The following is a 57327-nucleotide window of genomic DNA, read 5'->3' as shown; positions in this document are numbered from 1 at the left end:
TGATGCGGCTGGACAACCGGGTCGCCTACATCACCACCGGGATCTTCGTCGTGGCGATGCTGATCGTCGGCGCCGAACTGCTGCACGCCTCGCAGATCGCCCTCACCTCGGGCGACCGGGGGCTGATCGACCTGGGCCAGGTGCTGGAGACCCGGTTCGGTTCGTCGACCGCCACGCTCTTCCTGGTCGGCTTCTTCGCCGCGTCGTTCTCCTCCCTGATCGGTGTCTGGCACGGGGTGAGTCTGATGTTCGCCGACTTCGTGGAGCGGTTCCGGGCCCCGGCGGCCGGTGCCGGAGAGGCGGGGGAGGCCGGAAAGGCCGGGGAGGCCGGGGAGCACGAGGGGCCGGCCGTCGTCGAGCGCCGGCAGCGGTCGCTGCCGTTCCGCGTGTACCTCCTGTGGCTGACCTTCCCGCCGATGACCCTGCTCTGGCTGGACGAGCCCTTCGGCCTGGTCATCGCGTACGGGGTGCTCGGCGCGTTCTTCATGCCGTTCCTCGCCCTGACCCTGCTCTGGCTGCTCAACTCCTGCCGTACGCCGGGGGAATGGCGCAACGGCTGGCTCAGCAACGGGATGCTCACCCTGGCCGGGCTGCTGTTCGTCGTGCTGTGCGTCCAGCAGGTGCGCACGCTTCCCTGGTAGCAGTGGCCGGAATGCCGCAGCGCCGCCGGGGGAGCGGCGGCGCTGCGGGTGCGGAGCATCGTGGGCGATGCGGTGTTACGGCAGGCTGCGGACGTGCGGGCCGACCGCCTTCGACCAGGCGAACCCGGCCGTCGCGTCCCAGTTCGTCGACCAGGTCATCGCGCCGCGCAGCGACGGGTAGGTCTTCGACGGCTTGAACGAGCCGCAGTTGGTGCCCTTGGCCAGGCAGTCCAGCGCCGCGTTCACGATCGACGGGGAGACATAACCGCTGCCCGCGCCACGGGTGGAGGCGGGGACGCCGATGCCGACCTGGGACGGGTCGAGGCCGCCCTCCAGCTGGATGCAGGCGAGCGCGGTGAGGAAGTCCACCGAGCCCTGTGAGTAGACCTTGCCGTCGCAGCCGAGCATCGAACCGCTGTTGTAGTACTGCATGTTGACGACGGTCAGGATGTCCTTGACGTTGAGCGCCGTCTTGAAGTACTCACCCGACGTCGACTGCATGTCGATGGTCTGCGGGGCCATCGTGATGACCAGGTCACTGCCCGCCTTCGCCGACAGCTGGCGCAGCGCCTTCGTCATGTAGGTGGCGTTGAGGCCGTTCTCCAGGTCGATGTCGACCCCGTTGAAGCCGTAGTCCTGCATCAGCGCGTACACCGAGTCGGCGAACGCGGTGGCGGAGGCGTCGTTGTCGACCCGGACCGTGCCCAGCTCGCCGCCGATGGAGATGATGACGTTCTTGCCGGCCGCCTGCTTGGCCTTGATGTCGGAGCGGAACTGGGCGTCGGTGTAGCCGTTCAGCCCGGCGGTGTCCAGGTTGAAGGTCACCGCGCCCGGGGTGGCCGTGGCGTCCGCGAAGGAGACCGCGATGATGTCGTAGTCGGCCGGGACGTCACTGAGCTTCTGGACGGCCGCGCCGTTGTTGAAGTTCTGCCAGTAGCCGGTCACCGCGTGCTTCGGCACATCGGGCCCGGGTCCGGGGCCCGTACCCTCCTCGGCCGTACGGGCGTTGATGGCGGCCGACTTGTCCGACTCGCCCGCCGCGTTGGTGGCGCTCACCGAGAACTGGTACGCGGTGTCGGCGGACAGCCCCGTGACGGTCGCCGAGGTCCCGGTGGAGGTGGTGGCCTGCGTGCCGTCCCGGTACACGGTGTACCCGGTGGCGCCGGAGACCGCGTTCCAGGACAGCGCGACGGATGAGGCGGTCGTGGCGCCCGCCGCGAGGCCCCCGGGAGTCGCCGGGATGACCGGGCCGGGCTCCTCGCCGCCCCCGCCGTCGGGTCCTGTCACCTCGATGTCGTCGGCGAAGTAGGCGGCCTGCCCGTACCAGCCATGGGTGTAGACGGTCACCGAGGTGGTGTCCGCCCCGGTCTTGAAGCTGGTGGACAGCTTGGTCCAGGTGGCGGAGTCCGGCGTCCAGGTGGAGACGTCGGTGGTGCCGGTGCCGCTCACGCCGAGGTAGGCGTAGCCGCCCTGCACCCAGGAGCTGAGCGCGTACGTCGAGTTGGGCTTCACCTTGACCGACTGCGAACACCTGGCGTTGTCCTGGCCGGCCGGGGTGGCCTTCAGCGCCGACGTACCGCCGTGCACGGGGGTGGAGACGACGGCGCCGCTGTTCCCGGAGCAGGTCCAGTTGGCGAGGCCCGACTCGAAGCCCGGGTTCCTGGCGTTGTTGACGTCGGCGGCCTGGGCGTTGCTGACGAGTCCCGTGACGGTCAGGGCGGCGGCCGCGATGACGGCCATGGTGCCGCCGAGCACGGGCCGGGAGCGACGACGCCTTCTACGACTGCTGCCTGCGGAGCGTTCCACTGGTGCCTCCGGGGGGGGATGGGTGGTTCTGGCGGGCGGTACTGGCGGTACTGGCGGGTCGTGCAGGAGTGCCGGACGGACGAGGGGCCGGACGGACGACGGGCTGGACGGACGACGGGCCGGGGCTGCACGGGGTGGGCGGAGCGGGGATCCGTGACGGTGACGCGCGATGAATCGGGGTTGTACGGCGGTGGGGCAGGGGTGCTGAACCGGGGACGTCGAACACGGGTTGTCCTGCCGGGGGCGGTGGCCACCGCTTGCCGCACAAAGCTGGTCCAGACCAATCGAGTTGTCAAGACCTCTGGCGGCGAAAGACTGCCCCGCCAGGGGTGGGGGCAGGGTCGCGCGGAGGTCCGACGGCAGGCCGCCCGAAGGTCCGTGACGGGTGCCCGGCCGGGCACCCGGGGGCCCGCGACAGGCGCCCGGCCAGGGTTTCTTCGCCCGGGAGTCACCCCGCGACCCCACGCCGCCCCCCGCACGGGTGATCTTGCGGGAGATCTTCGGCCGGTCACGGAAACGCCCTTACGAAAAGGGAGCCGAGCGCCTCGGAATCCAGGCTGACGTGCGCGAATGGATACATGATCGAAAACCGGACGCGGCCTTCGGTAACGCTCCGCAGCGAAAGCAGAGTTGGGCGGAATCGATTTCATCCTGTTTAGCACCCGGGCTCCGTAGGAACGGTGTTCGCATGGTGGCGTTCTGGTCTCCGGTAACTGTTCTCTGCCTGGTGAGACGTGGCTAAAGTGCTGGGGCAGGAGCACGGAGCAGGAGCGATTGCGGCCGACGTCCCCTCGTCGACCGGAGCCGAAACGGGGAAGAGCGTGCCGACCGCAATAGCAGTGACGAGCGCAGACCTGGTACTGCCGCCCACCGATCAGCAGACCCCGACCGCCGCTCTGCTCCAGGCCCCCGAGGCCCAGGCGCTGGAGCTGGCGATCGGCGACATGCACCTGCTGCTCGAACAGCACGGGTATGTGATCGCCCTCTACCCCGCGGGCATCCGGCCCGAGCACGAGCGCCGCCTCCACTCCATCCGCTCGGTGCTGGAGAGCGACCGGATCGCCCTGGTCAAGGTGGAACTCCCGCCCCTCGGGGTCGCCGTACTGGTCCGCCAACTGCGGCAGTTGTCCATCTGCGACTTCAGTCCCGGGGTGGTCGCCTCCGCCGCCCGGCTGCTCTCGCACTACATCTACGCGGGCGCCCTCCTCAACTCCGTCGCCCGGCTCGACCGGGTCCCGGTCAGCCTCAAGAGCCACGCCAAGTCCTGGGTCCCCGGGTCCCAGTTCGCCGTGCTCGCCGGACCCGAGGCGCAGCTGGTGAAAGTGGGCCCGGCCGCCGAACCGCCGACGGGACCGGATTTCGGTACGCATCTTCTGGTGGCCAAAGGGAATCTGCAGTCGGACTGGGTACGGGAGACCCTCGCGCCCGCCTGGAGGGTCCAGGCCATTCATGACACCGCGGTCCCGGCCGACTCGCCGCGCTGGTGGGGCACGGGAAAGCTGGTGGAGTTCGCCGCCCATCTCCCGGACCTCTCGGTGCTCTACCAGCTGGTGGCCTCCGTACGCCGGGAAAAGTGCCACTGGTGCGCCATGGAACTCATCGGCGACCGCTGCGCATTCTGTTCAGCACCACGCGCGGATCCGGAGAACCGTGTGCGCCCCGCGGGTGTCCTTCACCACGGAGCCGACGAATCGCCGGGCCCCTGAGCACGCCCCGCAGCCACTCGTACCCAGCCGCACGACTCGCACGTCCCCGCTCCACCCGTTCCCCGCCCGGCTCGTCCCCGTAGTCGTTCCAGCCCGCCGCGTCCTCCCGTATCCGGCACTCGGTACCTGGTACCCGGCACCCGCGTACGTCCACCGTCCAGCGCCACCGCTCCCGACACCGATACCGCCACCGCTCCCTCTGTCCGCTGTCCGCCCCACGCATCCGATTCGAACGAGGTTGTCCGGACCATGAACTCCCGCCAGCGCCGCGGCGTGATACTCCTGCTCCTGTCGGTCCTGTGCGCCTTCGCAGCCTTCGCCGGCGTGCTCTCGGTGATCAGCGACGTCAACTCGAAGGTCGGACCCGAGGTGACGGCGTACCAGCTCAAAACCAACGTGGCTCCGTACACAGCCCTGAAAAGCGGCCAGTTCGAGAAGATCTCGATGCCCAAACGCTGGCTCTCGGAGAACGCCGTGACCGACCTGCGGGAGGTCGAGTCGAAGATCGCGGTCACCGAACTCCGCAAAGGCTCCCTGCTCCAGTCGGACATGATGGTCCGCAAGCCCGAACTCCGGGCCGGTGAGCAGGAGATCGCCATCATGATCGACGCCTCCACCGGCGTCGCGGGCAAGATCACACCGGGCGCGACGGTCAACATCTACGCCACGTTCGCCGGTGAACAGCAGGGCGAGGCCGCCCAGTCCAAGGTCATCGTGGCCAACGCCAAGGTGCTGGACGTCGGCGAACTCACCGCCCTGAACGCGAGCGCGGACAACCGGGGCAGCCGGGCCTCCGAGGCCGTGCCGATCACCTTCGCCCTGAACACGCTGGACACCCAGCGCGTCGCCTACGCCGAGTCCTTCGCGGAGCACGTGCGCCTCGCGCTCGTCGCCCCGGGCAGTGACGGAACCATCCGCCCGGGGGACCGCACCTACACGCTCGACAAGGACAAGTGAGGATGGGATGACCACCAGAATCCTCCCGGCCGTCGGCGACCTCGACGCGGCCCGATCCGTCACCACCCTGCTCAGCCAGCTGCCCGACGCCGAACCGGCGGCCCCGGTCGGCGACTCCACCCAGCTCATCGACACCCTGGCCCGGCTCGCGGGCGAGGCGCTCGACGAACTGCCAGAGGTGGTGCTGGTCCACGAGCGGATCGGCCCGGTGCCGGCGCTGGAGCTGATCCGGGAGGTGTCGCTGCGGTTCCCCTCCGTCGGCGTCGTCATGATCACCGCCGACGCGAGCCCGAACCTCTTCGCCGACGCGATGGACTCCGGGGCCCGCGGCCTGGTCACCCTGCCGCTGAGCTACGAGGAACTGGCCAACCGCGTGCAGGCGGCCGCCCAGTGGTCCGCCGGAGTGCGCCGCCACCTCACCCCCGGAAACGACGTCCTCACCGGCCCCGGCGGCACGGTGGTCACGGTCACCGGCGCCAAGGGCGGCGTCGGCGCGACCGTCACCGCCATCCAACTGGCCCTGGCCGCCCAGGCGTCGGGCAACACGGTGGCGCTGGTCGACATGGACCTCCAGACCGGGGACATCGCCTCGTTCCTCGACGTCCAGTTCCGCCGCTCTCTCGTCGACCTCGCCCTGATCACCGACATATCGCCCCGGGTGCTGTCCGACGCGGTGTACTCCCACTCCACCGGCCTGGCCCTGCTGCTCGCCCCCGGCGAGGGCGAACGCGGCGAGGAGGTCAGCGACCGCTCGGCCCGCCAGATCGTCAGCGCGCTCCGCACCCGCTACGAGATCGTCGTCATCGACTGCGGCGGCCAGATGAACGGGGCCAACGCGGCGGCCATCGAGATGGCGGACGTGGCCCTGCTGGTCACGACCCCCGACGTGGTCGCGGTGCGCGGCGCGAAACGCATCGTACGGATGTGGGAACGGCTCCAGATCCGCAAGGCCGAAGAGACGGTCACCCTGGTCAACCGCTTCACCCGCAACACGGAGATCCAGCCGCAGCTGATCCAGAAGATCACCGGCACCCGGGTCGCCTCGGCGGCGATTCCCGCGAACTTCAAGGAGCTCCAGGCGTCCATCGACTCCGGACGCCTGCACGAACTGGACGCCAAGAGCACGGTCAAGCAGGCGCTCTGGGGCCTGGCCGGAGAGCTGGGCATCGTCAAGGAGAGCGCGACGGCGAAGAAGAGCGGCAACGCCCTGGTCAAGAGGAACAGCGGCGCCTTCAAGAACGACCGGGGCTCGATCGGACGCCCGCGCCGCCGGCGCGACGGCTCCGGCCGCGGAACCGGAGACTCCGAGGGGACACGTTGAGCGATGACCACCACAAGGACGGCACGAAGCGGTATACGGGGGCGGATCAACGCCCTACGTGACCGCCGGGACGGGGACCGGGGGCAGACCGCGGTCGAGTTCCTGGGCATGACCCCCTTCATCATCCTGATCATGCTCGTGCTCTGGGAGTGCGCCCTGATCGGCTACACCTTCAGCCTCGCGGGCAACGCGGCCGACGTGGGCGCGCGCAAGGGCAGCGGCGCCGAGTACGGGTCGGAAGCGGCCTGCGAGGCCGGTGCGACGAAGGACCTGCCCGATGCCTGGTCGGAGAACGCCGACGTCAGCTGCGGCCACAGCGGCGACCTGTACAAGGCCACGGTGACGCTCAAGGTCCCGGTGCTGGTGCCGGGCCTGTTCGCCCTCGACACCGAGATCGAGGGCGAAGCCGGATCGCCGAGGGAGGACTGAGCGATGACGACCATGCCGTACGGCACAGGCGGCGGCGACCTCCGCACGCGTACGAGCGCGAGTACGAGCATGAGTGCGAGTGCGAGTGCGACGGCGAGCACGAGAACAGGTACGACGGCGAGCACAACCATGCGCCCGCCCCCGACCACGCCCCCGCGCGCGGGCACGCGCCGCGACCGGGGCCAGGTGGCGATGGAGTACCTCGGCTTCCTCCCCTTGCTGCTCCTCGTCGCGATGGCGGCCATCCAGCTCGGCCTGGCCGCGTACGCCGTCAACCAGGCAGGCACCGCGGCCCGCGCCGGAGCCCGTACGGAAGCCAGCTACGACGCGCACGGCACCGGCGAGTCGGCGGCCCGTGACGCGGTGAGCGACTGGCTCAAGAAGGACCAGGGATTCGACTACCGGGAGAGCGGCGGAAGCGATGTGAAGGCCACCGTACGGATCAAGGTCCCGTCCATCGTGCCGGGCCTGGACGACTGGTACGCCGTACGCAGCGCGACCATGCCCCGCGAATAGCCCGGAGCGCGTCCCGGACCGCAGCGACCGGCCGGCCCCAGCACCAACGACCGACCGGCCCCAGCACCAGCAACCGGCCGACCCCAGCACCAGCCGCCGACACCGAGGAGAGTTACGCAGATGAGCCTGCGGGCACGCATGACCGCTCCGGAGGAGCAGGGCGGGGCACGGGAGGACGGCCACCTGGTGGCCACCTACCGGGCCAAGCTGCTGGAGGAGATCGACCTCGCGGAGATGTCCTCGCTGGCCGCCGCCGACCGGCGGGCCCGGCTGGAACGCGTCCTCGGCCACATCATCAGCCGCGAGGGCCCGGTCCTCTCCACCGCGGAGCGCTCGCAGCTGATCCGCCGCGTCGTGGACGAGGCGCTCGGCCTCGGCATCCTGGAACCGCTCCTGGAGGACGCGTCGATCACCGAGATCATGGTCAACGGCCCCGACCAGATCTTCGTCGAGCGCAACGGCAGGGTCGAACAGCTCCCGATGCGCTTCGGCTCCCACGAGCAGCTGATGCAGACCATCGAGCGGATCGTGTCGACCGTCAACCGCCGCGTCGACGAGTCCAACCCGATGGTCGACGCCCGCCTGCCCAGCGGTGAACGTGTCAACGTGATCATCCCGCCGCTGTCGCTGACCGGCGCGACGCTCACCATCCGCCGCTTCCCGCGCTCCTTCACCCTCCAGGAGATGATCGGCTTCGGCTCGCTGGACGAACAGATGCTCGTCCTGCTCGCCGGCCTCGTCCAGGCCAAGCTCAACGTCATCGTCTCGGGCGCCACCGGCACCGGCAAGACGACCCTCCTCAACGCGCTGTCCGGGCTCATCCCGAACACCGAGCGCATCGTCACCATCGAGGACTCCGCCGAACTCCAGCTCCAGCAGAGCCATGTGATCCGGCTGGAGTCCCGCCCGGCGAACGTCGAGGGCAAGGGCGAGATCACCATCCGCGACCTGGTCCGCAACTCCCTGCGTATGCGCCCCGACCGCATCGTGGTCGGTGAGGTCCGGGGCGGCGAGTCCCTCGACATGCTCCAGGCGATGTCCACCGGCCACGACGGCTCGCTGGCCACCGTCCACGCCAACAGCGCCGAGGACGCGCTGATGCGCCTGCAGACCCTCGCCTCCATGTCGGAGGTCGAGATCCCCTTCGAGGCGCTGCACGACCAGATCAACAGCGCCGTCGACGTGATCGTCCAGCTCACCCGGCACGCCGACGGCGCCAGGAAGATCACCGAGATCGCCGTCCTGGACTCGCACGGCCGCGACCCGTACCGCATTGTCACCGTCGCCCGGTTCAACGCCCGGCCGATGTCCCCGGACGGCCGGATCCACGGCGACTTCCAGTACCTCCCGCTGCCCCGGAAGGTCGCCGAGCGCCTCTACCTGGCCAGTCAGCCCATTCCGCAGGCGTTCGGCGTGGCCCAGTCCGCCGAACAGCTCGCCACCCGAGAGGCCAACTAGGTACCGAGCCATGGACAACGTCAACCTCCCCCTGGTCACCGTCGGCGTCACGCTGCTGGCCTGCGTGCTCGGCGTGATCGGCCTGTACGCCTACTCCGGCGGCAAGGCCGACCGCGACGCCCTCGTCGAGCGGCTCTCCCACGTCGGACAGATCCCCGAGACGGGCCGCGTCCGCCGCTTCAAGGGCCTCGACCGCAGGCTGCGCGGCACCTCCGTCGGCCGGAAGCTGGAGCTGAAACTCGCCGCGACCGGCCTGGACATCACGCCCGGCGAGTTCCTCGTCTACGCGCTCGTCGCGATGGCGGGGCTCTGGATGATCGCCTCCTCCATGCTCGCCGCGTTCTTCGGCCCGGTCGCCGCCCTGATCGGTCTCTGGGGCACCAACGCGTTCCTGAACTGGCAGCGGGTCAAGCGCACCGAGCGCTTCATCAACCAGCTCCCCGAGCTCTCCCGCATCCTCGCCAACGCCACCCAGGCGGGCCTGGCCCTGCGCACCTCGCTGTCCATGGCCGCCGACGAACTGGAGAACCCGGCCGGCGAGGAACTGGCCCGGGTCGCACGCCGCCTGGCCGTCGGTGAGCCCTTGGAGGACGCGCTGAGCGAACTGACCGACCGCCTGCCCTCCCGCGAACTGGTGGTGCTGGTCACGACGTTGGTCCTCTCCAACCGGGCAGGCGGTACGGTCGTCAGCTCGCTGCGCAACCTCACCGAGACCCTGGAGGAGCGCAAGGAGACCCGCCGCGAGGTCAAGACCCAGCTCTCCCAGGTCACCGTCACCGCCTACGCCGTACCGGCCTTCGGCATCGGCGCGATGCTCCTGATGAACGCGGTCATGCCCGGCGCACTGGACCGCATGACGGGAGCCTTCATCGGCCAGGCGGCGGTCGTCGTGGCCATCGCCCTGTACGCCATCGGCTTCGTGGTCATCCGCCGCCTGTCCCGTATCGACGTCTGACGAGCTGGGAGAAGAACCGCCATGGACCTGCTGCTAGCCCTGGTCGTCGGCCTCGCCGTCTGCGGGGCCATCCACGGCATACGGATGTACCGGGCCGACGCCAAACTCCCCGGCGACCTCGCCGTAGCCCTGGAATCCGGCTCCTCGCGCACCAGCGCGGTCGGCTCCGGCATCGACCGCCTCGGCATCCGCTGGGCCCCCATGGTGCTGCGGATGATGGGCCCCAAGGCCGTCAACAAGAAGCGCCGCCAGATCGACCTGGCGGGCAACCCCGGCGGCCTCACCATCGACCGTTACGCGGCCCGCCGCGCGGTCTACGGCGCGCTGGGCCTCCTGGGCGCGTTCTCCATGCTCCTGCGCGGCCAGCTGTTCCTGGCCCTCCTGATGATCGCGTTCGGCCTGTTCTGGGTGGAGGCGGGCATCTGGTCGGCCATTCGCGTCCGCCGCGAGCACATCGAACGAACCCTGCCGGACTTCCTCGACGTCCTGGCCGTCGTCGTCTCCGCCGGACTCGGCTTCCGGCAGGCGCTGGACCGGGTCGCGGAGAAGTACGAGGGCCCCTGGTCCGACGAACTGCGCATCACCCTGCGGCAGATGGACATGGGCGTCAGCCGCCGCCAGGCCTTCGAGGAACTGCGCAGACGCAACGACTCCGAACAGGTCGCCATGTTCGTCACGACGCTCCAGCAGGGCGAGGAACTGGGTGCGCCGATCGTCGAGACGCTCATCCAGATCGCCAACGACATGCGCCGCACCGATGCCCAGAACGCCCGCCGGAAGGCGGCCAAGGCGGTCCCGAAGGCGACGTTCGCGGTGACCTCGTTCCTCCTCCCCGGCACGCTCGTGCTGCTGACCGTCGGATTCGTGTACGGAGCGGACGTCGACTTCGCGTTCCTCACGGGCGGATGACATGAACGACGGGCGGGATGGGGACGCAACCTCTGCGCCCCGGAACGCTCGTCGAGCGCGACGGATGCACGGGATATATGGGATGTGCGGGGTGCACGAGACGCACGGGGTGCACAGGATGTGCGGGACGCACGGGATATGCGGGGTGTTCGGGGGTGCGCGGGATGTGCGGGACGTAGGCGTCGTACGGGGCACAGGACGGAGGTGACAGGCGCATGGCATACCAGCTCAGCGGCACCCGGCCCGGACTGACCGCGGACCTGACCCGCGCCCACACCGGCACCCCGGCCCGCCCGGCCTTCGCCATCCAGGTCAACGCGCTCCAGGCGATGTGCCGCCAGGTGTTCGGCTTCCGCCTGGCGATGATCGCGATAGCGACCCCGTACGCCATCGACCACACCGCACCCGGTCTGCCCACCTGGTTCATCGGCACGGCGATCCTGGTCACCTTCATGGGCTCGTACCTCCTGTTCCGCGACTGGGAGCGCTTCGGCCCGGTGCTCCTGCGCCACCCCTGGCTCCTGGCCGTCGACGTGTTCTTCGGCGCGCTGCTGCTGATCACGGCGACCCCCGAGTCGACCCTCGCGTACGTCACCGTCTGCACCCCGCTGCTGGCGGGCCTGATCCAGGGCTGGCGCGGCGCGGCGGTCTTCGCGGTGCTCCAGGTGGTCATCGTCTTCGGCGTGTACGCGAGCGTCCCGAAGCTGGAGGGCGGCGGAGGGACGGCACTCCTCCTGCCCGGCTTCTGTGTGATCGCCGGGGCGGTCGGGGTCACCCTGCGTAACCTGCTCCTGCGCTTCGGGGCGGCCACCCAGGCGCTGACCGAGACCCGGGCGCGGCTGGCGGTGAACGAGGCGGTGGAGGGCGAACGCACCCGGCTGGCCCGGGAGATGCACGACTCGGTCGCCAAGACCCTGCACGGCCTGGCGCTGGCGGCCGACGGACTGGCGGGCTCGGCGGACCGGATGGACCCGCCCACCGTGAAACTCCAGGCGGAACTGGTCGCCCGTGCCGCCCGCCGGGCCGCCGCCGAGTCCCGGGAACTGCTCACCGACCTGCGCCGCGAGCAGGGCCTGGAGGGCGGCGTCGACCTGATCGCCGAACTGTCGGCCCAGGCAAAGGACTTCACCGACCGCCACCCGATCGCGGCCACGTTCCGCCGCCTCGCCGAGGAGACCCCGGTCCCGCCCGTACCGCAGGCGGTCGCCCGGCAACTCCTCACCGTCGCCTCCGAGGCCCTGGAGAACGCCCACCGCCACGCGGGCCCCTCGTACCTGATCGTCCTCGCGGGCGTGAAGGGCGACATGCTCCGCGTCAGCGTGTACGACGACGGGCGCGGCCTGCCCGCGGGAACGACGCTCGACACCCTCCGCCGGGCCGGCCGCTTCGGCCTCGTCGGCATGGTGGAGCGGGCCGCGTCCATCGGGGCCCGCATCCGGATCGGCCGGGGGAAGGCGGAGAAGGGCACGGAGGTGCGGGTGGAGCTTCCGCTGGCGGCGCTGACGAGCCCGGCCACCGAGGAGAACACCCGGCCGGCGTCTCCGCCCGCCCCCTCTGCTGCCCCCTCGCCCGCACCGGCGAGCACAACGCCCCCCACCCATGACTCCGACCCTGAGAGGAGGTCGCAGCATGCCGGATGATGTCTCCCCCGCGCCGAGCCACTACGGGGCGGCGGCCCACCGTCACGCCCCGCAGCCCCCGTCGTCGCACATCCCGCTCACCCCGGCCCCCGGCCCCGCCGGACCCCAGCACACTGCGATCCAGCACCCCACCCCGCCGACGCCGCCCGGCGGGCCCGCCGCGTCCCCCTTCCCGCCGGCGCCCGCGGCTCCCGCGCCGGCCCGGCTCCGGGTCGTGGTCGTGGACGACAACCCGGTGGTCCGGGCGGGCCTGGGCGTCCTGCTCTCGGGCCGGGCCGACATCCAGGTCGTGGCGGAGGCGGCGGACGGCCGCGAGGCGTACGAGAAGACGCACCGGCACCGCCCCGACGTGGTCCTGCTGGACGTCCGGATGCCCGGCGTGGACGGCATCTCGGCCCTGCCGCACCTGGTCGGCATCGCGCCCGTGCTGATGCTGACGTACAGCCGCGAGAGCGAGATCGTCCACGAGGCGCTGCGCCTGGGCGCGGGCGGCTACCTGGTGCACGGCGAGTTCACGGCGGACCAACTGGTCCAGGCGGTACGCGACACGAAGGACGGCCGCGCCAACTTCACCGCCACGGCGGCCGACGCCCTGCTGGCCCACATGCGCCAGGGGACGGGCCGGCAAAGGGGCCCCTTGCCCGAGGGCCTGGGGTCGGCACCGACGACGCCGCCCATGCCCGTGCAGGCACCGTCACATCCCCTCGAAAACTCGGAAAGCCTTTCGCAACTGCAACCTTCTGTGGGACAGTCTTCTGTGTCCGGGGGATCGGCGTACGCCCCCAACAGGCAGCAGTACAGGCTGAGTTCGCGGGAGGTGGAGGTCATGGACCTGATTGCGTCCGGAATGAGCAATCAGCAGATCGCCGCCACCTGCTTCATCAGCGAGAAGACGGTCAAGAACCACATCAACCGCATCTTCACGAAGCTCCACAGCGCCACCCGCAGCGAGGCCATCGCCCACTGGCTCGGCACCGCACCCCGGAACCCCGGGCGGCAGCCATGACCGAGCGACCTCGCAACGAGAGGACCCAGGAAGCTCTTTGGGCCCGGGAATGGGCCCACGGGCCCTCTGGGCGAACGATGATTCCCCTCTATGTTTCTCTCGTCGCCAACGGCACCGGCCGGGAGGAAGCCGGTACCGAGAGCGACACCGCAGGAACGTCCGAGTCGGCCGGCAACCGGTCGGCTGAACCAGGAGGGGAACACCATGTCGAACATCACCCTGAAGACCGCCGTCCGCGTCAACGGCTGGGCCAACACCGCCGTCTGCAGCATGCGGAAGCGCTACGCGTCGAAGGACCGGGGGCAGACGGCGTTCGAGTATCTGGGCATCGTCCTGGTGGTCGTGGCGATCATCGGTGCGATTGCGGCCGCCGGGATCGGCGGGAACATCTCGGACCGCATCGACGGACTTGTGACTGCCATCACCTCTGGCTGATGCGTACACGTCCACGCGGCGATGCAGGGCAGGCCTTCCCCATCTACATCATGATGGTGGCGGGCCTGCTCTTCCTCGCATTGGCCTTCTTTGCTGTAGGTAAAGCCTCGGCACTACGCAACGGGTCCCAAGGCGCGGCCGACGCCGCCGCGCTGGCCGCCGCTCAGCAGGCGCGTGACGACTTCGGGCCCGGGTTCTACGCCTCGCTGCGGGACAACATGCTGGACGCCTTCCTCATCGAGCCCTTCGACGCGCCCTGTTCCGAGGCGCAAAGACTGGCCTCCGCCAACGACGCGGACCATAGGCTTTGCTATCCGACCCCCGGATACCTGCGCGACCGGATCACGGTCGAGGTCGAGGGCCGCAAGCCGGTGGACTCGCCGGTGCTCCCCGGTTCGCAGAACAAGAAGGCCAAGGCGAAGGCCACCGCCCTCATCGAGTTCAGCTGCCCCAACCCGAAGGCTGTGGACTCCAACAGTGACGGAGTCCAGGACCTCTTCATCTTCACGTGCCGGAATGGCGAAATCGTCGAGATCCCGCCCGCCGGCCCTCCACCGTGGGAGAGCGTGAGCCGGACCCTCTTTGATGTGCGGTTGGTCGACCAGTGACAGCGAAGCGAACGACGAGTAGAGGAATCGGACCATGAGCATGCGGCGGACCACGACGACCAGAAGGGCGATGACGGCTGTCACAATGACGGCCGCCCTGGCTCTTGCTCTCGCCGGCTGCGGCGACGACGGAGGTGATGAGCCCGGCAAGGAGGGCTCCAGCGCGCCGTCCGCCCCGGCCAGCCCCTCCGCGGAGGACAAAGGTGAGCCGCAGCAGCAGGACACGGCTGCGGGGGAGAACGTGGACCCGGATGTGAAGCTCGCGGAGGCGCGGGGCCAGGGTGGGCTTGTCCTGGTGATCAACGAGGTCAAGCGTGACTCGGGCGGATTCCTCACAGTTCAGGGCGAAGTCACCAATAAGGGGGACCAAGCGCGGATCACCACGGCGTGGTCCGGGTCCGAGGTGAATATCGTGAACAAGAACCCCAACTCCGTCGCCGGTGCGACGCTCGTGGACAAGGTGGGGAAGAAGCGCTATTACGTTCTTCGGGACACCGACTCCCGCTGCCTCTGCACCACGGCGATCTCATCCCTTGCTCCGGGCAAGTCGGCGTCGGTCTTCATGCAGTTCCCGGCTCCGCCGCAGACCACCACCGAGGTCGACTTCACCCTCCCCACCTTCGCCACCACCTCGCTGAAGATTTCTGGGTGAGTGCGGCCATGAAGACCACACAGCGCCCCCGGGCGGCGCGCAGCGTAGGGCAAGCCGTCGCGGTCGTCGTACTGCTCGCCGGCACCACGCTGCTCGGAGCGTCACCCTCGTACGCCGACGACGAGCCGAGCGTCCCGCCCGGCACGGAGGTAACGTCCGAGCCGCCCGTTCCCATCGACCCGAACGACCCCGACCTGAAGATGCCCGAGGGCGGCACCCTGGCCCCCGGCCGGGTCCTCGACATCGTCCAGGTGGTCGAAGACCTCGGCGGCGAGGAACGCCGCGAGGACAGCAACGCCGACATCAAGTTCGCACTCCAGGCCGAAGTCCTCTTCGGCAAGGACAGCGCGAAGCTCAGCTCGGCGGCCAACGCCCGTATCGCCGCCATCGCCGAGGAGATCAAGAAGCAGAACACGACCAAGGTCCGCGTGTTCGGCTTCACCGACAACCTCGGCTCGTCGGCCCACGGAGACGTCCTGTCCAAGAAGCGGGCCGACGCCGTGCACGGGGTCCTGTCGAAGGAGCTCGGCCCCACGATCACGTACGAGATCCGGGGCTACGGCGAGCAATACCCGATCGCCAGCAACAGCAACGAAGAGGGCCGGAAGAAGAACCGCCGCGTGGAGGTCTCCTTCCCGCGCGGCGAGGGGGCCTGACCTCATATTCTCCAGGCCCAGGTGACGTGCTCACGAGACTGACCGGTCAGCTCACCCGCACCCGCACCCGCCGTCGCCCCCTCCGCGATGGTGGGTGCGGGCGCGTGTGCACCAGGCGAGGCGTAGTTCGTGGTGGAGGCGGAAGGCTATGCGCCAGCGGCCGGAATCGGATTCGCCGGTGTGCAGAGCCAGTTCAACCTCGGCGATGTCCTGCCAGGGGAAACGGCGGGTGCGGAGAAAGCCGACGACAGCGACGCCTGCCGGGCGCAGGACGACGCCCCGCAGGGCGATTCGTACGCAGAGTGCGGCCAAGACGACCATGAAGGCGTAGCTTTCGTACTCCTCAGGACCAGGACCAGGACCAGGGCCAGGGCCAGGGCCAGGCGGATTCGGCCGGACGCTGGTGCCCACCACATCGTTCCAGGCCGTGATCCCCAGCATCAACAGGGCGCACCCGCAAGCCGCCCACCACACCGCGCCACCGATGCCGCAGCGCCAACCTGTCTTTCATGCGCCCCCGGATCCGAATCCATGCCCCTGCACCCTGCGCGCGGGAGCCGTCCTGTACCAAGGGTCCCGTACCGCGAAGTGAACGCTGTACGGGACCCTCTCCCATCACAGCAGGTGGTCTGCCTTTCCGGCCTTGATGTCGCGGATCAGCTGCTGGAGGGCCTCCCGGCTGTCCGTGAGGTATGCCTGCTCCTCGCCCTGGCGGGCGATGTAGCTGTTGCCCTGTTCGTCCGTGCCTATGCGGTAGCAGGAGTTGCCTTCGCCGCAGAACGCGTCTTCCCAATTGATCCGGCGCATGGTCGACCTTTCAGAGTTGGCGTGCGATGTGGTGGATGAAGTCACGTGACTGGTCCGGCCCCAGGGCGATCCGCTCCATCCAGTCCAGGTGTGCCCGGTACTTCGACAACTGGTCTGGCGAGTGCAGGAAGTCAGGCCCGTGCGAGTTGTCGATCTGCACGGTGTCGAGCTGGGGGACGGGGCCATCCGCATAGAAGACTGTCTGCCCGGCACCAGGAAACGCACCGGCCGTGAACGGGATCACGAGCAGGCGTACGTTCGGCTGCTCCGCCTTCTTCGCCAGGTGGTGCAACTGTCCGCGCGCGACCGTTGTGCCACCGAACTGCATCCGTAGCGCGGCCTCGTGCACGATGCAGATGTACGGGGTGGGGTTCGGCTCCTCAAGAACGTGCTGCCTCTGGAGCCGGTGGGTCAGACGCATGGCGACCTCGTGCTCGGGGAGCGGCGGGACCACCGTCCGGAAGAGGGCCAGGGCATGGTCGGTGGTTTGCAGCAGGCCAGGAATATGGATGGCGTATGCGGCTCTCATGCGTACGGCGTGGGACTCCAGCTCCGCGACGTCACCCAGGCCATGCGGCAGCGAGGCGCGGTACTGCTCCCACCAGCCACGCTGGGGCGGGCGTGCCATGTCGACCAACGCGTCGACGAATCGGTCATCGATGTACGAGCAGGCGCCGGCCAGCGTCCGGATTCGCTCGGGGCTGATGGGCCTTGCCCCGGACTCGATGTTCGAGATCTTGCCGCGATCGACGCCCAGAAGCGCCGCAGCGGACTCCGCCGTCACCCCCGCCGACATGCGCATCCTTCTCACTTCGGCGCCAAGCCGCCGCTGACGGTCGGTAGGAGATGTCCTCGCTGCCATGCCGGTCCTTTCCGCAGACGGTCAAGGAAAGTCTGCCGCCTGTACGTGCGACCAGACACGAAAGGGCTCAATTCTCTTGTGATTGGGGTAATTTAACCCTCGTAAGGCTATGTTGAGTCATGCACCGCTCACGCACCGATGGGTCGAAGTGCATCGCGCGGCTCTGCCTGCCTCCTCCTGCCCTGGGAGTGGCGGTGCCGCGTCAGGGAGACAGGCCACAATCCATTGAGTAGGACGCGAGCCTTCTGTGTGCTCCGACGCGGACAGCACCGGCACCACCCAACACACCACTACTCCAAGGGAGTCAGCCATGCCTCCGTCCTCACGCGCCGTACTCTGCCCCGCCACCGTCGAGGCGCCGGCCTCGTCGGCCCCGCACGCCCCACCGCTCACCTTCTCCGGGCGCGGTCTCGCGCTGAGCGTGACCCTGCTGGGCGACCCGCGCAGCGCTGCGGTCGGGCGAGCCCTGCTCACCGCAGCGCTGGGGACCCACGGGCTCACCCGGTACGCATGGCCCGCGGCGCTCGCCATGGGTGAACTCCTCTCCGTAGCCACGCGGATGGCACCTGACAAGGAGCTGTACGTCTCCGTGCGCGAGCGGGACGACGCCCTGCGGTTGGTGACCTGGGACCAGCACGCCGGTCACGACGATCCCGAGGTGGCCGCTCTTTGCTGGGGCCGTCGCCGTCGGGCGTTGTGGCTTCTGGCAGCAGTGGTGGCGGACTGGGGCGGCGCGTGGGGCACTGACGGGGCGCTTCCGCCGCACCGGGGCACGAAGACCTGGGTCCTGCTGCCCCGCTGAGCGGCGTTCACCGGCGGCCGGGAAGGCCGCCGGGCGTGGGGGGGGGGGGGGGGGGGGGGGCCCGCCCGCCCCGCCCCCCCCCCCCCCCACGCCCGGTCCGACCGGGCCCGGCCTGCGCCGACTTGGGCCGCCCGGAGCGTTCCGGTGCAAGCTTCACCGTCTCGACCACGGGCGGCAAGATGTCGGGAACCAGGTACAGCGGCTGTTCCGGCAAGAACCAGGCGCCGCCGCACTCCTCGCACCGCCGCGATCTGCGAACTCACATGATCACCGGGACTTTAAAACGCTCCTGGGCCGGGTCCCCAGCACACCCGCCACCGGCCCGAACAGGCGAAACGGCCCACCGGAGATCCGACAGACCGTCACGAAATTCGAGGCTAATCCCAGTCATTGAAGGACGACCTTGCTAGAGAATAGATCTCCTGAACTCGCTCCGAGTCTATCGGGGCATCCAGCTGGTTGCAGCGTGCCCGCAAAAGCTTCTCCAGGTGTGGCCAGCCGTATCTGGACGAGATGGTGTCGGTCTCCTTGTTGCCACCTGCGATTCGGGCTCCATACAGCGTTCCTGCGGAAGCGCCAGCCGCACGAGCGACTCCGCGAGCGCGGTCGGTGTTGCCGCTGGGTTTACGAGTCAGCTCTGCGCGAGTGAGGGTGTTGACTTCATGTGCAACGTGTCGCATTTGCGCGTCGTAAACAACATCGAATGCTTTGCTGTCCCTGGCTATCGACGCGGTGAAGCCGCTGACCTCCGACCGCTCGATGTCTAGATCGTTGGGTTTCGTAGAGAACTCAGGGCTAGAGAAATCAGCCTGAATGCTCAAAATATCGTGAATGTCGCTGGAGTAATATGTGAGTGCGTTCGCTAGATTCGCACGGATCTCGCTAGGGATGGCGGCGGTCTTGGAGTCGGCGTACGTCTTGACTACTTTCTCGGTCACCGCTGCATGTTTGGAGCCGAGCATGCCATCATCATCTGGCTTCTTCTGGCCTGCCGGGCTACCGGTCATGGCAACTTCCAGCGCGTCGCCGCAATCCTTCAGTGACCCGGTAGAGTTGTGACTCTTGGCTGGCACCAGACTCCAGCAGAGCTTCTCCTCGCGATTTTTTGTCTCCTCTCCGTCACCGCCCAGCAGGAAGAGGGAGACCCCTGCAGTCACAGTCAGGGCGCTGGCAGCGGAAATGATGACGAAGAGGCGTCGGGTTGCCCGGTTGCGATTCCTAGAGGTTTTCATCACCCCTGCTCCCCAATGGATCCGTCGGCAGAATCAAGCCCGTCACCGTACGCACCCCTGGCGGCGCTAGTCAATTCAGATACGCGACTTCCGTTTTCCGTAACCTGCGTCGGCGGTATACCCACCTCTGAAAAATGGCTACTGAGCATTCTGTTGAGCCGCGGATACCCGTTCTCGTCGTAATGTTGGATTAGCTCTTCCCGGGTTCTACTGGGCGCAGCATTATTGAGTTCCTCGGCCTCCTTTCCTGTGCCGATGTCAATCATGCGCTGAATTCCGTCACCAAAGAACGGTAGGCCAGTCACCGGTGCACCAGCAAGATGATACTGGTAAGTCTTGTTCCAGTTATTCTGAGAGATCTCTGCGTCCCTGTTATCAATCAGGACGTCGGCACGGATTTGGTCTAGTGTGCCCATGACGTATCCAGACTCCCGCACAGTACCCGTGGCGGTGTCCGCCTGTTCGGCACCAGGCCTGATCGTCAGATCGTCCTTCGAGAGGCCGTCTATTTCCTGCGCAATGACACCGACCTGCGAGTCGTGGATGGTGCGATATGCGCCACCATTCGCAGATGCTTCGCGAAGGAACCGCGTCAGCTCGCCATTACTCACATCCAGGTCATTCGGTTTCGTTGAATATTCAGGGCTGGAGAAATCGGCGTTCTTTCCAAGAATTTGATGGATGTCATCTGGGTAGTGGGCGACGATATTTCCCATATTCTGCCGCATGTTTTCAGGGATTGCTGAACCGTGCCCCTCCGAGGTTGCTGCTTCCGCGTAGGACCTGATTACCTCCTCGAATACGCGAGATTGTGCTGCAGAGTGTTTTTCGTAGCCCTCGGGTACGTCTGCGGTACCCGGTAGGCGGCCGGTCGCCGCCGCCTCAAGCGCGGATCCGAATCCAATTCCACTGTCGGCATCCTTTGCGTCCGGAACGCTGAACGAGGCCTCGTCTTTGTAGGTCAACACGGTGTCGCCAACGACCTCCCAGTCCCGTTCGTTTTGAAGGTAATTAAGGCGGTCGCTCCCGTGTTGCACTACTGCGCCAGCTCCAGAGCCTGAGTCGTCACTGAACTGGAATCCCTTTGGGTCGAAGTAGGCGGTGGCCGTGTCGGGATCTTTACTCATCAGGCCGAGCACGCCGTCCATGGGGTCGTTGGCAAACCAGCCCCCGTCATTCTTCCGGTTCTCACCGTCGTACTCGGCCCCGATATCCCAGATGTCTGGATTGCCCTTCTGTTTGGGGTCTTCTGCTCGTCGGATATCATCTGCCAGGTCGTGCAGGAATGTTCCGCTGTAGTCGCCTCCTTGCTGCATCATGGTGACGAGGCTTTGGTACCCGTGGGCTTTATCGTCGGAGCGTTCAAGTTCGGTGAGCTCGGTTACTGCCTTGGCGTCATATTCTTTTCTTCCGACCTCTTTCATGTCGTTAAGCCAATTGTTATAGAACTTCGCGTCCTCAGTCGTCCTCCAGTTCTTGACTGCCTCGGAGTATTGCTTAGAGCCGATGGCCAGGGCTTCCCGCTTCGATCCGGGCGGAAGAGGTTTGCCGTCTGCCCCGAACTCCGGAACCCGAGTGGCGGCGGCCAGCGATGTGGATAGGCCCTTTTGAAGGGCTAGATAGTCTTTCTTTCGGTCCTTGTCGTCGAAATAGGCAAGATCGTTCAGCTTATTGGTGAACTTGACTGTTCCGTCAGGGCCCAGGTTATTGAGCAATGTTTGGCTGTATGCTTTGTTTCCGGAATTGTCGCGCATTGAGCGCTCTGCTTCCTTGAGGTCTTGAGCGGTTGCTGTCCCTGAATTGATCCGAGTGGAAATCTCCGCCATGTGATCGGCTTCGTATTTCTCGATGTCATTCTTGGCTCTCGTGTTAAATCCGTTCACCGTTCCGTCAAGCAAGTCGGTGTCGACGACGACGGCGTTAAGCGCGATTCTGGCACCAGCGTCAGCGTCAGAGACTGCCTTGACGGCTCGATCAATTATCTGCTCCCATTTGGCCGCTCGGCCCGCCCGGACTCCTGGTAGCTCGGGTCGTGGTGGTAGGCGTTGCGACTACTCGGGGTAAGTCTCTCGGTGTCGAAGAAGACGGCGCCTTGGGCCGAGACCTTCATGCCGGCCTCGATAGCATCGGCTCGTGCAGCTTGCACTTTGCCCCGCAGATCGACGAACTGGGTGTGAGCGTCGTGCAGCAGCGAGGCGATCGCCTTCGCTTCCCTCTGGGCTCCCTGGAGTTCCCGTAGTGTCACATTGAAGTGTTCATTGGCGGCTGCCGCGCTGAGGCCCGCCCATGAGCCGTCCACGGTCACTCCGTGAACATCCCGCTTGTACTGATCTTCAAGCTTCTTGAACTCACCCGCCATCGCCTTCCACTTACCGGCGGCAGCAGTGAGCTTGGACAGATCGGTTTGCATAACTTCGTAGTAAGTAGGCACAGTCCCCCCTCGGGAGCGGTCAGAGATTGTCGATATTAGACTTCGGTCGCATGCTTGTAGCGATTCCGATGTCGTTGCTCCGTAGATCGACTGACGTCTTCAACAACCCGTTCGCCTCGTAGAGCAGGCGACCCCTCAGCGCCGTGACCTGCTTCTCCCACGTCGCGTGCACCTTTTTCAGGGCAGCAGAGGTGTCCCAACCGTCACCGTCTTTGGCGCCGAACTCCTTCACCGCTGCTGCTGTGCTCTCTTCAGCATCGTTGCCATGGTCTTTGACACCGGGTTCCAGATATTCTCCGATCGCGTTGCTCGCTGCCTTCTTTCGATCGGGGCTTGTGGCCAGATCCGGTGCACTGCCCCCTCCACCACCAGGGGCAAGCTGATTCAGTTGCATGGACGCGGGCTCGCGCTCACGCACTCCAGCCTTTATCTCCTGCCATTCTCGATCCCAAGACATCCTCATGCCCTCCCGTTTTGGTTGTGGTCCGTGCTGTGTGGCTGCCTGGGTTCGAAGCCCTGATGCGGTGTGAAGGCCGGCGGGAAGTGCGGCGGCTGTCCCCCGTACGGTGCCGGAGGCGCAGCCGGGGCGGGTGTCGCGCGGCCACGGCGGTTACGGACCACCAGAGCAGTGACAGCTGCGCCGAGCAGGGCGGCGGCGCCGATGCCTGCGGCGATCCACATGGTCGGGGCGTTGCTGTCGTCATCGGACCCGGTCGGCGCGGTCTTCGGCTGGGCAGGGCTTTCCGCAGGCTTGGTGGGCTGTGAGGACGGGGACTTGGTGTCCTCGTAGGTGAAGTCGGGGAGCGGGTATTCGTTGGCCGGGCCCGGATCGCCCGGGTCCGTCAGTGCGATCCGGGGGCGTACGACGCCGTAGCCGATGACGTCGTCGCGGCTCAGGCCCTTTTCGTTGCCGCTGGCCGTCTGCAGCAGGACGCGCAGGACCTGGTTGTTGGTCCAGTCCGGGTGCTGCGACCAGATGAGGGCGGCGGAGGCGGAGGCGAGAGCGGAGGCGCCGCTCGTGCCGGTGCCGTCACAGAGCTGCGTCCCGCCTGCGCAGGCGCTGACCATGTCCTTGCCGGGAGCGGCGATGTCGATCTGGGAGCCCCACTGCGAGTCCTTGACCGGCTTGGCATTCTGGTCCACGCCGGCCACGCCGACGACACCCCGAGTCGCAGCTGGGTACTCCCTCTCATTCTTGACGTCGCCGCTGTTGCCGGCCGCCGCGAAGATCAACTTACCCTTCGTTACCGCGTACTTCACAGCGGCGGTCAACTCTGGACTATCCGCTCCCGGATTCGCCATGGAGACGTTGATGACCTTCGCGTCGGAGTCGGCAGCGAAACGGATGGCCAGGGCCATGTCCGCTGCGTATTTTCTCGCCTGGCTCTTGGTCCACAACGTCCCCGTCTTCCCGTACGGCATCTTGATGGGAAGGATCTTCGTGCCAGGAGCCAGACCATGAGATCCGCTGTTCTTGCCACGCGCTCCAGTTGCTGCGATCAGGGCAGCCATGCTGGTGCCGTGTCCTGCTTGGTCCGTGTGCTCGTCGCCTTCCTTGCCGGAGTAGTCGATGCCGTCCAGGACCTGGTCACGCAGGTCAGCCACGGTTTTGTCGACGCCGGAGTCGATCACCGCGACGGTGATGCCTTCGCCGGTGCTCGTGTTCCATATCTCCTCGGCATGCATCGCGTTGAGATGCCACTGCTGTTCCCGGACCGTCTCAGCGTGTGCGGGGGGTGTCGCGACACCCGCCAGCACCAGGCCCATGACGACCGTCAAGGCGTGGCGGAGCCTGGCGGGCTGCCTGCTGGTATGCATCTCGTACCTCTTACGGATTCGGTGCAGGGATGTCACTCGACGACCGGGGGGACGACACGGCGTCCGTTCTGCTTCCAGGCGTCCTCGTCCTCGGTGAGGTAGTCGGGCCGAGGGCCGCCCTGTTTGTTACGTCGGCGGGACGACGAGTTCGAGGCCGGAGTCGTCGCCGCTCCTCCCCGCCCCACCGCAGTACCCGAAGCACCCTGTCGAGGAGAGGCCCCGGGCAGGGGACCGGGACCTCTCGGCGTGAGCGGGTTCGTCCCAGGCCTACCGGCCTGCTGGGGGCTACCTCCGACGATTCCCCCCGTCTCGGAGGCGTAGCGACGGCTACCACCAGGTACACCCGGCCGCGTGGTGCCGTTCCCTGTCCCCATCGCGGGGTTGTGTCCCATCGGGCCCCGGCCGGTCGGAGTCCCCTCACCGCCGACGGCCAGACCGCGGGGAATGCTCTGCCCCGGGCCGGTCGTACTCGGTGGCAGTGGGCGCCCACCGATGATCCCGCTGTCACGCGGCAGACGCGCAGGCCCACCGGGGCCCACCGGCCCCTGCGTGGGCAGGGACGGTGGCCGTACACCGGTCTGGCCGGGGAGGCCTGTCACGGGAGGCGTGGCTGGTACTGAAGGCTTGACAGCGCCCTTGCCCAACACAGGAGGCACCGGCGCGGGCGGCATACCCCGGGGATCAGAGGTGCCGACCGGCGGTGTGCTCACTGGAGGCGTGGCAGGAGACGACGGCGTGGTAGGAGGCAACGTCGTGAGGCTGTCGATCTCCGTATGCGTCGCGGGCTCTACCAGCGAGGGCTGCGCCGGGGATACGCCCGAACCGGGCCGCAGCGCACCGGCCACCGTGTCGGGGTGCACAGGAACCGCGTCGGGGCGCACGGGACTGGTCGGGGCAGTCACGGATTCCGCACCGGCCACCGGCCTTGAGGGCGCAGCTGCGCCCTCACCCGGGGCCGGCTTGTACGAAGGTGCGTGGGCCCATCCCGGCATGTACATCGCCGGCGGCGGAAACGTCGGCGGCGTAGCCGAGTTCACCTGCTGTGCGGTGAACTCGTACGTCTGCCCCAGCTTCCGCAACCGCAGCGCCGCCTCGCCCCGCGCCACGTCGATCCGGGTCTCCGCCGCCACCGCGTCCGACTGCGCGGACCGCGCCAGGCCCCGCGCGTCCGGGTCGTTGCGGTGGGCCGGGTCGATCGCCACGTCGTACGCGGCCTTCGCCTTTGCCAGGGCGCTCTGGGCCTGCGTTGTCTCCGACACGGGAGGCATCGCGGCCTTCGCCTCGCTGATCGCCTCCGCGATCAGCTCCATCCACCGCGACGCGCCCTTGCTGTACTCGCCGAGCCGCAGCGTCGCACTGGCCGTCTGCCCGCCCCAGGAGCGGAACGCGTCACCGCCCTCGCCGTGCCACGGCAGACCCGACACGTACTCCCTCAGGTCCTGGCCGATCTTCGTGATCGTGGAGGATGCCTGGGCCAGCTTCGTCGACAGATTCGACGCACCCGCAGGGCTCGCCGACGCGATCAGGGCGGCCAGTTGCTGGTGCGTCATCGACTCGAAGTCCGTATGCCGCGGTTGCGGCCTCCTGCCACCGGTTCCCTCGGCCATCAGAAGCCCGCCTCCTTGTCCGCCTTCTTCTCCTTCGGCGCGACCTCGACGTTCGGGTCCCGGTCCCGGTCGTAGAGCGACTCGACCTCCGTGTTGATCGCCTTCATGCGATCGCGGATGTCCTGGTCGATGTTGTCGTAACCCACGCGGGACGAATGGACCGCCAGGCCCATGCCCTCGATCTGCGCGCCCAGCGCCTTCGACAGCTTCTCCAGCTCGTCGTGGACGACCGTGTACGACTCGTACAGGAACTGCGCCTCACCGAACTCCGCAGCGCCCAGCTGCGCGCGGGACATACGGCCGCCGCCCATCCGGGCCGGAGCAGCCTCCGAGCCGTCGAGTGCGATCAGCAGATCGTCGACCCTCTTCTTGAAGGCCTTCATCTTCTGGGCTTCGATCACCAACGCCTGCTGCGGATTCACCGCGTACAGGCTGTCGAACGACTCCCCCGTGTCCGGCGACGCAGCCGAACCGCCTCCCCCGTGCGCCACAGCGCCCCTCCCCGTAAAGCCAATATCCCCACGGCCATTCTAGGGCGGGAGGCGGAGGGTATTCACAGGAGCAACGTGGCCAGAATACGGGCACATTGAGCCAGTCCGGGCTGGGAGGGGCCAGTCCGGACTGTTCTTTCTGGCAGCAGCAGGGTGGGGGGAGTTTCGCTGCCGCGACCGGGGCAGATATCCGGGCGTGCTGAGGCGCGGTAACGGGTGTGAAGTCCCCCTGATCACGGACAGCGGACGGTTACGCTGCGGGCGCGAGAACTGGTTGCAGTACCCGCCATGGCAGGAAACCGGCCACATGCTCTCCGTGCCCGTCACCCGAACGGCGGACCGTCGTTTGTGTTGTGGGCCGGAATCCGGACTGCCCGGCGCAGGAGACCATGACGCGCCGCGCGCCGCAGGCACATTCATCAGGTGGGGTGCCGGGGTGCACATACGAACAGGCGTCGAGGAGGGTGTGATGGGTGTGGAGGCCCACGCGACGAACGAACGGGTGACGGGCCGCACGTGGACGGTGCGGCTGGACCCTGTCGGCCGCGGACGTGCGGACGTGCGCGTCTCGTGCAGCCGCCCGGCCTGCGCCGCGCAGGCGCTGCCCTCCGCGGCTGCCGGCCGCACGGCAGCGGTCGAGCATCTCAAGGCCCACCTGCGCGCGGGCCCGGCGCCCCGCCCCACGGTGTACTGCGCCTGCCGGGCCGAGGAATGCCACACACACATCCGCCCGGCCGGACCGCGTGAGCGTCCCGCACCCTGGCGGTGCGGGGGCGCGGTCGTCCTGGCCGTCGTCACGGACCGGGCAGGGCGCTGGTGGCGGGTCATGGAGTGCTGCTCGCGCTGTGCGGCCGCCCACCCCACCGCGAAGGTCGTCGCCACCGCCCCGGTTCCCGACAGGCCGGCTCCGGCCGACGCCTTCCGGGCCGATGCCGCCGCCCCCGGGTCAACCGTGTCGGCCGTCAGCCCGCACTTCTCGCACAGCGCCCCCGGGACCGCTGCCCCGCAGCAGGTGCCGGTTCCCCGCTCCGCCAGGCCGACGCGGCAGCGTGCCCGGCGGGGGAGGATCGCGCAGCGCTTCGTCCCGCACGACCTGCGACCCGTCTCACTGCGCGACGAACTCACCGAACTCGGTGAACTCTTCCGCGCCTACCAGCAGCGCGCCGAACCCGACCTCGAGGTGCTCGCCGACCTCCACGCCCGCAAGGCGAAGGCCTTCAGCACCTGGGCCGAAGTCACCGCTGACACAGGGCTGCGCCTCGACGCCCAGCGAGCCGAACAGGCCGCCGCCACCGCCCGTCTCCAGCATCTGCACCGCATCGGCCAGGCTCCGGACGGTGACGGGCCCGCTGTGGCACGGCTGTTGACCGCACCCGCGCAGTGGGATCACGCGCGGGCCGTCCTCACCCACGTGGCCGACCATGCTCCCCTGCCGGGCCCGGACGCGCGCCTGCTGGTGGTGATGCTGACCCTGCGCACCGCGCAGTCCGGTGTCGGCAATCTCGTCGGGCAGGACCTCAAGGGGCTGCCCCTGCTGGACGCCGAGCACCTCGTGGGGCAGTTGGTGGAGTGCGGCTGGCTGAGCATCGCCGGGACCGTCGACGAACTGATCGCCTCCCGCCCGGAGAACCCCACCCGGATCAGCGTGCCCTCCCTGACGCCCGACGAGAGCGACCCGGGCCCGTTCACGTTCGGCAGGAAGATGCGCCCCAAGCTCAGCGGATGGGCGCAGAGGGTCGTCGGGGAGAAGAAGCTCCGCAAGGCCAAGACCGGGTCCGACGTACGGTTGCTCGCCCTGGCCCTGGCCACCGGGGCCGACGCCGACGGACAACTGGGGCCTCAGGGGCAGGGCATCGGCCTGAAAGCTCTGGCCTCCTGGTGCGCCATCGACCCCGGCGGCCTGCCGGAGCTCGTGGACCGGCTGACCGCGGCGGACTGGCTGACGGAGGCGGCCGTCACCGACACCCTCCTCACCGGCCGGCTGACCGAACGTGTCCTCCCCCTCGGCTGCCCGCTGTCCTGAGAAGCGGAACGCGCGGTCCCACTTCACTGTTCGGCGTGCCGTAGTGAGTGCGGCCTCCGGGCAGTGGCGGGATCTCGTCGCCGTTGCGTGAATCGGAATTTCCTGCCCTCTCCCAGGGGCGCATACGTTCGTATCCATGACGTGGAATTTTCTGACGGCCGAAGAAAACGCGGCTGCTATGCGTACCGGTGAAGTGACCTCCGCGGAACTGACCGACGCTGCGATCACCCGCATCGAGCGGGACGACAAGGCGATCAACGCTGTCTGTGTGCCGGACTTCGACCGCGCCCGGGTTGCCGCCCGCGATGCCGATCAGGCGCGTGCCCGTGGTGAGGACCGGCCGTTGCTCGGCATTCCGGTGACGGTGAAGGAGTCCTACAACATCGCCGGGCTGCCCACGACCTGGGGCATGCCGCAGCACCGGCACCACCTGCCCGCCGAGGACGCGGTGCAGGTGTCGCGGCTGAAGGCCGCAGGTGCGGTGGTGCTCGGCAAGACCAATGTGCCCTTGGGGCTGCAGGACATACAGAGCTTCAACGAGATCTACGGCACCACCAACAACCCGTGGGACCACGGTCGTACGTCGGGTGGGTCCTCCGGTGGATCGGCGGCGGCGCTGGCGTCCGGGTTCGGCGCGCTGTCCATCGGCTCCGACCTCGCCGGTTCGCTGCGCACCCCCGCACATTTCTGCGGGGTCTACGCGCACAAGCCGACCGTCGGGCTCGCGGCGGACCGAGGCATGGTCCCGCCCGCCACGCCCGCGTTGCCGTTCGGGCCGGACCTCGCCGTCGTCGGTCCGATGGCGCGCAGCGCTCGTGACCTCACGCTCCTTCTCGATGTCATGGCCGGACCCGACCCGCTCACGTTCGGTCGCGCGTACGACCTGAAGCTGCCGCCCGCGCGCCACGAGCGGATCGGCGACTTCCGGGTCCTGGTCCTCGACGAGCATCCGCTCATTCCGACCGGGTCCGCGGTGCGGGCGGGCGTGGGCCGGGTGGCCGACGCCCTTGCCGACGGCGGCGCCCGCGTCGAGCGGAGCAGTCCGCTGCTGCCCGATCTCGCCGAAGCAGGGGAGCTCTACACGCAGTTGCTGTTCTCGGGCTCCGTCGCGCGTTTCCCCGTCGAGGCGTACGAGCAGTTGCAGGCCAACGCCGCTGGACTGAGCGCCGACGACCGGAGTCTCGACGCGGCGCGGCTGCGCGGCATGGTGTTCAGCCACCGTGACTGGATGGCGGCGAACACCCGCCGCGAGCACCACCGTCACGAATGGCGGCAGTTCTTCGCCGGCTTCGACGCCGTGGTGTGTCCCATCACGCCCACCCCCGCGTTCCCGCACGACCACATCCCCGATCCGCTGGCCCGCCGGATCGACATCGACGGCGTCGGGTTCCCGTACTTCGACCAACTCGTCTGGGCCGGTCTGGCCACCCTGCCCGGTCTGCCTTCCACCGCCGTACCGGCGGGCCGGTCGCCCGAGGGGCTGCCGGTGGGCGTGCAGATCATCGGGCCGATGTTCGAGGACCGCACCCCGCTGCGGCTGGCCGAACTGCTTGAGGAGAGGATCGGCGGCTTCCAGGCACCGAGGTAGGGCGTAGGGCGCGGGCGATGCGGTGTGCATTGGGCCAGTTTCGGTGGTCGTCGGAGGCCGGGAGTCTTCCGTTCGGCCGGCAGCAGGGTGCGCGACCGGCCCAGTACGGCCGCCGTGCGGTGGTGCCGGATACCGGGCGCGATGCCCATGGCGGCCCACACCCCGCGCCGGGTGGGCCAGTTGTGGAGGATCGGGCAGCCTGACCCGCGTACACGTACACCTACAGCTACACCTGCACGTACGCGGACTCGGATCCGTGAACTCCGGTCCCGGCAATGATTCAGGAGTAATCGAACTCATTGCCGGGACCGCCGCCGCTCGGAGATCATCGCGGCATGACATCAGAGACGATCACCGCGGCAGCATCCGGCACCTGGACTCTCGGCGACCTCGTGGTCAACCGGATCGGGTTCGGGACGATGCGGCTGCCGCAGCAGGGCGAAGCGTTCGACGTCGACGCGGTGCCGGGCGACCGGGACCGTGCGATACGGGTGCTGCGCCGCGCCCGCGAACTCGGCGTGAACCACCTGGACACCGCCGCGTTCTACTTCTCGCGGCTCCGCTCCGCCAACGAGCTGATCAACAGCGCGCTCGCCCCCTACTCCGACGACCTGGTCATCACCACCAAGGTCGGGCCGGGCCGTGACCCCTCGGGCGAGTGGCGGACCCACGCCACGCCGGGGCAGTTGCGCGGGCAGGTCGAGGAGAACCTCCGGCAGCTCGGCCGCGACCACCTCGACGTGGTGAACCTGCGCATCGTGGGCACCGATTCGATCGCCGAGCGCTTCGGGGCGCTGGCCGAACTGCGCGAGGCCGGGCTGATCCGTCACCTCGGCCTCTCCAACGTCGGGCCCGCGCAGCTCGCCGAAGCCTGTGCCATCGCGCCGGTGGTCTGCGTGCAGAACAGGTACGGGCTCGGGTCGCCGGACCAGGACGCGTTCCTGCGGTCCTGCGGTGAGCAGGGGATCGCCTTCGTGCCCTTCTACTCCATCGCGGGCACCGGGCGCGAGGCGGGCGCCTCCCCGGACGCGGACAGCGACGCACTGATCACCGTCGCCCGCGCGCACGGTGTGACCACCGCGCAGGTCCGGCTGTCCTGGACGCTGCACCGCGGACCGCACGTGCTCGCCATCCCCGGCACCGGAAACCCGGACCACCTGGCAGCCAACGTCGCCGCCGGAGCCCTGCGGCTGTCCGACGACGAACTGGCCGCCCTGGAAGCCCTCCACCGGGCCGGCGAGGCGGGCTGACCCCCGGGCCCCGGTGGCCACCGTCCGGGACCCCTAGTCGCCTCGCCAGGTCCGTCACGGCCGCCCGTGCCGAGCACATCGAGCACGAAGGCGCGGAGCACGAAGGCGCGGAGCACGAAGGCGCGGAGCACGAAGGCGCGGAGCACGAAGGCTTCGAGCACCACGGCGTCGAACACCATGGCGTCGATCTTCACCTCTGCCATGGTGGGTTCTCCCGAGGGATGGCGGGAGAAGCGGATGGGAAGCTGATAGCGCCGCAAGTGCGGCCAGGCACGCCCTACTTCACCGTGATCGATCCCACGAACGCGTCCAGGTCCTCCGCGTCGACCGCGTCCTTCACCGCGTTCAGGCGCGCCACGAACGGAACGCCCTTCGTGTCCACGCCCGCCACCAGGACCCCCGTCATCGGCGTCCCCGCGTTCGGGGTGTCCTCCTGGCCGTCCGCCGTGAAGTCGTAGTCGATCCGGCGGGCTTCGCGGGCCTCGTCGGCGCTGTCCGGGCCCGCGAGGCGTACGTCCTCCGTGGCCGTGCGGGTGGATCCCAGGCCGATGCCTGCGCCCGCCGCTGCCGCCGCCCCGGCCGCGTCGCTCACCCCGGTCGCGAAGTCCAGCTGGACCGAGACCATGCCGGTGCGGATGCCGTCGTCCACCTGGAGTGCGACGGCCGCGTTGCTCCTGGCCCGCTCGCTCGCCGGCTGTACCGCGTACCCCTCGCTCTTCGGGTAGCCGACGCTCAGGCTCTTCGTGTCCAGCGTGCCCCAGCCCTCGGGCACGGAGGCCGTGTCCTGGTGGCCGCCGCATCCGGTCAGCAGGAGGGCCGCTCCCATGACGGACACCCCCATGACGGCCGTTCTCCCGCACACCCCCATGACGGCGGCTCTCCCGGACGCGCCCCTGACGTCCGCTCCCGTGGCGGACGCTCTCCTGACGGCCGCTGTGGTGGCCCGCATGCGACCCCGGATCCTCCCCGGCCCCGGGCTCTTCCCTGTGCTGGAACTCATCGTTCGTGTCACCGCCTCTTCGCCTCCCGCCTCTTCGCCTCGTCAGTTCGCGCAGTAGCTGTACGGAACATACGTGCGCCGGTCGCCCTGCGGTGCCCCGAGGAACCGCGCGTCCGCCAGCATCTCCTTCTTCACCTCCGTGGAGAGCGAGAGCCCGAGGCTCATGCCGAGCGAGATCTCGAAGCCGAACTCCTGGGCGTCGCTCTCGCCGGTGTACCGCATGCTGCTGGACAGCCCGTCCTCGAACATCAGCTGCTGGAAGGGGTCGTTGCCCTCCGGGCGGGTCTCCATGCCGTGGTCGCCGAAGAGGTACTCGAACGGGGCGGTGTTGTTGCCGGAGCCGCCCAGCCACTGTTCGGCGACGGCCCGGTTCGCCTCGGTCGCCGCGTCCATGTCCTTGCCGAAGACGATCGAGTTCGTCACCACGTCGATCCCGGTCCCGGACGAGGAGTCGGACGCGCTGCCCGTGCCGCCGCGTTTGTCCTGGCCGCTCTCGCCGTTGTCGCCGCCGACCTCGACCTTGCCGGACGTCGAACCGCTCTCCACCGTCTGCGTCATATCGATGCGGACGATCTTCCCGGTCTTCTGGTCGCGGGTGACGGTGATGGCGCCCGTGCGGGCCTGCTTGCCGCCGACGGTGCCCTTGACCGGGCCAACGTTCCCGCCGGCCTTGCCCTCCAGTTCGAGCTTGGCCGTGTACGTGTACGACTCGTTGCCGTTCACGTCGTCCTTGGTGATCGTCACCTCGGGTGAGAACGTCGCCCTGCCGCCCAGTCCGGCGCCGAGTTCGCCCTCGTCGCCGCCCTTGAAGGACAGGCCGCCGTCCGCGTAGGCGTTGAGGCCGACGGTCGAGTAGGAGATCTTCTTGTCGCCGATCTTCCTCTCGATGTCCTCCTTCTTCTCCGCCCACTTCATCGCGGAGTACCAGCCGCCGCCGTAGCCGCCGCTGTGCTTGGTGGAGGTCTCCCACATCTTCATTTCCTCGATGTCGTCCCGCATCCTCTCCGCCTCCTCCTCGCTCGCGAAGATCCAGGTGTCACCGTTGGTGATCTTGATGCCGCCGCCGATGTCGATGTCCGCCTTCCCGAGGCTCCCGAGCTTGACGCCGGGGGTGCTGGCGGTGGCCCCGGCGGATGCGGCGTCGGTGAACGTCATGGAGACGAACTTGTCGTCGCCGTCGACCTTCCCGTCACCGTTCACATCGGTGCTCGCCTGCGAGACCTTCTGCTGGAAGCCGTACTCCTCCCCCCACTCGAACCAGCCGACCTTGACCTTGCCGCCCGCCGTGTCCGAGATGGTGGAGACCTGGCACATCCTGGGCTCGTAGTCAGCGTCCGTCCTCGGCTTCGCCCCGGGATCCTGGCCGACGGTCGAGCAGGAGCCGCCACCCCCGGCCAGCGAGCTGATCGCGCACCGCAGCCGCTCCCCGATCCTCCCGCCGGCCCCGGCCATCGCCATCGCGCCGATCAGCAGGACGACGAGGGCGACGACGCCCAGGTACTCCGTCGCCGTCGCGCCGCTGTCACGCCAGTTGTACGCGTACGGCGGGGGCGGCGGCCGGGTGGCACGTTCCTCCAGCAGCCGGTCGACGGCCACCCCCGACGCCGCGCCGGCCGCCAGTGAGACGGCCGGCATGAGGACGCCCTCGATGCCGACGACCTCCCCGGCGACGGCGAAGCCGTACAGCAGGCCGGCCAGCGGTACGGCCAGGGCGGCGAGCAGGTACAGGGCGCGGGAGGACTCGCGGTGCTCGTCGGGGAGGATCCGGGCGGCGGCCAGGACGGTCAGCAGCGTCACGAGGAGTGCGGGCAGGTGGATCAGGGCCAGCCGCCAGCCGAAGGTCTCCAGCCGCGCCTCCGTGCCCAGCAGTTCGACCAGGACCCGGCTCGTGACGAATCCGGCGGCGAGATAGACGAGGGCGCCCGTCACCCAGCTGCGGGTCAACGCGAAGAACCGGCCGCCCTGTTGGCCGTGGCGTGGGGCGCCGGGTCCGGCGAGGCCGTGGCGCCCCGGCGGTATGTGCCCCGCGCTCCGGTCTTCCCGGCCTCCGCCCGCGCCACCGCCTCTGCCTCCGCTCACGGTGCACCTCTCCTCGACCCCGCGCGTGTTGCCCGACGGCTGAGAGCGTACGGCCGGGAAGCTGCCGCCACCCGGGTCCACGGTCCCAAAGCCGGGCCCAAGTGCGGGATCCGGCAGCCGTGTTACGCCGCCGGGGTGCGGCGGCCGTTCTGCTTGGGGCCGCCCGTGGGCCCGTGGGCCCACGCAGTCCCGGCCGCCGCTCAGTACGCTCGGATGCGCCGGGGGTCGCCGACCACGACGCCGCCGCGATGAAGAGCGATGGGGGTGGGCGTCGATGGGTGCCGGATTCTTCTACTCGTACCACCTGGGCTGGACCCGGCTGGACGCCCGGACGCTGCTGGGCGACCTGGAGGCCGAAGGGCTCCGCCCGGCCCACCCGGTGACCGGCCATACGGTGCTCGTCAGCCTCGACTCCGCGTCCCTGGGGGCCCGTTCGCCCGTCACCCGCGAGCAGTTGCTGTCCATCGCCGGCCTCCAGCGGCTGCACAAGGTCGGATTCCGGCTGTGGACCGGCGGGGGCCTCGACCTCCTGGTGCGCATCCGGCGGGCCCGTGCCGGTGTCGTCACCGTCGAGTTCGCCGTCGGGGAGCTGCCCGAGCCGGAGCGGGGGCGGGCGGTGAGCGCCATCCGCCGTACCGTCGGACGGGCCTCCGTGCTGTGCATCGGCTTCGTCGTCGACCGGAGCGGCGCGACGGCCGCCACCGACTGGGACGGCGTCGTCATCGAGGGCACCGCGCACCTCGACGCCTGGCCGGACACCGTCGCCGTACGGGACGAGACGGCGGCCCGGCACCCGCAGCTGGCGGTCATGGACGGGGTGGAGATGTCGCCGTGGAAGGTGTTCGGAAACGAGGTGCTCGGCGCCTGAGCGGGTCCGCCCCGGCCACCGACCGCCACGGTCCCGGCCGCCGACCGCCAGGGCCTCGGCCACCGGCCCGCCACGCCTCACCGGCCCACCGCGCCCACCCGGCCCGCCACCACCCGTCGACCCCCTCGGCCACCGCCCGGCCGCCACGCCACCGAGCCTCCGGCCGGCAGGCTCCCCGTGGAGAGACGAGTCCACCGCCGACGTCATAATCGGCCGTATGTCCGATCACCAGCTCCGTACCCGGACGCTCGCTGCCCCGGCCCCGGCCCCGGCCCCCCGTGCTCCCGGGCTCCGGGCCGCCGCCGCGTTCCGGGCCGCCACGCCCGCGCTCGCCGTCTACGCCGCCGCGCGGGCCCTGGGGCTCCTGGTCTTCTGGGCGGCCGCGTCGGCCGCCGGGAAGGATCCCCTGGGGCCACTCAGCGGACGCTGGGACTCCGTCTGGTATCAGCGCATCGCCGAGAGCGGCTACCGCTACACCGTCACCCTCCCGGACGGCTCCGTCCACTCCGACCTGGCGTTCTTCCCCCTCCTCCCGGCCCTGGAACGCGGCATCTCCGAGGTGACCCCGCTCACCCTCGGCGGCGCCGGCCTCCTGGTCGCCTGGACGGCCGGGCTGCTCGCCGCCTGGGGCGTCTTCGCCGTCGGATCCCATCTGTGCGGACGGCGTGCGGGCGTGGTGCTGGCCGCGCTCTGGGGCGTCTGCCCGACGGCGTTCGTCCAGTCGATGGCGTACACGGAGACCCTGTTCACCGCCCTGGCCGCCTGGGCGCTGTACGCCGTCCTCACCGGCCGCTGGATCGTCGCGGGCGCGCTGGGCGTCCTGGCGGGGCTCACCCGGCCCACGGCGGCGGCGCTCATCGCGGCCCTGGCGATCACCGCCGCCGTCACCCTCGTACGGGAGTACCGCGACGAGCGCCGTGCGGGTCCGGTGCTGCGCCGCAACGTCCGGATGATCGCGGGCGTGGCGCTCGCACCACTGGGCTGGCTGGCGTACGTGGTGTTCGTGGCCGTCCGCGAGGGCAGCCCGTTCGCCTACTTCGACGTACAGGCGCAGTGGGGCAACAACATCGACGGCGGTCGCGCGCTCGCCGCCTTCATCGCCGGACTCCCGTGGCCCACCGCCCTCGGCCTGTGCGCGGCGCTCGGGCTGCTGGGGTGGCTCGTGGTGCTCTGCGTACGGCAGCGGCAGCCGCTCCCGGTCCTCGTCTACACCATCACGATCGTCGTCATCTCCCTGATCGGCGCCGGATACTTCGGCTCCCGGCCGCGCCTGATGATGCCCGCGTTCCCGCTGCTGCTCCCGCCCGCCGTCGCTCTGCTGAGGCTGCGCAGCACGGGACGCACGGCCGCCGTCCTCGCCGTCCTCGCCTGCGCGTCCGCCGGTTACGGGGCCTGGACCCTGCTGGGCGCGGGCCCGCCGTAAGGCACGCCGGACGCCCTCGACGCCCCAGGCGCCCCCTACGTCCCAGGCATCCCGGACACCCCAGGCGCCCCGGAAGTCCCAGGGGCACCGGCCGACCCAGGTGCCCCGGAGTCGGCCGACGCCCCAGACGCCCCGGAAGTCCCAGGGGCACCGGCCGACCCAGGTGCCCCGGAGTCGGCCGACGCCCCAGACGCCCCAGACGCCCCAGACGCGGCCGTCGCCCGCAGCTCCACCCGTACGCCCGGCCGCACCCCCCACCGCTCCATCGCCCCGGCCTCCGCCTCCACCACGTGCCGGGCCCGCAGCCGGGGCAGCCCGAGGCGGCCGGGCTTCATCGTGCGGACCGCGAGGACGGTGAACTTCCGGTCCAGGTACGCCACATCGATGGGGAACCGCATCCGGAAGGTGTGCACACTCCCGCACGGGGTGAGCATCAGCGCCCCCTCGATCCCGTCCCGCCCGAGCAGCCCCCGGGTACGGGCCCGGTACGAGGCCGCTATCCGCAGCGGCACCTCCCGGGCCCCGGAGTCCGTGCCGACCGTGAGCGTCCCGCCGCCATCGCGCCATGTCCTCATGGGCACCGACCGTAGCCCCGGCCGGACGTCCGTGGCTGCCGAACGCTCACCCCTGGGCCCCGGCCGGCCGTTCCTGGGCCCCCGGACCCAAGACCCCTGTTCCCGCAGCCCGTTAGGGTCGTCCCGTGGACGCCGCGCTGCTCGCCCTCGCCGCGGTCTGGGGAGCCGTCACCGGACTGCTGATCCCGCGTGCCGCCTACCGGTTCGCCGTCGAGCCGGAGGAGCCCTGGCGTACGGCGTGCCCTGCGGGACACCCGCTCACCGGGCCCGTCCGCGGCTGGCTCGGCCCGGCCCGGTGCGCGTCCTGCGCCGCCCCGGGAATGCTTGCCGCACCCGGGTCCGACACCGCCGCCGTAACTCCCGGCCCCGGCCGGTCCGCCTACGCCCCCGGCGTCCTCGCCCCCCTGGCCACCGTGGTCGCCTGTGTCGCGCTCGCCGCCGCCACCGGGGCCAGGCCCGAGCTCATCGGGTGGCTGGCGCTGGCCCCCGTCGCCGTGCTCCTCGCCGCCGTCGACCGGCGGGTCCACCGGCTGCCCGACCCGCTGACCCTGCCCCTGGCGGTCGCGGCCGTCCTGCTGCTCGGCGGCGCCGCGCTGCTTCCCGGGCACGCCGGATCCTGGACCTCCGGCCTGCTGGGCGGCCTGGCCCTCGGCGGTTTCTACTTCCTGCTCTTCCTGATCAACCCGAACGGCATGGGCTTCGGTGACGTGAAGCTCGCCCTGGCCCTGGGCGTGGCCCTCGGCTGGTACGGCTGGACCGTGCTGTTCCTGGGCGGGTTCGCCGGATTCCTGTTCGGGGCGGCGTACGGACTCGGCCTGGTGCTGCTGCGCCGGGCGGGGCGCCGGACCGGCATCCCGTTCGGACCGTTCATGATCGCCGGGGCGCTGACCGGCCTGCTGCTGGGGGCCCTGGCCGGGTGAGGAAGGGCGGCCCGCGTGCGAGCACCCCGTGCACTTGGGGCCCGCGCGCGAGCAGGCATCCGCGTGCCCGGGGCCCGCAGCGGCACCCCGGGCGGCAAGAACAAGGGCGACACCCCGCACGCGCGCACCCGGGCCCGCGCGGATCGCCCGGAGTTCCTTCGCGGACCCGCCCGGAGTTCCTTCGCGGACCCGCCCGGAATTTGTTCGCGTGCCCCGGGGCCGCCTGACACGATTCCCGTATGTCCGAACCATCCGTTCCCGCACCCCTCCCCTCCGACCCCTCCGACCCCTCCGGCTCCTCCGACTACTTCGACTCCGCGGCCTCCCGCGACCGGTTCGAGGCCCTCGTCGCCGAGGCCGACGCCGGCTCCGTGGACGGATGGGACTTCTCCTGGCTCGACGGCCGCGCCACCGAGGAGCGCCCCTCCTGGGGGTACGCCCGCGCGATGGCCGACCGGCTCGGCCGGGCCCACGCCGCGCTCGACCTCCAGACCGGGGGCGGCGAGGTGCTGGCCGCCGCGCCGAAGCTCCCGCCGGTCACCGTGGCCACGGAGGCCTGGCCGCCGAACATCGCCCGCGCCACCGCCCTTCTGCACCCGCTCGGGGCGGTCGTCGTCGCCGACGAGGACGAACCGCCGCTGCCCTTCGGGGACGCGGCCTTCGACCTCGTGGTCAGCCGCCATCCGGTCACCACGTGGTGGGAGGAGATCGCACGCGTCCTGACCCCCGGCGGCACGTACTTCTCCCAGCAGGTCGGCCCTGCCAGCGTCTTCGAGCTCGTGGAGTACTTCCAGCAGCCAGCAACGGCCGTCCGGGGCGGGCCCTGTCACCGCGTCCAGCAGCGCCGCGCCCAGCCCCGCACCGTGTGCCTCCGGCGCTACCGCCAGCTCGTTCACCTCCAGCGCGCCGCACAGCCACGCCCGCGTCCGCCCGGGACCGAGGGCCTCGGCTACCTGCCCGTAACTGCGGTCGACCGGAAAGGCGTCCGGGGTGGTCCAGGCCGTGGCGAAGCCGGTCACCGTCCCCCCGGCTGTTTGCCCGGCCGTCGCCACGGCCGCCGTGAACCCGGGCCGGAGCGCGTCCCGTACGAGCCGCTTCGCATAGTCGTCGGCCGCCGCCGGATCCTCGTTCCAGGGCGGGGCCGCGAACGCACGCGCGTACACGTCGCGGATGCCATCGGCGTACTGGTTCAGCTCCCCGGCCTCCACCGTTCGTACCTCGGCCGTCATCGCACCGTCCCTCGGATCTCATCGGCGATCCATCGGACAGCCCTTAGTGAACCGCCGTACCGGTCCGGTCGGCGGGCGGCCCGTCCGGCTCCCTCACCTCCGGGGGAGAAGGAAGGGAGCCGGACGGGCCTCCGTCACACGTTGGGCACCTTGAGCCGGTCCCAACTGGTCCTCCCGGGAATGCCGTCCGCGTCGGCGCCCGTGTAGCCCAGCTTGCGCTGCCAGGTGGCGTACGACTTCCGGTCGGCCTCGGACCAGACCGGGCCGGGACCCACCGCGTACCGGCCGCAGCCCTCCGCGACGAGGCGCTTGCCCATCGCCGTGATGATCGCGCTGCTGCGGCCGACCCTGAAGAACGCGGCCCCCGGGTACGGCTCGTACGCCGGCTTGGAGGGGCCGTCCGGGGAGCCGCCGAGCCGCTTGCCGATCCGCGTGCGCATCGCGTTCATGGTGAACCCGCGCGGATCGACCTTGCCCGGCTGCCACTCCAGGTGCCCGATCACCGACCGCTGCGACCAGCCGTGCGCCCGGCAGACGGCGGCGGCGGCCCGCTCGATCGACAGCAGCTGGGCCGCCGGCCAGGGATCCTTGCCGTCGCCGAGATTGACGCACTCGAAGCCGTAGAAGTGCCGGTTGCCGTCGGTGTTGGCCTCGTTGTCGGGGGGCAGCGCCTTCTCCGCGATGACGGCGCGCAGGACGTCGTCGTCGCCGAGCCCGGCGTGGTTGGCGCGCCCGTTGCCCACGAGATGGACGGTCCCGTCCTTGGCGATGACCCCGTGGCAGAGCGGGCCGGGCAGGGCGGAGTGGCCGTTGTAGCAGAGCTCGACCGAGGAAGCGGTGCCGGAGGTGACGGTGTGATGGATCATCACTCCGTGCGTCGGACCCCAGGGACCCTTGTGGTTCCGGTTGTTGGTACGCCAGCTCCGGTGTTCGACGACGTGGAGGCCTTCGTCGCGGAGGGCTCTGAGCAGCCTGGCTGCAGACAGCGGCGTCGCCATCGCGGCGCTCCTTTCCCTGATGGTGCGTAGGTCACGCGAGTGCTTCGGCGTGCGGGTGGCGGGACCGGCGGGCGGGCGGCGGCACGGAGCCGCGTACGCCCGCCGGGTGACGGGGCGGTAGGGGGAGCGCCCTGCGGTGGGGATTCCGCCTTCGGGCCCACCTGGTCGATTTGCCCGCTCCCGTGCCCTGCCGAACGTCCCGCCGGGCGGAAGGTTGCGGCTTGCGAACCCCCGGCCGGGTGCCCCCGAACTTCTGACCGAGGTTTCGCCGCCGAAAAGATCCGACGCCCCCGGCCACGGCCGGTGTGCCCCCTCCGCGCCGCCGCGCACCGCACGCCTGACGCGCCCCCTCCTCGCGCCTGCCGCTCAACCGGTGCAGGTCACCTTCACCGCGGATATCGCATGGTGTTCGTTATTGCTGTCCTGGCCCCGGTCGTGCAGGCGCACGGAGAGCTTCTTGGCGTCGACGGCGAACGTGCCCGGCACGTTGTACCAGGTGCCGCGACGGTCCTGCTGGTTGACGTAGTAGGAGCCGACCAGGTTGTTGGTCCTGGGCAGGAACCGGTCGTAGACGGTGTAGTAGCTCGGGTCGCCACCGACCCGCACGATGTCGGAACTACCGGGCACATGGACGGAGATGCCGCACTTCCTGGCGGCGGCGGGCAGGTCGAACAGCCAGGTCGCCGAACCGCCCGAGTCCTTGGAGGAACTGCCGGACATGGGCATGGAGTGGTATTTCCCCGCGCAGTTGTAGCCGCTGTAGCCGCCGCTGTGGGTGGCCCAGCCCCTGTTGCCGTCGCTGTAGTAGCCCGACTTCTGGAAGCGCTGGGTGGGGCACTCCGGGCCGGCCACGCCGCTGTACACCACGGTCGGCGTCGACTTGGTCTGCGACTTGGGCGCTGTGCCCGTCGAGGGGGCCTTGGCGGGAGTCTCCGAGCCCGTGCCCGCAGGGGCCTTCGCCCCGGAACCGTCCTGGTCCGCCGGGCCGGCCTTGCCCGACGTGCTGCCCTTGGAGTCCTTGCCTCCCCCGGCGTCCTCGGCACCTCCGGCGCCCTTGGTCCCCGCCTTCGACCCGTCCTCGGACTGCGGCCCGTCGCCCGCGTCCGCGCGTACGTGGTTGGCGGGGCCCTTGTCGCCCCGGGCCGCGGGGTCACCCTGCTCGGAGCCACCGGGATGCCGTACGCCCTCGGGGTCGGCGGGGTCGGTGCCGGGGACGTAGCCGCCCTTCTGGCCGTCCTGCTTCCACGCGGCCGCCGCCGCTTCGCCGCGCACGGGCTTGGCGTCGTCCTTCTGGGCGGCCGCCACGACGAACGGAGCCCCGAGGAGCAGCGCACCGGCGAAGGCGGCTGCCACCACCATCGGCCGCGACACCCGGCCGGGCCGCTCCGGAGCGCCGCCCTCCGCCGCCGAGGCGCTGCCGCAGCGAGCGGGCCAGACTGCGGGTGCCGCTGGGTCTCGCCGGTGACGGCACCCCGGTCGAACTGGACATCAAGGAGGCGGCGCAGGGCGGCATGGGCCCGCACGGCGTGCTGATCGGCGCGACGGGCTCCGGCAAGTCCGAGCTGCTGCGGACCCTGGTGCTGGCGCTGGCGCTCACCCACTCCTCGGAGAAGCTGAACTTCGTCCTGGTCGACTTCAAGGGCGGCGCCACCTTCCTCGGCCTGGAGGACCTGCCGCACACCTCGGCCGTGATCACCAACCTCGCCGACGAGTCGGCCCTGGTGGACCGTATGCAGGACGCCCTGCACGGGGAGCTGATGCGCCGTCAGGAGCTGCTGCGCAGCGCCGGGAACTACACGTCGGCGTTCGAGTACGAGACGGCGCGGGCGGCGGGGGCCGCCCTGGAGCCGCTGCCGACGCTCTTCGTGGTGGTCGACGAGTTCAGCGAACTCCTCTCCTCGCACCGCGACTTCATGGATCTGTTCGTGATGGTGGGGCGACTGGGCCGCAGCCTCGGCGTGCATCTGCTGCTCGCCTCGCAGCGGCTGGACGAGGGCCGGATGACCCAGCTGGAGTCGCATCTGTCGTACCGGATCGCCCTGCGTACGTTCTCCTCGATGGAGAGCCGCGGCGTCCTGGGCGTACCGGACGCCTACCAACTGCCCTCCGTGCCCGGCAGCGCCATCCTGAAGAAGGACACCGGGACCCTGGTCCGGTTCAAGGCCGCGTACGTCTCCGGGCCCTACCAGGGCGTCCGCAGGGTCGGCGCGTCGGCCGTCGCCGGGCAGGTCGTCCCCTACCGCACGGAGTGGACCGCGCCCCGGCTCCCCGCGCCGGAGTCGGTGGCGGAGCCGGTGGCGATGGAGGAGGCGAGCGAGGAGACCCTGCTCGCGCTGGCCGTGTCCCGGATGCGCGAGGGCGGCAGGCCCGCCCACCAGGTCTGGCTGCCGCCGCTGGACAGGCCGCTGTCGCTGGACACCCTGCTGATGGGCGTGGCGGCGCACGCCGAGCGGGGTCTCACCACCATCGACCCCGGGCCGCACGGCGAGCTGACCGTGCCGGTGGGCGTCATCGACCGGCCCTTCGACCAGACCCGTGAACCCCTGATCGCCGAGCTGTCCGGCGCGGGCGGGCACGTCGGCATCGCCGGCGGTCCGCAGACCGGCAAGTCCACCCTCGTACGCGACCTGATCATGGCGCTGGCACTCACGCACACCCCGCGCGAAGTCCAGTTCTACTGCCTCGACTTCGGCGGCGGCTCGCTCGGCGCGCTCCGCGACCTGCCGCACGTCGGCGGTGTGACGGGCCGGCTGGACCTGGAGCGGGTGCACCGCACGCTGGCCGAGGTGCACGCGCTGGTGGCCAGGCGCGAGAAGCAGTTCGCCGACGAGGGCATCGACTCCATGGCGACGCTGCGCGCCCGCCGGGCCGCCGGGGAGCTGCCGGACGACCCGTACGGCGACGTGTTCCTCGTCGTCGACGGCTGGGGCACGATCCGTCAGGACTTCATGGAGGTCATGGACACCATCGCGGCGCTGGCGGCCCGGGGCCTCAACTACGGGGTGCACCTCATCGTGGCGGCGAGCCGCTGGTCGGAGATCCCCACCGCGCTGCGGGACCAGCTCGGCACCCGCTTCGAGCTGCGGCTCGGCGACAGCATGGACTCCATGATCAATATGCGGGCCGCCGCGACCATCCCGAAGTCCCCCGGCCGCGGCATGACCGAGACCAAACACCACTTCCTCACCGCCCTGCCCCGGCTGGACGGCGGCGACAGCGCCACGGACCTCGGGGCGGGCGTCGCGGACGCGGTGGCCCGGGTGGCCGAGCACTGGCAGGGCCCGCCCGCGCCCGAGGTACGCACCCTGCCGGCGGTCCTGGAGCCCACCGAGCTGCCCGACGCCGAGGTCGGCGCGGACGGCGATCTGCGCCTGCCGCTGGGCCTGGAGGGCAACCAGCTCGACGTCATGTGGCACGACTTCGCCCAGACCGCGCACCTGGTGGTGGTGGGCGACGCGGAGACCGGCAAGACCAACCTGCTGCGCGCGGTCTGCCGGGCGGTCGCCGACCGCTACACCCCCGACGAGGCGCGGGTGCTGCTGATCGACTACCGGCGCGGTCTGCTGGAGAGCGTCCCGGAGTCGCACCGGCTGGGCTACGCGGTCTCCGTCGACGTCCTCAAGCAGGCGGTGGACGGAGTTGCGCGGGCCATGAAGGAACGCCTGCCCGGCGCGGACATCTCGCCCGCCCGGTTGAAGCGGCGGGACTGGTGGACCGGCCCGCGGGTCTTCATGGTCGTGGACGACTACGACATGGTCTCCAGCGGCAGCATGAGCAACCACTTCGGGCCGCTGCTCGACCACCTCGCCCAGGGCGCGGAACTCGGTCTGCACCTGATCGTGGCCCGCAGCGCCAACGGCGCCGCCAGGGCGATGAACGATCCGCTGCTGCGCCGCCTGATGGAGGTCAACACGCCTGCCGCGCTGCTCTCCTGCCCGCCGTCGGAGGGCTACCTGTTCAACGACACCAAGCCGAAGCAACTGCCGCCGGGGAGGGCCCAGCTGATCACCCGCAGAGGCGTGGTGCAGGTGCAGACCCCGCTGCTGCCGGACCCGGCGGGCGAGGCGTAGGAGCGCCGGGGGCCGGGGCGACGCGGCCGTGGTGCCTGGCCTCTGGCGCACGGGCACTGGCCCAGGACCCCGACGCGCCCCGGGCCGACGCGCCCCTGGCTCCCGGTGGGTGGCGCGCCCCGGCCCGGCGCGCCCGGCTGGACGCGCCCCTGGCCGGCGCGCCCCGGCTGGAAGCCCCCCGGCGGGCCCGTTCCGGCGGCCGTGGCCCGGAGACCCGGGCCCGGTGCTCAGTCCGCCTCCGTGACCGGACCGCCGGTCCGGCCGGCCCGCCAGCCCCGGCGGCGGCCCCGGGGCAGTACGAACGCGAGGAAGGCGACGAGCATCGTGACCCCGGCCGCCCCGCCCGCCACGGCCAGCGCGTGATGGCGTACCGTCGGCGGGTCGAGCGGCGGGACGGCCCTGGCCGAGGCGTTCCGCGGCGCGGACGGAGCCGGGGACTCGGCGTGCTCCTCGGGAAGCACCGCGGACAGGGCCCGCACCGGATCGATGACCCCCGGCCCGACGCCGGTCTCCTGGGTGCCGCCCATGGCCCCGTAGGCGGTGGCCTCCAGGCGGTGCGCGAGCTGCTCGCCGCTCAGCCGGGGGTGGTAGGAGAGGACCAGGGCCGCCGTGCCGGCCACGAAGGCGCCGGCCACCGCGTCGCCGCCGCCGGTGAACTGGCCGCCGCCGCCGGGCCCCGGACCCGTCACCGAGACGCCGGGAGCGCTCAGCCCCGGCCGCGTACGCGCCCCCTTCTCCGTGTCCCGCGCTTCCGGTTCGCCTCCCGGCCCCACCGAGGAGACGGCGAGCACCCCGGGCAGCGCCGCCGGGTAGACGGGGCCGCTCTCCGCCCGCGACGCCCCCGCCCCGCTCTCCCACTCCCGCGCCGAGGCGGGCGCCACCACCAGCGCACCGGCCTTCCGCGCCGCGAGGACGGCCTCCTTCAACTGCCGTGGCGCGGAAGGAACGGCCAGCGCCACGTGGATGATCCGCGCCCCGGAACCGGTGGCCGCCCGGATCCCCTCGGCCAGCGCCTCGGGCGTGGTCACGCCCTCCTCGTCGGTGGCCCGTACCGCGATCACCCGGGCTTCCGGGGCGACCCCGGCCGCTTCGAGCCCCTGCTGCCGCTTGCCCGCGACGAGGCCGGCGAGGAACGTCCCGTAGCCGACGCAGTCGTCCTCCACGGTGCCGCCGGCCACCACGTCCGGGCCCGCGGTCACCCGGCCGGCCAGCGCGGGCACCCGGCGCAGATCCGCTCCGGTGCTGACGACGGCGACCTTCACCCCGGCGCCCCGGCTGAGTTCCCAGGCCCGGTCGATCCCCAGGAAACTCTGCGCCCAGGGGGTCCGCGCCGACCTCTTGGCGGACTTCGCGGTGCACGGGCGGCCGTCGGTGACGGTGGCGCGTATGCCCGGCAGCGAGGGGCTGTCCTCCTCCCCCTCCGCCGCGCCCGCGGGAGCCGCGGCGCCGGGTATCAGGAGCAGGGCCGCCAGAACCGCCGGTCCGAGTGCGCGGGACACCGAGGACCTCGAAGATCGCATGCGCCGATGGTAGCGACGTTCCGGCTGCCGCCGGCACCTCTCTCCGGAGCACCCCGAGCCGGTGCTCCGGGGGCGTTCGTACCCTGCGGGCGATGGCGGTCCACCTGCGCTAACAGGCATGATGGGCACAGCAGTTTCCCTCGCCCTACATGTCGCGCGTCTCCGCCCCGTACCTACGGCGCAGGGGGTCCGGGAGGTCGAACGTGTCACGCCAGATGCTCATCGTCGCCGCCGACGGGACGGGCGACCACCGCACGGTCGGGGAGGCCGTCGCCAGGGCCCGCGCCGGGGCGGTCCTCAGCATCGCGCCGGGACGGTACGAGGAGAGCGTGACGATCACGGCGGCGATCACCCTGATCGCCTCCGAGGGCCCGGGGACAGCGGAGTTGGCGCCCCGGCGCGGCACGGCGCTGACGCTCACCGGCGACGCGGTGATGGTCAGGGACCTCGTGCTGCGCGGGCACGACGACGAACTGCCCGTGGTCGACGCGCCGCGCGGAGAGCTCGCGATGGACCGGTGCGACATCCACGGGTCGGCCTGGTCGGCGCTCTTCGCGCGGGAGAGCGGATCGCTGGCGCTGCGGCAGTGCCGGATCAGCAACCCGGCGGGCGCCGGTGTGGTGTCCACCTCCCCGGCCGAGAGCTTCCTGGAGAAGTGCGTCGTCGAACACCTCGGGACGTCCGCGCTGGTGGCCGGTGAGCGCGGCAGGATCACCGCCCGCTTCAGTGAGCTCAGGGACACCCAGGGCAACGGCGTCCTCACCAACGGGCAGGCCCACGTCCTCCTGGAGGAATGCGCGATAGCGGCGACCGGCAAGCCGGGTGTCGCCGTCGAGGAGGAGAGCTCGGTCCGGATGGTGCGCGGCACCGTCCGCAAGGCCGCCGTCGGCGTGCTCGTGAACACCACGGGACCGGTCGTCCTGGAGGACGTCGCCGTCAGCGACGTCACCGGGCACGGCTTCGCCGTGTGCGGCGGCAGCTCCCCGGCCCTGACCCGGTGCGGCACCGAACGGACCGTCGGGCACGGACTGTTGGTGGCCGAGCGCAGCCGCGGTACGTTCGGCGGCTGTACGTTCGCCACGGCCGGTGAGCCCGCCGTACGGATCACCGGCTTCTCCTCGCCCGTGCTGTCGGACACGGTCGTCCGGGACGCCGAGGGGACCGGCGTACTGCTGGAGGAGGACTCGTCCGCCGAGTTCGACCGCCTTGAGGTGCACGACAGCGGCGGGTCCGCAATCGTGATCCGCAGCGGCGCCAACCCGCTGCTGCGGCGGGCCACGGTCACCGGGGCCGGCGCGCACGGCGTCCAGGTCGTCAAGGACGGCAGGGGGCGGCTGGAGGAGTGCGTCGTCGAGCGGGCGGGCGACTCGGCGGTCCATGTCTCGGGCCACGGCAACGTGTTCGTGGGCAAGAGCCGGCTGCGCTCGTCCGCCGGGGCCGGCGTGCACATCGGAGCGCTCGGCACGCTCACGCTGCGGGACACCGCGGTGGAGGAGTCCGGCGGCGCGGGCGTCCACATCGAGACCGAGGGCGATCTGGCGGCCGTACGCGCCGTGGTGACCGGCGCGGCAGAGTGCGGCGTACGGGTGTCCGCCGGGGCCCGTACCTCCCTCAACGGCTGCGAGGTGACGGGTTCGGGCGCCGACGGCATCCGGGTGGAGGGCGACGACGCCGTGTCGCTGACCGGCTGCACCGTCCGCGCCAACCGGGGCAGCGGTGTGCGCCAGACCGTGCCCGGCGACCGGCTCGCCGTCGAGGGGCTGGTCAGCGCGGAGAACGGCGCCCCGGACGCCTGGGGCACCGCGCGGGACGCGGCGGCTGGGAACGGGCGGCTGCCCGGCGGAGCCGCCCCGGCGGCCGAGCCCCGGCCCGGCACGGGTCCGGTGGCCGAGCTGGAGTCGCTGATCGGCCTCGACGAGGTCAAGCAGCAGGTGCTGACGCTGATCAACCTCAACCGGATGGCGCAGCGCAGGGCCAGCGTCGGGATGCCCGCTCCGCCGATGAGCCGCCACCTGGTCTTCGCGGGCCCGCCCGGCACCGGCAAGACCACCGTCGCCCGGCTGTACGGCTCCATCCTCGCCTCGCTCGGCGTGCTGCGCTCCGGCCACCTGGTGGAGGTGTCGCGTGCGGACCTGGTGGCGCAGATCATCGGCGGGACGGCCATCAAGACCACCGAGACCTTCAACAAGGCCCTGGGCGGGGTGCTGTTCGTCGACGAGGCGTACACCCTGCTCTCCGACGGCGGCGGCAGCGGCGCCGACTTCGGGCGCGAGGCGATCGACACCCTGGTGAAGCTGATGGAGGACCACCGCGACGACGTGGTGGTGGTGGCGGCCGGCTATCCGAAGGAGATGACGGAGTTCCTGGCGTCCAACCCGGGTCTCGCCTCGCGCTTCACCCGCAACGTCGAGTTCAGCGACTACACCTCGCAGGAGCTGGTCACGATCGTGGAGCGGATGTGCACCGGCCACCGCTACGAGCTGGACCCGGCGGCGCGGACCGCGCTGGTCACCCGCTTCGACCGGATTCCCCGCGACGCGGGCTTCGGCAACGGCCGGACCGCCCGCAAGGTCTTCGAGGAGATGGTGGACCGGCAGGCGTCCCGGCTGGCCGGCCTGGCGGAGGCCGACGAGCGGCAGCTGGCCGTGCTGACCGCGGAGGACGTGGGCGTCCCGGCGGGCGGCCCGCCGGAGGACGAGCAGGGGGAGGACCCGCTGCTGCGGCTGGACGCCCTGGTGGGCCTGGCGTCCGTCAAGCGCGAGGTGGGCGACCTGGTCCATCTGCTCGCCGCCGCGAGCCGCCGGAAGGCGGCCGGCCTGCCCGCGCCCCGGGTCGGCAACCATCTGATCTTCGCGGGCCCGCCCGGCACCGGCAAGACGACCGTGGCACGGCTCTACGGCGAGCTGCTGGCCTCCCTGGGCGTGCTGCCGCGCGGCCAGCTCGTCGAGGTCTCCCGCGCGGACCTGGTGGGCCGCTATGTCGGCCATACCGCGCAGCTGACCCGAGAGGCGTTCGAACGGGCACGGGGAGGCGTCCTGTTCATCGACGAGGCCTACACCCTGACGCCTCGCGTGGGCGGCGCTTCCGCGGATTACGGCCAGGAGGCGGTGGAGACGCTGCTGAAGCTGATGGAGGACCACCGCGAGGAGGTGGTGGTGATCGCGGCGGGGTACACCGAGGAGATGAGCCGCTTCCTGAACTCCAACCCGGGCCTCGGCTCCCGCTTCCCGCGCCGGATCGAGTTCCCCGACTACTCCTCGGACGAACTGGTCACGATCGTCTCGATGCACGCGGCCGACAACGGCTACGCGTGCGCACCCGGCACGGCCGACGCGCTGCGGGCCCACTTCGACGCCGTCCCCCGGGGGGCGTCGTTCGGCAACGCCCGGCTGGCCCGGCAGACACTGGAGGAGATGATGACCCATCAGGCGGGCCGGCTGAGCACCGTCGCGGAACCCACCCTGGACGACTTGCGGCTTCTCCACCCCGAGGACCTCTCCCGGCGCTGAGCGGTCCGAGGCCCTTGAGGGGGTCTCCGACGCCGAGGGGCCCTGGTCCGCTCCCCGGCGCCGAGCGGTGCGAGGCTGCTTACGCCGCCATGACACCGCGCCCGCTACCGTTCCCCCGACCGACGAAGAGGCCCTCGGATGCGGAGGGCCTCTCGGCGGTGCGGTCGGTGCGCCCCCGGCAGGACTCGAACCTGCGGCCAAGCGCTTAGAAGGCGCCTGCTCTATCCACTGAGCTACGGGGGCCGGGAGTCCTGATCGGTGGTTCCGTGGCCGTGCCGGGACAAGGATAGGGCTCCGATCCCCTGGACCCGGTTGCTTCACCTGCGTGGCACGATGTGGAGGTTCGGTGAAGCGAACCGATAATCGCAGGTAGGTGCGATTCACGCATCGGTTTTCGCTCCCCGCGCGCCGGGTGTTGTGCACTCGTTATGCCCCCGCCCCACTCGTCCCCTCTGTCCTGACTCTGTCCGGAGGGTGGAACCGCCGCGCAGAGGGGGCTATACGCTTCAAAAAGGCTGCAAAATTGGGCATTCTTCGCATGTGGTGACCATGGACGTACGGCCTCAGCTCATCGACGCACTTTCCGCCCTGCGCGACCGTGTCGCCGCCGTGCGCCTTCCACTGCCCCTGCCGGGGGCCGAACGCGCCCGGCAGACCAGGGTCGAACTCCTCGCCCAGCTCGACGACTACCTCCTGCCACGCCTCAAGGACCCCGAGGCGCCGCTGCTCGCCGTGATCGGCGGATCCACCGGGGCCGGGAAATCCACCCTGGTCAACTCGCTGGTGGGGTGCCGGGTCAGTCAGGCCGGGGTGCTGCGGCCCACCACGCGGACCCCGGTGCTGGTCTGCCACCCGGACGACCACCACTGGTTCGCCGGGGCAAGGGTGCTGCCGCAACTGACCCGGATCTGGCTGCCGCCGGGTCAGGCGCCCGACCCGGACGGGCTGGACGACCTCGCCGCGCGGGGAGAGGACGGGGAGACCGCGCTGCGGGTGGAGACCGCGGTGAGCCTGCCCCGCGGGCTCGCGCTCCTGGACGCCCCCGACATCGACTCGCTCGTCGTCCGTAACCGCGTCCTCGCCGCCGAACTCATCTGCGCCGCCGACATCTGGGTGATGGTCACCACCGCCTCGCGCTACGCCGACGCGGTGCCCTGGCATCTGCTGCGTACCGCGAAGGAGTACGACGCGGCCCTCGTCACCGTCCTCGACCGGGTGCCTCACCAGGTGATCACCGAGGTGTCCCGGCAGTACGCGGCGCTGCTGACCCGGGCCGGGCTCGGGGACGTACCCCGGTTCACCATCCCGGAACTGCCCGAGTCCGCGGGCGGCGGCAGCGGACTGCTCCCCACCACCGCCGTCGCCCCGCTGCGCGCCTGGCTCGCCCACCGGGCCCAGGACCCCGCCGCCCGGCAGCAGGCGGTGGGGCGTACCGCCTCCGGCGTCATCCAGTCGCTCAACGTGCGGATGCCCGGCCTGGCCTCCGCCGTCGCCGCCCAGTACGCGGCCTCCGTACGGCTGACCGCGGTGGTCGAGGACGCGTACGGCAAGGAGGCCGCCCGGATCCGGCGCCGCCTCCGGAGCGGGGCGGTGCTCTCCGGGGACGCGCGGACCCGGTGGCGCGGCTACCCGCTCTACAGCTCGTCCGAGGAACTCCTCGAAGCCCTCGTCGACAGCCTGGTGGCCCTGCTCCAGTGCTCGGTGGCCGCCGCCGACGAACAGATCCGCACCCAGTGGCGCCGCGAGCCCGCCGGGAGCCTGTTCCGGTTCGAGGACGCCGGGCGGGAGGCCGGGGGCTGGGGGCCCGCCGAGGACGTCGAAGGGCGGATCGCCGTCGCCGTACGCCGATGGCGGCGGGTCCTGGAGGAGCTGGCCGAGGAGGAGGTGCGCCAGCTGGAACGCAGCGTGGCGCCCGCCCCCGAGAACGTCGCCGCGCTACTCGCGGCCGCCCTTCTCGGCGGACGGCGGGCCCGCGCGGCGGGGGAGCAGCTCGCCGAACGCATCGGCGCCCAGGGCGCGCTGCGCCTCCGCGACAAGGGCGGTGAGCTGCTGACGACCTACCTCGACCAGGTACTCGGCGGCGAACGCGACCGCCGCCTCGCCCCGCTCGACGCGCTCGACATCGCCCCCGAACCCCAGGCCGAACTGATCGCCGCGCTTTCCGTACTGCAGAAGGAGAGGTGGCAGCGATGACTGCCGTCACGGACGAGGGAAACGGCAAGGGCAAGGGAAACGGCAAGGGCATCGGCAAGCGCATCGCCTTCGGCAACGGCATCGGCATCGGCACAGGGAAATCGGATGGGGGCCCATCGGACAAGGGCCCGTCGGGCGGCGGCAGGAGCGGTGGGCGCAAGGACGGGCGCTGGGACGACGGGCTCATCGCCCGGCGCGCCGCGGCGGCCGACGCCCACGAGGACGGGGAACCCGCGCCCGGTACGCCCGACCAGGACGACCCGCAGCCGCAGGTCGAGGCGTACGTCCCCTCCGGCGGGCCGCTCCCGCCCCGGCTCGACGCCCTGCGCGAACTCGTCGGGCTCTCCCGCGCCCGGCTCGACCGGGACAGCCTCGCCGAGGCGGGACGCGTGCTGGACGAGGCGGCCGCCCGGCAGCGGCTCTCCTCACGGCACACGGTGATCGCCGTCGCGGGAGCCACCGGCAGCGGGAAGTCGACCCTGTTCAACGCGCTCGCCGGGGCCCCGATCTCCGACACCGGGCTGCGCCGGCCCACCACCTCCCAGCCCATCGCGTGCAGCTGGACCGACGGGGCCGCCGGCCTGCTGGACCGGCTCGCCGTCCCCGGCCGGCTGCGGCGCAGGCCCCACCCCGGGCCCGCCGCTTCCGACGAGGCGCTCCAGGGACTCGTCCTGGTCGATCTGCCCGACCACGACTCGGCGGCCACCGAGCACCGCGACCAGGTGGACCGGGTCCTGGCCCTGGTCGACGCGGTGATCTGGGTCGTCGACCCGGAGAAGTACGCCGACGCGGCCCTCCACGAGCGCTATCTGCGCCCGCTCGCCGGACACGCGGAGGTCACCTTCGTCGTCCTCAACCAGACCGACCGGCTGCCCGGCGATGCGGCCGACCTCGTGCTCGACGACCTGCGCCGCCTCCTCGACGAGGACGGCATCGCGCTCGGCGAGCACGGCGAACCCGGCGCCACCGTCATGTCCCTCTCCGCGCTCACCGGCGACGGGGTGCCCGAACTCCGCGAGGTGGTCGGCCGGTTCGTCCAGGACCGTACGGCCGCCACCCGCCGCCTCTGGGCCGACATCGACGCGGCGGCGGCGCGGCTGCGACCGGTGTACGTGGCCGAGGGGCGGCCCGGCCTCGGTGAGCGGGCCCGCGAGGAGTTCACCGACCGGCTGGCCGAGGCCGTCGGCGCGGCGGCCGCCGGGGAGGCCGCCGAGCGGGAGTGGCGCAGGAACGCCGGGCGGGCCTGCGGGACGCCGTGGCTGCGGCTCTGGCGCTGGTACGAGAACCGGGGCCTGCCCGGCAGCCTGGACCGGATGGGCCAGGCGCTCACCCCGCCCGAGGAGGAACTGACGGCCCGGCAGCGGGTCGAGCAGGCGGTACGGATCGTCGCGGACGCCGCCGCCGACGGGCTGCCGGGACCCTGGGCGCAGGCGGTGCGCGAGGCCGCGTTCCACGGGGCGAAGGGGCTGCCCGAGGCGCTGGACGAACTGGCGGTCAAGGCGGGCGCCCCCGGCGTGTCCAGGCGGGGCGGCGGGACGGCGGGCGCGCAGGGCATCAGCGGGACGCCGCTCGGCGGCCGGGCGGCGAAACCGCCCCGGCCGAAGTGGTGGCCGGCCGCGGTGCTCGCCCAGGTGTCGATGACGCTCCTGCAGATCTTCGGCGGCCTGTGGCTGACCGGCCAGATCATCGGTGTCCTGGAGCCGGGGCTCGTCACGCCCGCGCTCGTCATGCTGGCCGGGGTCGTCGGCGGCCCGCTGGTGGAGTGGTCCTGCGCCGCGGCCATCCGGGGCCCGGCCAGGCGGTACGGGCAGGACGCCGAGCGGAGACTGCGCGAGGCGGCGGCCGGGTGCGGCCGGGCCAGGGTCCTGGACCCGGTCGCGGCCGAGCTGGTGCGCTACCGGGAAGTGCGCGAGCGGTACGTGACGGTGACGGAGTTTTCCACAACCGGCCGGTAGTCCACAGGCCCCGACGCGCTTCCCGCCCGGCGGCCACCATGGAGTCCGCACGACACCGCCGTACGGCGAACCCACCGTAAGGCGAACCGTCGTACGGCGAACCACGGCACGACGAGCCGCCGTACGACGAGGTGCGAGTGGATGCGCGGTGCGATGCGGTCGACATGGAAAGCGGGGGCGGGAAATGAACGAGACCTTGGTGACGCTGGTGGGAAACGCCGCCACGGCGGTGGAGTTCCGGGAGACGGCCACCGGCGGAATGGCGCGATTCCGATTCGCCGTCACTCCGCGGCGCTGGGACCGCGAGAAACAGCTCTGGTCGGACGGCCGCACCAGCTTCTACACCATCTGGTCCTGGCGAACGCTCGCCGCGAATCTGGCCGGTTCCGTTTCGGTCGGAGAACCTCTGGTCGTACACGGCCGGTTGAAGGTCCGGGAGGAGGAACAGGACGGTCGGCGCAGGACGTTCGTCGAGGTCGAGGCCATCACCGTCGGCCATGACCTGAGCCGGGGGACGGCCGCCTTCCGCCGGGCGGCCCGAATGGAGCAGGTTCTGACGGAGCGTTCGGAGCGGGTCACGGACGGCGACGCGGAGGAGTCGCCGGAACAGCTCGAACAGGCAGGCGCAATGGCGGCAGTGTCCTGAAAAGGCTGATCGGTGACAAGCGCGGCGGCATCCCGCGATAACGATTCCGATTCGGAATGGTTGTGCGAGGGCGGTACGGGGGATCGCTCTTCGCCGGTTCCTTAGGATTCCCAGTGCTCACGGGTCACTTGAGTCTGCTGGCGAGGCATTCCCCACACGCGCACCATGCGCGAGGGCCTCGCCCGGAGGGGAATTCTGTGCTTTCTGCGTTTTCGGAGTCCGCTGCGTCGTCCGGCACTACGGGGGCGCCCCCGGGGCGCGGGATCCTCCGCCCGGTCGCCGCGCTGCTGCTCTCCGGCCTCGTCGCGGCTGCCGCACTCGTCGGCGCCGGACCGGCGGCGGCCGACGACCCGGGCCGGCACCACGGCGGCGCGGCCGCGGTGCTCGACGGGCTGAAGACCTTCGACAGCGCCGTGCTCCGTGTCGAGGGGAAGGGCGGCGCGCCCGACCGGACCCAGGAGCTGCCCGCCGGACTGTTCGAGATGACCGTGGACGGCGGCGGCAAGCTCAAGACCTACTGCATCGACCTCCACAACCCCACCCAGGACCAGGCGAGGTACCTGGAGACCCCCTGGGCCGAGACCTCGCTGAGCGGCAACCGGAACGCGGGGAAGATCCGCTGGATCCTCCAGCACTCCTACCCCCAGGTCGACGACCTGGCCGCGCTCGCCGCCGCGGCCGGTACCGGCCCGCTGACCGAGCGGACCGCCGCCGCCGGAACCCAGGTCGCCATCTGGCGCTACTCGGACGACGCCGATGTCACCGCATCGGACAAGCAGGCGGAGAAGCTCGCCGACTGGCTGCACCGCAACGCGCGCAACACGAAGGAACCCCGGGCCTCGCTCACCCTGGAACCGGCAGCCGTCGCCGGCCGGGCCGGCGAGCTGCTCGGCCCCGTGACCGTCCGCACCGACGCGGACCAGGTCTCGGTGTCGCCCCCGGTGGACGCGGCGGCCGGCGGCATCGCCGTCACGGACGAGAAGGGCACCCCCGTCACCGCCGCGGCGGACGGGGACCGGCTCTACTTCGCCGTACCGAAGGACACCGCCGACGGCACCGTCTCCCTCGCGGTCCAGGCCACCACCTCCGTGCCGGTCGGCCGGGCCTTCGTCGGGGTCGGGCGCACCCAGACCCAGATCCTGGCCGGCTCCAGCGAGTCCACCGTCTCCGCACGGGCCGCCGCCACCTGGGCCGAGACGGGCGCCGCCCCCGCGCTGACCGCGCGGAAGAACTGCGCCGCGGGCGGTGTGGACGTCACGGCCGCCAACCGGGGCGACGAGCCGTTCACCTTCGAGCTGGCCGGCACCGAGCACACCGTCGCCGCCGGGGCCACCCGCACGGTGACGGTCCCCGTCGCCGAGGACCAGGCGTACGACGTCACCATCACCGGGCCCGCCGGGTTCGCCAGGACCTTCACCGGGATGCTGGACTGCGCCACCAGCGGCAGTGTCCTGGACCGGGAGAGCGAGGGCGTCGACGGCAACGACGTCGGCACGCGGAGCGCCCAGGAGTCCGTCCCGGCCACGACCGGCTCCAGCACGTCGGGACTGGAGGGCGACCTGGCCGCGACGGGCGGTTCCAGCACCACCCCGATGCTCGCCGCGATCGCCATCGGGCTGCTCGTCGTGGGCGGCGGCGCGACCTTCCTCCTCCGCCGGCAGCAGCCGCACAACGACGGTGGGTGAACGTTCGAACGCATGAGGTGACCGGTTTCGGTGCCGGTGGGTGGACGGGTTTCCGTCCGGGGAGGGCCGTCAGGCAAGATGGGATGTATCTGCTCACACCTCTATTGCTGCCGGACGGTTTCTCTTGGCTGAGTTCATCTACACCATGCGCAAGACGCGCAAGGCGCACGGCGACAAGGTGATCCTTGATGACGTCACCTTGAACTTCCTGCCCGGCGCGAAGATCGGTGTCGTGGGGCCCAACGGCGCCGGTAAGTCCACGGTGCTGAAGATCATGGCGGGCCTGGAGCAGCCGTCCAACGGTGACGCCTTCCTGTCGCCCGGGTTCAGCGTCGGCATCCTCATGCAGGAGCCGAAGCTGGACGAGGAGAAGACCGTCCTGGAGAACGTCCAGGACGGCGCTGCCGAGATCATGGGCAAGCTCAAGCGCTTCAACGAGGTCGCCGAGCTCATGGCGACCGACTACTCCGACGCGCTGATGGAGGAGATGGGCAAGCTCCAGGAGGACCTGGACCACGCGAACGCGTGGGACCTGGACGCCCAGCTGGAGCAGGCCATGGACGCCCTGGGCTGCCCGCCCGGCGACTGGCCCGTGACCAACCTCTCCGGTGGCGAGAAGCGCCGCGTGGCGCTCTGCAAGCTCCTCATCGAGGCCCCGGACCTGCTCCTCCTCGACGAGCCCACCAACCACCTCGACGCCGAGTCGGTGAACTGGCTGGAGCAGCACCTCTCGAAGTACGCGGGCTGCGTCATCGCCGTCACCCACGACCGGTACTTCCTGAACAACGTCGCCGAGTGGATCCTGGAGCTCGACCGCGGCCGCGCGATCGCCTACGAGGGCAACTACTCCACGTACCTGGAGAAGAAGCAGACCCGTCTCAAGGTCGAGGGCCGCAAGGACGAGAAGCGCCAGAAGCGGCTCAAGGAAGAGCTGGAGTGGGTGCGGTCGAACGCCAAGGGGCGCCAGACCAAGTCCAAGGCCCGTCTCGCCCGGTACGAGGAGATGGCGGCCGAGGCCGACAAGATGCGGAAGCTGGACTTCGAGGAGATCCAGATTCCGCCGGGCCCGCGGCTCGGTTCCATCGTCGTCGAGGTCGAGAACCTCTCGAAGGCCTTCGGCGACAAGGTCCTCATCGACGACCTGTCGTTCACGCTGCCCCGTAACGGCATCGTCGGCATCATCGGTCCGAACGGCGCGGGCAAGACCACGCTGTTCAAGATGATCCAGGGCCTGGAGACGCCGGACAGCGGCGCCATCAAGGTCGGCGACACGGTCAAGATTTCCTACGTCGACCAGTCCCGCGCCAACATCGACCCGAAGAAGACCCTCTGGGCCGTCGTCTCGGACGAGCTGGACTACATCAATGTCGGCCAGGTCGAGATGCCCTCGCGCGCCTACGTCTCCGCGTTCGGCTTCAAGGGTCCGGACCAGCAGAAGCCGGCCGGCGTCCTGTCCGGCGGTGAGCGCAACCGCCTCAACCTGGCGCTGACGCTCAAGGAGGGCGGCAACCTGCTGCTCCTCGACGAGCCCACCAACGACCTCGACGTCGAGACGCTCTCCTCGCTGGAGAACGCCCTCCTGGAGTTCCCGGGCGCCGCTGTGGTCATCTCCCACGACCGCTGGTTCCTGGACCGCGTCGCCACGCACATCCTCGCCTACGAGGGTGACTCCAAGTGGTACTGGTTCGAGGGCAACTTCGAGTCGTACGAGAAGAACAAGGTCGAGCGTCTCGGTGCGGACGCGGTCCGTCCGCACCGTGCCACGTACAAGAAGCTCACGCGAGGCTGATCGTCTTGGCTCGTCACCTCTACAGCTGCCCCCTGCGCTGGTCGGACATGGATGCCTTCGGCCACGTCAACAACGTGGTCTTCCTCCGCTACCTGGAGGAGGCGCGCATCGACTTCATGTTCCGGCTGGCGCCCGGGGACGGCTCGCCGTCGTTCTCGGGCGGGTCCGTCGTGGCCCGTCACGAGATCGACTACGTACGGCCGCTGGTCCACCGGCACGAGCCGGTGACCGTCGAGTCGTGGGTCACGAAGATCGGCGCCGC

Annotated in this window: 45 protein-coding genes, 1 tRNA gene and 4 pseudogenes (2 of these 50 only partly in view); 31 read left to right on the top strand and 19 right to left on the bottom strand. The window is 70.6% G+C overall.

The annotated features are described in order from the left end of the window. A protein-coding gene (locus tag ACGF2Y_RS19820) for an Nramp family divalent metal transporter (protein ID WP_392948968.1) crosses the window boundary here: on the top strand, positions 1–641 show its end. The gene continues 697 nt to the left of window position 1, outside the view; only the last 641 of its 1338 coding nucleotides appear in the window; its start codon lies beyond the left edge, outside the window; the stop codon is at positions 639–641. Positions 642–716: 75 nt separating this feature from the next. Here ACGF2Y_RS19820 and ACGF2Y_RS19815 read toward each other — a convergent pair whose 3' ends face one another. Continuing rightward, complete coding sequence (locus tag ACGF2Y_RS19815; RefSeq protein ID WP_392948965.1) at positions 717–2447, bottom strand: chitinase; 1731 nt, start codon at positions 2445–2447, stop codon at positions 717–719. 839 nt (positions 2448–3286) lie between these two features. On the opposite strand from ACGF2Y_RS19815, the gene ACGF2Y_RS19810 reads away from it, so the two are divergent. The 14 genes from ACGF2Y_RS19810 (at position 3287) to ACGF2Y_RS19745 (ending at position 15695) form a co-directional block, all read left to right on the top strand. Then, positions 3287–4153 (top strand): hypothetical protein, encoded by an 867-nt coding sequence (locus ACGF2Y_RS19810; RefSeq protein WP_392948962.1) that lies wholly within the window; start codon positions 3287–3289, stop codon positions 4151–4153. Between the two features lie 249 nt (positions 4154–4402). Further along, positions 4403–5110 carry a Flp pilus assembly protein CpaB gene (cpaB, locus tag ACGF2Y_RS19805; protein WP_392948959.1) on the top strand — a complete coding sequence of 236 codons (708 nt, stop codon included), beginning with the start codon at positions 4403–4405 and terminating at the stop codon, positions 5108–5110. A gap of 7 nt (positions 5111–5117) precedes the next feature. After that, entirely contained in the window at positions 5118–6431 is a 1314-nt protein-coding gene (locus ACGF2Y_RS19800; protein ID WP_392948956.1) for a CpaE family protein, read from the top strand. Positions 6432–6434: 3 nt separating this feature from the next. Further along, the gene (locus tag ACGF2Y_RS19795) at positions 6435–6860 is read left to right on the top strand and encodes a TadE/TadG family type IV pilus assembly protein (protein WP_392948954.1); all 426 of its coding nucleotides are present in this window, start codon (positions 6435–6437) and stop codon (positions 6858–6860) included. Positions 6861–6989: 129 nt separating this feature from the next. Beyond that, positions 6990–7376, top strand: coding sequence for a TadE/TadG family type IV pilus assembly protein (locus tag ACGF2Y_RS19790; RefSeq protein WP_392949031.1), 387 nt, complete (start codon positions 6990–6992; stop codon positions 7374–7376). A 120-nt stretch (positions 7377–7496) separates the two neighbouring features. Further along, positions 7497–8834 (top strand): CpaF family protein, encoded by a 1338-nt coding sequence (locus tag ACGF2Y_RS19785; protein WP_392948952.1) that lies wholly within the window; start codon positions 7497–7499, stop codon positions 8832–8834. A gap of 10 nt (positions 8835–8844) precedes the next feature. Further along, positions 8845–9789: a type II secretion system F family protein gene (locus ACGF2Y_RS19780; protein WP_392948949.1), complete on the top strand. Its 945-nt coding sequence runs from the start codon at positions 8845–8847 to the stop codon at positions 9787–9789. A 21-nt stretch (positions 9790–9810) separates the two neighbouring features. Next, entirely contained in the window at positions 9811–10698 is an 888-nt protein-coding gene (locus ACGF2Y_RS19775; RefSeq protein WP_392948947.1) for a DUF5936 domain-containing protein, read from the top strand. A 215-nt stretch (positions 10699–10913) separates the two neighbouring features. Beyond that, complete coding sequence (locus ACGF2Y_RS19770; protein WP_392948944.1) at positions 10914–12338, top strand: sensor histidine kinase; 1425 nt, start codon at positions 10914–10916, stop codon at positions 12336–12338. Continuing rightward, complete coding sequence (locus ACGF2Y_RS19765) at positions 12328–13344, top strand: response regulator (protein WP_392948941.1); 1017 nt, start codon at positions 12328–12330, stop codon at positions 13342–13344. Before ACGF2Y_RS19770 ends, ACGF2Y_RS19765 begins: the two co-directional genes overlap by 11 nt. 204 nt (positions 13345–13548) lie before the next feature. Continuing rightward, positions 13549–13779, top strand: a complete 231-nt coding sequence (locus tag ACGF2Y_RS19760) for a hypothetical protein (protein ID WP_392948938.1) — start codon at positions 13549–13551, stop codon at positions 13777–13779. Then, complete coding sequence (locus ACGF2Y_RS19755; protein WP_392948936.1) at positions 13779–14387, top strand: pilus assembly protein TadG-related protein; 609 nt, start codon at positions 13779–13781, stop codon at positions 14385–14387. Before ACGF2Y_RS19760 ends, ACGF2Y_RS19755 begins: the two co-directional genes overlap by 1 nt. 34 nt (positions 14388–14421) lie before the next feature. Continuing rightward, entirely contained in the window at positions 14422–15039 is a 618-nt protein-coding gene (locus ACGF2Y_RS19750; RefSeq protein ID WP_392948933.1) for a hypothetical protein, read from the top strand. Positions 15040–15047: 8 nt separating this feature from the next. Continuing rightward, positions 15048–15695 carry an OmpA family protein gene (locus ACGF2Y_RS19745; RefSeq protein WP_392948930.1) on the top strand — a complete coding sequence of 216 codons (648 nt, stop codon included), beginning with the start codon at positions 15048–15050 and terminating at the stop codon, positions 15693–15695. A 51-nt stretch (positions 15696–15746) separates the two neighbouring features. Here ACGF2Y_RS19745 and ACGF2Y_RS19740 read toward each other — a convergent pair whose 3' ends face one another. From ACGF2Y_RS19740 to ACGF2Y_RS19730, 3 genes are all read right to left on the bottom strand, one after another. Further along, on the bottom strand, positions 15747–16016 hold the full coding sequence (locus tag ACGF2Y_RS19740; RefSeq protein WP_392948927.1) for a PH domain-containing protein: 270 nt from the start codon (positions 16014–16016) through the stop codon (positions 15747–15749). A gap of 294 nt (positions 16017–16310) precedes the next feature. Then, complete coding sequence (locus tag ACGF2Y_RS19735; protein WP_392948925.1) at positions 16311–16502, bottom strand: hypothetical protein; 192 nt, start codon at positions 16500–16502, stop codon at positions 16311–16313. A 10-nt stretch (positions 16503–16512) separates the two neighbouring features. Continuing rightward, entirely contained in the window at positions 16513–17364 is an 852-nt protein-coding gene (locus tag ACGF2Y_RS19730; RefSeq protein ID WP_392948923.1) for a helix-turn-helix domain-containing protein, read from the bottom strand. Positions 17365–17674: 310 nt separating this feature from the next. On the opposite strand from ACGF2Y_RS19730, the gene ACGF2Y_RS19725 reads away from it, so the two are divergent. Next, positions 17675–18166 carry an ATP-binding protein gene (locus ACGF2Y_RS19725; RefSeq protein ID WP_392948920.1) on the top strand — a complete coding sequence of 164 codons (492 nt, stop codon included), beginning with the start codon at positions 17675–17677 and terminating at the stop codon, positions 18164–18166. A gap of 377 nt (positions 18167–18543) precedes the next feature. Here the strand turns inward: ACGF2Y_RS19725 and ACGF2Y_RS19720 are convergent, their stop codons facing one another. From ACGF2Y_RS19720 to ACGF2Y_RS19690, 7 genes are all read right to left on the bottom strand, one after another. After that, positions 18544–19398 (bottom strand): hypothetical protein, encoded by an 855-nt coding sequence (locus ACGF2Y_RS19720; RefSeq protein WP_392948918.1) that lies wholly within the window; start codon positions 19396–19398, stop codon positions 18544–18546. Next, the gene (locus ACGF2Y_RS19715) at positions 19398–21281 is read right to left on the bottom strand and encodes a hypothetical protein (RefSeq protein WP_392948916.1); all 1884 of its coding nucleotides are present in this window, start codon (positions 21279–21281) and stop codon (positions 19398–19400) included. The genes ACGF2Y_RS19720 and ACGF2Y_RS19715 overlap by 1 nt, the downstream gene beginning before the upstream one ends. Before the next feature lie 95 nt (positions 21282–21376). Beyond that, on the bottom strand, positions 21377–21808 hold the full coding sequence (locus tag ACGF2Y_RS19710; protein WP_392948913.1) for a hypothetical protein: 432 nt from the start codon (positions 21806–21808) through the stop codon (positions 21377–21379). 40 nt (positions 21809–21848) lie between these two features. Then, on the bottom strand, positions 21849–22247 hold the full coding sequence (locus tag ACGF2Y_RS19705; protein WP_392948910.1) for a hypothetical protein: 399 nt from the start codon (positions 22245–22247) through the stop codon (positions 21849–21851). Between the two features lie 41 nt (positions 22248–22288). Then, positions 22289–23647 (bottom strand): type VII secretion-associated serine protease mycosin, encoded by a 1359-nt coding sequence (gene mycP / locus ACGF2Y_RS19700; RefSeq protein ID WP_392948908.1) that lies wholly within the window; start codon positions 23645–23647, stop codon positions 22289–22291. 32 nt (positions 23648–23679) lie between these two features. Further along, entirely contained in the window at positions 23680–25254 is a 1575-nt protein-coding gene (locus ACGF2Y_RS19695) for a hypothetical protein (protein ID WP_392948905.1), read from the bottom strand. Further along, complete coding sequence (locus ACGF2Y_RS19690; protein WP_392948902.1) at positions 25254–25745, bottom strand: hypothetical protein; 492 nt, start codon at positions 25743–25745, stop codon at positions 25254–25256. Before ACGF2Y_RS19690 ends, ACGF2Y_RS19695 begins: the two co-directional genes overlap by 1 nt. A gap of 469 nt (positions 25746–26214) precedes the next feature. On the opposite strand from ACGF2Y_RS19690, the gene ACGF2Y_RS19685 reads away from it, so the two are divergent. From ACGF2Y_RS19685 to ACGF2Y_RS19675, 3 genes are all read left to right on the top strand, one after another. Next, positions 26215–27768, top strand: a complete 1554-nt coding sequence (locus tag ACGF2Y_RS19685) for a hypothetical protein (protein ID WP_392948899.1) — start codon at positions 26215–26217, stop codon at positions 27766–27768. Between the two features lie 136 nt (positions 27769–27904). Continuing rightward, a complete protein-coding gene (locus ACGF2Y_RS19680; RefSeq protein WP_392948896.1) occupies positions 27905–29356 on the top strand; it encodes an amidase in 1452 nt (483 codons plus the stop codon). 335 nt (positions 29357–29691) lie between these two features. Next, positions 29692–30606 (top strand): aldo/keto reductase, encoded by a 915-nt coding sequence (locus ACGF2Y_RS19675; protein ID WP_392948893.1) that lies wholly within the window; start codon positions 29692–29694, stop codon positions 30604–30606. A 277-nt stretch (positions 30607–30883) separates the two neighbouring features. Here the strand turns inward: ACGF2Y_RS19675 and ACGF2Y_RS19670 are convergent, their stop codons facing one another. Together ACGF2Y_RS19670 and ACGF2Y_RS19665 are read right to left on the bottom strand one after the other, a co-directional pair. Further along, positions 30884–31432 carry a hypothetical protein gene (locus ACGF2Y_RS19670; protein WP_392948891.1) on the bottom strand — a complete coding sequence of 183 codons (549 nt, stop codon included), beginning with the start codon at positions 31430–31432 and terminating at the stop codon, positions 30884–30886. Between the two features lie 216 nt (positions 31433–31648). After that, complete coding sequence (locus tag ACGF2Y_RS19665; RefSeq protein WP_392949029.1) at positions 31649–33535, bottom strand: hypothetical protein; 1887 nt, start codon at positions 33533–33535, stop codon at positions 31649–31651. A gap of 424 nt (positions 33536–33959) precedes the next feature. On the opposite strand from ACGF2Y_RS19665, the gene ACGF2Y_RS19660 reads away from it, so the two are divergent. Both ACGF2Y_RS19660 and ACGF2Y_RS19655 read left to right on the top strand, forming a co-directional pair. Further along, positions 33960–34553 carry a hypothetical protein gene (locus ACGF2Y_RS19660; protein ID WP_392948888.1) on the top strand — a complete coding sequence of 198 codons (594 nt, stop codon included), beginning with the start codon at positions 33960–33962 and terminating at the stop codon, positions 34551–34553. Between the two features lie 217 nt (positions 34554–34770). Beyond that, positions 34771–35976 carry a hypothetical protein gene (locus tag ACGF2Y_RS19655; protein WP_392948886.1) on the top strand — a complete coding sequence of 402 codons (1206 nt, stop codon included), beginning with the start codon at positions 34771–34773 and terminating at the stop codon, positions 35974–35976. Positions 35977–36167: 191 nt separating this feature from the next. On the opposite strand, the pseudogene ACGF2Y_RS19650 reads toward ACGF2Y_RS19655, so the two are convergent. Continuing rightward, positions 36168–36551 (bottom strand): annotated as a pseudogene (locus ACGF2Y_RS19650) (DUF192 domain-containing protein); the annotation flags it as partial. Positions 36552–36676: 125 nt separating this feature from the next. Here ACGF2Y_RS19650 and ACGF2Y_RS19645 point away from each other — a divergent pair. After that, the gene (locus ACGF2Y_RS19645) at positions 36677–37471 is read left to right on the top strand and encodes a prepilin peptidase (RefSeq protein WP_392948883.1); all 795 of its coding nucleotides are present in this window, start codon (positions 36677–36679) and stop codon (positions 37469–37471) included. A 239-nt stretch (positions 37472–37710) separates the two neighbouring features. Then, positions 37711–38271: pseudogene (locus tag ACGF2Y_RS19640) on the top strand (class I SAM-dependent methyltransferase); the annotation flags it as partial. On the opposite strand, the pseudogene ACGF2Y_RS19635 reads toward ACGF2Y_RS19640, so the two are convergent. The 3 genes and pseudogenes from ACGF2Y_RS19635 to ACGF2Y_RS19625 all read right to left on the bottom strand — a co-directional run. Further along, positions 38263–38700 (bottom strand): annotated as a pseudogene (locus ACGF2Y_RS19635) (GNAT family N-acetyltransferase); the annotation flags it as partial. The pseudogenes ACGF2Y_RS19640 and ACGF2Y_RS19635 sit on opposite strands and share 9 nt — an antisense overlap. A 134-nt stretch (positions 38701–38834) precedes the next feature. Continuing rightward, the gene (locus ACGF2Y_RS19630) at positions 38835–39698 is read right to left on the bottom strand and encodes a peptidoglycan-binding protein (protein WP_392948881.1); all 864 of its coding nucleotides are present in this window, start codon (positions 39696–39698) and stop codon (positions 38835–38837) included. 366 nt (positions 39699–40064) lie between these two features. Further along, on the bottom strand, positions 40065–41057 hold the full coding sequence (locus tag ACGF2Y_RS19625) for a hypothetical protein (RefSeq protein ID WP_392948878.1): 993 nt from the start codon (positions 41055–41057) through the stop codon (positions 40065–40067). Positions 41058–41116: 59 nt separating this feature from the next. Here ACGF2Y_RS19625 and eccCb point away from each other — a divergent pair. Next, positions 41117–43768: pseudogene (gene eccCb, locus ACGF2Y_RS19620) on the top strand (type VII secretion protein EccCb); the annotation flags it as partial. Positions 43769–43995: 227 nt separating this feature from the next. Here the strand turns inward: eccCb and ACGF2Y_RS19615 are convergent. Continuing rightward, positions 43996–45288, bottom strand: coding sequence for a S8 family serine peptidase (locus ACGF2Y_RS19615; RefSeq protein WP_392948876.1), 1293 nt, complete (start codon positions 45286–45288; stop codon positions 43996–43998). A 215-nt stretch (positions 45289–45503) separates the two neighbouring features. On the opposite strand from ACGF2Y_RS19615, the gene ACGF2Y_RS19610 reads away from it, so the two are divergent. After that, entirely contained in the window at positions 45504–48797 is a 3294-nt protein-coding gene (locus ACGF2Y_RS19610; protein WP_392949026.1) for a right-handed parallel beta-helix repeat-containing protein, read from the top strand. Between the two features lie 170 nt (positions 48798–48967). On the opposite strand, the gene ACGF2Y_RS19605 is transcribed toward ACGF2Y_RS19610, so the two are convergent. Continuing rightward, positions 48968–49040: transfer RNA gene (locus ACGF2Y_RS19605), tRNA-Arg, on the bottom strand. A 306-nt stretch (positions 49041–49346) separates the two neighbouring features. On the opposite strand from ACGF2Y_RS19605, the gene ACGF2Y_RS19600 reads away from it, so the two are divergent. The 6 genes from ACGF2Y_RS19600 to ACGF2Y_RS19575 all read left to right on the top strand — a co-directional run. Further along, positions 49347–50990: a dynamin family protein gene (locus ACGF2Y_RS19600; RefSeq protein WP_392948873.1), complete on the top strand. Its 1644-nt coding sequence runs from the start codon at positions 49347–49349 to the stop codon at positions 50988–50990. Then, the gene (locus ACGF2Y_RS19595) at positions 50987–52945 is read left to right on the top strand and encodes a GTPase (RefSeq protein ID WP_392948870.1); all 1959 of its coding nucleotides are present in this window, start codon (positions 50987–50989) and stop codon (positions 52943–52945) included. Before ACGF2Y_RS19600 ends, ACGF2Y_RS19595 begins: the two co-directional genes overlap by 4 nt. A 184-nt stretch (positions 52946–53129) precedes the next feature. Beyond that, positions 53130–53591, top strand: coding sequence for a single-stranded DNA-binding protein (locus ACGF2Y_RS19590; RefSeq protein ID WP_392948867.1), 462 nt, complete (start codon positions 53130–53132; stop codon positions 53589–53591). Positions 53592–53788: 197 nt separating this feature from the next. Next, entirely contained in the window at positions 53789–55276 is a 1488-nt protein-coding gene (locus ACGF2Y_RS19585) for a Cys-Gln thioester bond-forming surface protein (RefSeq protein WP_392948864.1), read from the top strand. 124 nt (positions 55277–55400) lie between these two features. Next, a complete protein-coding gene (gene ettA, locus ACGF2Y_RS19580) occupies positions 55401–57065 on the top strand; it encodes an energy-dependent translational throttle protein EttA (RefSeq protein WP_392948862.1) in 1665 nt (554 codons plus the stop codon). Positions 57066–57070: 5 nt separating this feature from the next. Beyond that, positions 57071–57327, top strand: partial view of an acyl-CoA thioesterase gene (locus ACGF2Y_RS19575; RefSeq protein WP_392948861.1) — the 5' portion only. It continues 166 nt past the right edge of the window; the window shows 257 of its 423 coding nt (coding positions 1–257); the start codon lies at positions 57071–57073; its stop codon lies beyond the right edge, outside the window.

The sequence above is a fragment of the Streptomyces sp. NPDC048142 genome (assembly GCF_043202835.1).
Classification (GTDB): domain Bacteria; phylum Actinomycetota; class Actinomycetes; order Streptomycetales; family Streptomycetaceae; genus Streptomyces.
The sequence above is the reverse complement of the archived record's forward strand: the minus strand, read 5'-3'. Positions and strand labels throughout refer to the sequence as shown.

Excerpts from the sequence above, each read along its gene's own strand:
- ACGF2Y_RS19670 (WP_392948891.1), bottom strand. The coding sequence starts at position 31,432 with ATGGGAGCGGCCCTCCTGCTGACCGGATGCGGCGGCCACCAGGACACG.
- ACGF2Y_RS19730 (WP_392948923.1), bottom strand. The coding sequence starts at position 17,364 with ATGGCAGCGAGGACATCTCCTACCGACCGTCAGCGGCGGCTTGGCGCC.
- ACGF2Y_RS19735 (WP_392948925.1), bottom strand. The coding sequence starts at position 16,502 with ATGCGCCGGATCAATTGGGAAGACGCGTTCTGCGGCGAAGGCAACTCC.
- ACGF2Y_RS19785 (WP_392948952.1), top strand. The coding sequence starts at position 7,497 with ATGAGCCTGCGGGCACGCATGACCGCTCCGGAGGAGCAGGGCGGGGCA.
- ACGF2Y_RS19695 (WP_392948905.1), bottom strand. The coding sequence starts at position 25,254 with ATGGCCGAGGGAACCGGTGGCAGGAGGCCGCAACCGCGGCATACGGAC.
- ACGF2Y_RS19680 (WP_392948896.1), top strand. The coding sequence starts at position 27,905 with ATGACGTGGAATTTTCTGACGGCCGAAGAAAACGCGGCTGCTATGCGT.
- cpaB (WP_392948959.1), top strand. The coding sequence starts at position 4,403 with ATGAACTCCCGCCAGCGCCGCGGCGTGATACTCCTGCTCCTGTCGGTC.
- ACGF2Y_RS19710 (WP_392948913.1), bottom strand. The coding sequence starts at position 21,808 with ATGCAAACCGATCTGTCCAAGCTCACTGCTGCCGCCGGTAAGTGGAAG.
- ACGF2Y_RS19750 (WP_392948933.1), top strand. The coding sequence starts at position 14,422 with ATGAGCATGCGGCGGACCACGACGACCAGAAGGGCGATGACGGCTGTC.
- ACGF2Y_RS19800 (WP_392948956.1), top strand. The coding sequence starts at position 5,118 with ATGACCACCAGAATCCTCCCGGCCGTCGGCGACCTCGACGCGGCCCGA.
- ACGF2Y_RS19745 (WP_392948930.1), top strand. The coding sequence starts at position 15,048 with ATGAAGACCACACAGCGCCCCCGGGCGGCGCGCAGCGTAGGGCAAGCC.
- ACGF2Y_RS19600 (WP_392948873.1), top strand. The coding sequence starts at position 49,347 with ATGGACGTACGGCCTCAGCTCATCGACGCACTTTCCGCCCTGCGCGAC.
- ACGF2Y_RS19770 (WP_392948944.1), top strand. The coding sequence starts at position 10,914 with ATGGCATACCAGCTCAGCGGCACCCGGCCCGGACTGACCGCGGACCTG.
- ACGF2Y_RS19675 (WP_392948893.1), top strand. The coding sequence starts at position 29,692 with ATGACATCAGAGACGATCACCGCGGCAGCATCCGGCACCTGGACTCTC.
- ACGF2Y_RS19590 (WP_392948867.1), top strand. The coding sequence starts at position 53,130 with ATGAACGAGACCTTGGTGACGCTGGTGGGAAACGCCGCCACGGCGGTG.
- mycP (WP_392948908.1), bottom strand. The coding sequence starts at position 23,647 with ATGCATACCAGCAGGCAGCCCGCCAGGCTCCGCCACGCCTTGACGGTC.
- ACGF2Y_RS19760 (WP_392948938.1), top strand. The coding sequence starts at position 13,549 with ATGTCGAACATCACCCTGAAGACCGCCGTCCGCGTCAACGGCTGGGCC.
- ACGF2Y_RS19795 (WP_392948954.1), top strand. The coding sequence starts at position 6,435 with ATGACCACCACAAGGACGGCACGAAGCGGTATACGGGGGCGGATCAAC.
- ACGF2Y_RS19780 (WP_392948949.1), top strand. The coding sequence starts at position 8,845 with ATGGACAACGTCAACCTCCCCCTGGTCACCGTCGGCGTCACGCTGCTG.
- ACGF2Y_RS19740 (WP_392948927.1), bottom strand. The coding sequence starts at position 16,016 with ATGGTCGTCTTGGCCGCACTCTGCGTACGAATCGCCCTGCGGGGCGTC.
- ACGF2Y_RS19615 (WP_392948876.1), bottom strand. The coding sequence starts at position 45,288 with ATGCGATCTTCGAGGTCCTCGGTGTCCCGCGCACTCGGACCGGCGGTT.
- ACGF2Y_RS19725 (WP_392948920.1), top strand. The coding sequence starts at position 17,675 with ATGCCTCCGTCCTCACGCGCCGTACTCTGCCCCGCCACCGTCGAGGCG.
- ACGF2Y_RS19660 (WP_392948888.1), top strand. The coding sequence starts at position 33,960 with ATGGGTGCCGGATTCTTCTACTCGTACCACCTGGGCTGGACCCGGCTG.
- ACGF2Y_RS19720 (WP_392948918.1), bottom strand. The coding sequence starts at position 19,398 with ATGAAAACCTCTAGGAATCGCAACCGGGCAACCCGACGCCTCTTCGTC.
- ACGF2Y_RS19765 (WP_392948941.1), top strand. The coding sequence starts at position 12,328 with ATGCCGGATGATGTCTCCCCCGCGCCGAGCCACTACGGGGCGGCGGCC.
- ACGF2Y_RS19685 (WP_392948899.1), top strand. The coding sequence starts at position 26,215 with ATGGGTGTGGAGGCCCACGCGACGAACGAACGGGTGACGGGCCGCACG.
- ACGF2Y_RS19630 (WP_392948881.1), bottom strand. The coding sequence starts at position 39,698 with ATGGCGACGCCGCTGTCTGCAGCCAGGCTGCTCAGAGCCCTCCGCGAC.
- ACGF2Y_RS19655 (WP_392948886.1), top strand. The coding sequence starts at position 34,771 with ATGTCCGATCACCAGCTCCGTACCCGGACGCTCGCTGCCCCGGCCCCG.
- ACGF2Y_RS19755 (WP_392948936.1), top strand. The coding sequence starts at position 13,779 with ATGCGTACACGTCCACGCGGCGATGCAGGGCAGGCCTTCCCCATCTAC.
- ACGF2Y_RS19790 (WP_392949031.1), top strand. The coding sequence starts at position 6,990 with ATGCGCCCGCCCCCGACCACGCCCCCGCGCGCGGGCACGCGCCGCGAC.
- ACGF2Y_RS19625 (WP_392948878.1), bottom strand. The coding sequence starts at position 41,057 with ATGGTGGTGGCAGCCGCCTTCGCCGGTGCGCTGCTCCTCGGGGCTCCG.
- ACGF2Y_RS19775 (WP_392948947.1), top strand. The coding sequence starts at position 9,811 with ATGGACCTGCTGCTAGCCCTGGTCGTCGGCCTCGCCGTCTGCGGGGCC.
- ACGF2Y_RS19595 (WP_392948870.1), top strand. The coding sequence starts at position 50,987 with ATGACTGCCGTCACGGACGAGGGAAACGGCAAGGGCAAGGGAAACGGC.
- ACGF2Y_RS19610 (WP_392949026.1), top strand. The coding sequence starts at position 45,504 with ATGCTCATCGTCGCCGCCGACGGGACGGGCGACCACCGCACGGTCGGG.